This is a genomic window from Sinorhizobium sp. KGO-5 (genome assembly GCF_036245905.1).
Classification (GTDB): domain Bacteria; phylum Pseudomonadota; class Alphaproteobacteria; order Rhizobiales; family Rhizobiaceae; genus Sinorhizobium; species Sinorhizobium meliloti_A.
In genome coordinates this window covers 1-57,151 of sequence record NZ_BDIZ01000015.1, presented here as the reverse complement: position 1 = coordinate 57,151, position 57,151 = coordinate 1, and the positions used below count along the sequence as shown (strand labels likewise).

The window sequence follows — 57,151 nt, the reverse complement described above, 5'->3', positions numbered from 1 at the left end:
AAGGCACCCGCCAGCATCACGCCTTCGAGGCCGATATTGAGGACGCCGGCGCGCTCGGAAAACACTTCGCCGATTGATGCGAACATCAGCGGCGCTGCCAGCCGCCATGAGGCTGCGATGGTCGCGGCGAGAAAGCTCAGGCTTGCTACATCTTCCATGGGTCCACCTATTCGGAAGGGCGCATCGACGGGATCCGCAACACGGCAAATCCCACGACCGAGAGAATGACGATGCCCTGGATCACGAGCACGAGAACCTGAGGCACCTGCGCCGTGATCTGCATGAGCTCGGAGCCGCTTCGCAGGATTGCAAACAAGAGGCCCGAGAAGACCGCTCCAATCGGATTGTTGTTTGCGAGAAGAGCGACGGCGATCCCTTCGAAGCCGTAGCCCGGAGAGATCGACTGAAAGAGCCGCCGGGTGACGCCGGCGATCTCGAAGGCACCTGCGAGCCCGGCCATGCTGCCGCTCAGGCAGATCGACAGCATGATGTTCCTGGGAACGCTGATCCCGGCATAGCGCGCGGCGTCCGGGCTGATGCCGACCACCCTCAGCGCATAGCCCCGGGTGCTGCGAAACAGGAAAACATACATCACGACGGCAAGCGCCAGGGCGACGAGGATGCCGATGTGGAGGCGAGTCGGCGGCAGGATGCGCGGCATCCACGCCTCCTGGACCAGCCGGGCGGATTGCGGATAGGCCGCAGCCGCATCCCGCAACGGGCCGGTCACGAGATAGCTCGTCATGATGATGGCGATGTAATTCAGCATGATCGTCGTCACGATCTCGCTCGCCCGGAAATAGACCTTCAGAAGTCCGGCGATCGCCGCCCATGCCGCACCGGCAAGAGCGCCTGCGAGCATGACGAGCGGCACATAGACCCATGCGCTCAATCCGTCGAAGGAAACGCCCACGGCGGTTGCGGCGATGGCGCCGGCATAGAATTGCCCCTCGGCGCCAATGTTCCAGATGCTGCAGCGGAAGGCGACGCAAAGGCCGACGCCGATCAGGATCAGCGGCGTCGCCTTCAGGAGAATTTCGGCGATCGAGCGGGTGTCCTGGAAGACGCCAAGTACCATCACGTCGATCACGGCGCGTGCTTCGTAGCCGTTGAAGGCAAGAAGCGCCGCCCCGCATGCGAGAGCCACAACGACAGCGGCGACCGGCTGGATGATCGTGCGTAAAGGACCGAGCAGGCCTCGCCAGAGGGCGCCATAGGCCTGGGGGACAACCGCCAGCGGCTGTCCGCTTTCACTGTTTGCCATGAGTTTGCTGCCTTCGGATTAGGAAAAGCCTGAAGCTTTCCATCGAACAATCGATCGAAGCGGTTATCGTGGCCGGATGGGGCGCATGCGAATGGCCGGGCCGGCCCGATCCTTCGGGCAGTGCCCCATCCTTCTTGTACCTGCGGACGTTATTTCTGCCGGGTCTTGATTTCACCGGCTGCGATCTTGCCCTTCACCTCATCGACGTATTTGCGTACGTCCTCCGTCACCGGATTTGCAGCCTGCTCATTATAGGTGAACCTCATGACGTCGGCATCTTTCAGGCCGAATTCGACATTGGTCGTCGGCTTTTTGCCGTTCTTGATGTCCCCGACGATGCGGATGACGCCCCGGGCATAGTCGGCGACGTAAAGCCCGAGGATGTTCTTGGGAGCGACCGAGGTGTAGTCGCTGAAGATGCTGAACGTCTTGACGTCGGCACCGGATTCCGCGGCTGCCTGGAATCCCCCCACCGTCGCCCCTGAAGCATTCGGCAGCACGAAGTCGGCCCCTTGCGAAATCAGGCTGAGGCTTGCCTCCTTGGTCGCGGTCGCGTCGGTGAAGTTGCCGATATAGACTTCACTGACGGGGAAGTCCGGCGCGACGCTTCGCACGCCGTTGGTGAAACCCTCGAAGGCCTCCTTTATCGGTGGGATCTCCATCCCTCCGACGAGACCCGCCTTCTTCCCCGTCTTGGCCGCGATCACGCCCATCAGGTAGAAAGGTTGGCTCGTATCCGTGTTGAGGCCGATGACATTTCCCTCGGATATGTAGCTCGAGGAAATAAGAAAGACCGTATCGGGATATTCCGGTGCGACCTCGAGAGCGGCATCCTGAAACTCGAAGCCGTGCCCGAGAATGACGTTGTAGCCCTGGCTGGCGAAGTCGCGGAAGGCTTTCTCGAAGGATGCAGGGTTCTGCTGCAGCTCGACATAGCTGACCTCGGCACCAAGTTCCTTCTCCACGCCCTTGAGCGCGTTGAAGCCTATCCTGTTCCATCCTTCTTCCGAAATGCTGCCGGGAACCAGCAGTCCCATCTTGAACGATGCGCCCCCGGCGAAAGCCGGCCCGGCGGCAATGAGCGCGGCCATTGCGATCGCAGACGCCAAACAGCCTCTTCTGGTAATCATCATGATGCTCCTCCCTTCCTCTCCTCATCATGCCCGTCCGACGGCTTGTTGCCGTTCAGGGGACATCTTCCAATGCGCGTATGGCCTCCATGGCAGGCGATGCGGGTGCTGCAACCGGCCGGCCTTTCGCGAGGATCTGCATGCAGTCGGGACCTCCGCTGACGAGCGCGCTGACATCCTCGCAATCGGTGACGACGAGGTCCGCCCAGGCGCCCTCGCGGATGCCGTAATCGGTGCCGAGATTCATCATGCGTGCCGGTATTGCGGTGATCATGTCATAGGCGGTGGCAAGCTCGTCGCCCCGCAGATGCCCGGCAAGCAGCGTCCAGCGCGCGATCTCGAGCATGTCGCCCGAGCCGGTCGGCACGAACGGATCCTGGATATTGTCGGATGCGGTCGCGATGGCGACCCCCGAACGGATCAGGTCGGCGACGCGCGTCAGACCGCGGGGCGGCAACATGTCGTGGCTGCGGCCCTGCAGGTAGAGATTGGCCGCAGGCAGTGTCACGACGGCGATGTCGAGATCGACCATCTGGTCGCGGATGCGCTCGAATTCCTTCCTCGGCAGCGCGCTCAGGACGGATGCGTGCCCGAGGAGGGTGCGACCCTGCAGGCCAAATCTCCGGACCCGCTCGAACACGGCGTCGAAAAGCGGCCGTTCGGGGTTCAGGTGTTCGTCAAGGTGCAGATCGATGGGCCGGCCATGCCGCTCGGCCGCGGCGAAGAGGATGTCGAGATACCGCATCGGGTCCTCGGCGACCGCCGGGGTGCCCCCGACCGCGTCGGCCTGTTCGACTGCGGCATCGATGTTCTTCTCCAGCCATTCGATATCCTGGTTGGGATGCGGCGTCATGAACGCGACGAGTTGCAGCGTCAGCCGGTCCGCCCATTCCGATCTCAGCCGTGCCAAGGCATTGATGCCGTTGAAGCCGGCATCCTTGTCGACATTGATGTGGCTGCGGATCGCCGTGGTGCCGCGGGCAAGGCAGCGTTCCATGGTTCGTGCCGCACGTCGCGTCACGTCTTCTTCCGGCGCCTGGCGGGCATATCTGGCGAATGCCTCCCGCGCTCCCTGCAAGGTTCCCGAGGGATTGGGCGTGAATTTGAGGGCGCCAGTCTTGTCCAGATGCTGGTGGACGTCGACGAAGCCCGGCGAGACGAGCGCGCCGCGGAGATCGACGCCGATCACATCCGGGCCTGCTTCCAGGCGATGGCCGATGCTGGCGATGCGCCCGTCTTCCCCTATGAGAATGTCGCGTTCAGCGCCTGCCGCGGCTTCACCCGCGATGCGGCAGCCACGCAGGAGAAGTGCACGGCGGGCACCGCCATGACGGGTTCCGAGAACCGTATGCATCGAGTGACTCCATTCCATTCCGTCTGGCCCATTCCGTCCGGCCCATTCCATCTGTATGGAGACTAAGAAGCGGCGATTATTGAGGCAATTTCATAATAGATATATATTGTTTCGGTTTGCTTATGAATTGTCCGGCAGCTCCGCATCGCCCAGTGCAGCGTACGGCTGCGAAAGAAATAAAATAAGATAATGGCATGCAAGTCGCCATTCCATCCCCTGAAAAATCAGTTGCAACGGGATAAAAACGGGTTTTTCACCGGAGTTGGAACCGATGAAATTCCGCAAGTGATTTCATTCAGCCAAATTTATGCATGGTAATCCGGCGGAAATGCGAGCAATCTGCAAGGCGTACGCTGTAAATACGCTGGAGTCATGAATATAGGTGTCGACATTGCCGAATAATACATAACGTTGACATCCGATCATCCAAGTATAGATTGTTGACAATCTAATCTGGAGTGTTTCGGATGGCCGCGTCGCCCTTTCTCAGGAGTGCAAGATACCGTCCCCCTGCCGGGGCCGCGATGAGCGGGCCTGAGGCCGAGCAGCGTGTCGTCCAGGTCATCGTCGAGGCGATCATGCATCATCGGGTGGCCCCCGGCGCCAGGCTGATCGAGCGCGAGCTGGCCATCGCCTCCGGCGCCAACAGGTCGGCCATACGCAACGGGCTCATGCGCCTGGCGCATGCCGGGCTGGTGGAACTCAGTCCCAACAAGGGAGCGTCCATCGCCATGTGCTCGCCCGACGAAGCGCGGCAGATATTCGACGCGCGCATCGTGATCGAGACAGCGACGGTCGAGAAGCTCGCCGGCACGATCGGCGAGGCGGAGCGTGCGCGCCTGCGGTCGTTCGTGGAGGACGAACGCAACGCCTATGAAGAGGGCCGCATGGAAGAAGCCCGGCATCTGTCCCGGCGGTTCCATCTGCTTCTGGCGGAAATGGCCGGCAACGACGTGCTGACCGGGGTGATACGCGATCTCATCAACCGCCAGCCGCTGCTCTCCTGGTCAAGGCCGGACACCGAGCCGCGCTTCTGCGGCAATCACGCGCATTCCGAGATCGTCGAAGCGATAGCAAGCGGAGATGGCGAAAGGGCCGCCCGCCTCAACACGGAGCACCTGCGGGCCCTGGAACGTGAACTGGTGGCCGATCGAGCAGCGGCCATGCAGGCGTTTCGCTCCGTTCAGGCTAACGCGGGGTCCGGCGAAACCGAACGAGGGGAGGATGGCGACCCCGGTTTCGATTGAATCAGTGCGGCACGCGGCGGCGACCGCTGTTTTTTGGGAGGAGGAATGCATGAAACCGTTCGAATATTACGAGCCGGCAAGCCTGGCGGAGGCCAGCGATCTGCTGAGGCGGCTGGGCAAGGATGCCAGCATCATCGCGGGCGGCACCGATCTGCTGGTCGAGATGAAGGAGGAGCTTCGCAGCGTCCTTCACGTCGTCAACATCAAGAAGATCCAGAACCTGAGGGATTTTACCTATGATCCGGCCGCCGGGCTTCGCTTTGGCGCGCTGGTGACGGTCCGGGAGATAGAGACCTCGCCGCATGTCATCGGCAACTATCCGAACCTCGCCAAGGCGGTAAGCCTCCTCGGCTCGGTGCAGGTGCGCAACCGGGCGACCGTGGTCGGCAACATCTGTCGCGCCTCGCCCTCGGCGGATACGATCCCGCCCCTGATCGCCGACGGCGCCAGCCTGACCGTCTATAATGGAGGCACCGAGCGGACCGTTCTGCTGGAGGACTTCTTCACCGGTCCCGGCCGGACTGTTCTTTCGCCCGGAGATATCGTCACCGGCATATCCCTGCCGGCGCCCCGCCCGACGAGCGGCCGCGCCTACATCAAGCACGGCCGCCGCAAGGCGATGGAACTCGCGACCGTCGGCGTTGCCGTCAGTATCGAACACGCGGCCGGGCACTGCTCGGACATCCGCATCGCGCTCGGCGCCGTGGCGCCGACCGTGATCCGCGCCCGCAGGACCGAGGACCTTCTCAGGGGACGGACGATCGACGCGGCGCTGCTGGCCGAGGCTGCGGAAAGCGCAATGCAGGAAGCCACTCCCATCGGTAATGTGCGCGCAAGCGCGGCCTACCGCCGCGACATGGTCGGCGTGCTTACGCGCCGGGCGATCGGCTACGCCATGGGAGGTGCACAATGAACCGGCTCGTTTCGATGACGGTCAACGGCGAGGCCCGTGAACTCGCGGTTGCTCCCAACCGTACGCTGCTCGACGCGCTACGCAACGAAGGCAGTCTCACCGGAACCAAGAAAGGCTGCGACGTCGGAGATTGCGGTGCCTGTACGGTCATCATGGACGGAAGGCCGGTCAATGCCTGTCTGGTGCTCGCCGTCGAGGCCGAGGGGGCGGTGGTCGAAACGATCGAGGGCCTGCAGCCGGCTTACGACCGGCCGCACCTGCTGCAGCAGAAATTCATGGAGCACGGCGGTGCCCAGTGCGGCTTCTGCACGCCGGGCATCATCATGATGGCCAAGGCGCTGCTCGACGAAAACCCGGACCCGAGCGAGGACGAAATCCGCTTCGCTCTAGCCGGCAATATCTGCCGATGCACCGGCTACACCAAGATCATCGACGCTGTTCGGGCCACGGCCGAGGAACTGAGAAAGGCGGAGACACTATGAACACCTATGAAAGGATCGACAGAGACCTGTCCGACCGGGACTTCACCGTCGTGGGCAAGAGCGTCAAGCGGTCCGATACGCTGGAGAAGGTCACGGGGACGGCCAGATATGCAGGCGACGTCGCCTTGCCCGGCATGCTCCATGCCAAGATGAAGCGCAGCAACATCGCGCATGCGCGCATCAGGAGCATCGACACGAGCAAGGCGCTGGCGCTCGAGGGGGTCAAGGCGGTGCTGACGCACCGGGACGTCCCGCGCGTCCTGCATGCGGGCTCGCCGCATCCGCGCTCGGCATCCGTTACCAAGGACCAGTACATTCTCGATGACAGGGTGCGATATTGGGGCGAGGGCGTCGCCGCCGTCGCTGCCGTCAGCGAGGAAATCGCCGAGCGCGCAGTCGCGCTCATCGAGGTCGAGTACGAGCCCTTGCCTGGCCTTTTCACCATCGAAGCCGCATCGGAGCCCGGCGCTCCGCCGATCCATGAGAACGGTCTCGACCGGAACCAAGTGCTGCCGCCGGTCTTCGTCACCCGCGGCGACGTCGACAGGGGTTTCGCCGAGGCGGATCTGATCCTCGAGCGCGAATACGATCTCGGCCGCCCGACACCGGCCTATATGGAGCCCAATGTCTGTGTGAGCCAGTGGGACGGCAACGGCAAACTCACCATGTGGACCTCGACCCAGAGCGCATTCATGGTCCGCGGCACGCTTGCCGAAGTGCTCGGTGTACCGCTGAACAAGGTACGCGTTATCGTCGATCACATGGGCGGCGGCTTCGGCGCGAAGCAGGATCTTTTCCAGAACGAATTCCTCTGCGCCCTGCTTGCGCGGCAGACGGGGCGTCCGGTCAAGATGGAGTTCAGCCGCAAGGAAACCTTCCTCGGCGGCCGCTCGCGTCACCCCGGCAAGATATGGCTGAAGCAGGGCTTCACCAAAGACGGCCGGATCGTCGCACGCGAAGCCAGGGTCACCTTCAACTCCGGCGCCTACGGCTCGCACGGTCCCGGCGTCACCAATGTCGGCACTGCAGCGCTGACCTCGCTCTACCGCTGCGAGAATGTGCGGCTGGAAGGCCGCTGCATCTATACCAATTCGCCGATTGCCGGCGCCTTTCGCGGCTACGGCGTCGTTCAGACATATTATGCGCTCGACCTCATGATGGACGAGGCGGCCGAGAAGCTCGGCTTCGATCCGGCCGAGTTCAAGCTGATGAACGCCGTACGCGAGGGCGACATGGCACCCTCCGGGCACCCGATCGTCGGACATGGCCTCGGGGATTGCATCCGCCGCGTCATGCAGGAGACGAACTGGCACGACTTGCGCATGCGAGAGAAGCCGGAAGGCGTCAGGCGCCGCGGGATCGGGATCGGCTGCGAAATGCATGGATCCAGTGCCTATCCGGGTATCAAGGAACAGGGCAACGCAATCGTGAAGATGAACGAGGACGGAACGGTGACGCTGATCACCGGCACCGCTGGGCTCGGCACCGGCGCGCACACGGCGTTGTCGCAGATCGTCGCCGAGGAACTCGGCGTGCCCTTCGAAGCCGTCTCGGTCGTCCAAGGGGATACCGATATCGTCCCCTGGGATATCGGTGCCTTCGCCAGCCACACGACCTATCTCGGCGGACGGGCGGCTCAGCTCGCAGCCGCCGACGTGCGCAGACAAGTGCTCGAACACGCCGCGCCCCTGCTCAAGGCCGAGCCCGAGGATCTCGCGATCCGGGACGGTTTCGTCGTCGTCACCAACGGCTCGAACCGCAGCATCCGGCTTTGCGAGGCCGTCGGGCCGCAACGGGGAATGCCGGCGGTGCAACTGGTCGGCGTAGGCACCTACATGCCGACCAAGTCCTACTCCTTCGCCGCCCATTTCGCCGAAGTCGAGGTGGATACCGAAACCGGCGAGGTCGCCGTTATCGAGGTCGTGCCGGTACACGAGATCGGCAGGGTCATCCATCCGATCGCCGCGGCCGGACAGATCGAGGGCGGCATTCAGCAGGGCATCGGCCACACCCTCAGCGAGGATTATGTCATCGACCTTACCGATGGCCGTTCCCTCAATCCCAGCTTCGTCGATTACAAGATGCCCTTGTCGATGGACATGCCGTCGATCCGCACCATCATCCTCGAGACGGCGCCGGATCCCGGCGGTCCCTACGGTGCCAAGGGCGTCGGGGAGGATCCGATCATCGCGATCGGACCGGCCATCGCCAACGCTATCTACGACGCCATCGGCGTCCGCTTCCACCACTATCCGATTACGCCGGAGCAAGTGTTGAACGCCCTCAAGTCCAAAGTCAACGAAACGAGGCAGTGATGCAGACCAACCATCTTCAGGACAGCAAAATTCCCGTCACCATCCTGACCGGCTTCCTCGGTGCCGGAAAGACAACGCTTTTGAACCACATATTGACGGAACGACACGGTCACCGCATCGCGGTGATCGAAAACGAATTCGGCGAGGTGGATGTGGACTCGGATCTCGTGCTCGCCTCCGAGGAAGAGATCTACCAGATGAAGAACGGCTGCATTTGCTGCTTCGTCGATGTGCGCAACGATTTGATAGAGGTGCTGCAGAAGCTGCTTGCCCGAAAGGACAAGTTCGACCACATCCTGGTCGAGACCAGCGGGCTTGCCGATCCGACCCCCGTCGCGACGGCTTTCTTCATCGATGATGAAATCGGCAAGCACGTAACGCTGGACGGCATCGTGACGCTGGTCGATGCCAAGCACATAGGGCAGCATATCGACGATCCCGTCCTGGACGGACGCGACAACCAGGCCGTCGACCAGATCGTCGCCGCCGACCGCATCATCATCAACAAGATCGACCTCGTATCGGAAGGAGAGATCGCTCCGCTCGAGCGCGGCATGCGCAAGCTCAACCAGACCGCCGAAATCGTACGCTCGAGCTACGGCAAGGTGGAGCTGTCGAGCATTCTCGGCATTTCAGGCTTCGCGCCGTCCTACGTCGCCGAACGTGCCAAGCTGCTCGACCTCGATCACCATCACCACCACGATCATCACCACCATAACCATCATCTGCATGACGCGACGGTCAGCTCGGAATCCTTCGTCTTCGACCGGCCTTTCGACCAGCGCCGCCTGACGGACTATCTCTCGGGCCTGCTTCGGGAGGAAGGCGACGACATCTTCCGGACCAAAGGCATCATAGCGATTGCCGACGATCCTCGCTTCTTCGTGCTGCAGGCGGTGCACAAGCTGATGGACTTCCGTCCGGACCATGTCTGGGGGAAGGACATGCCTTACACGAAGCTGGTCTTCATCGGCCGCAACCTCGACCGGGCGGCGCTGGAAAAAGGACTGGAGCTTTGCCTTGCCTCGGCGGGCAGTACGGATAATTGATCCGGGGGAATGACGCCAATCCGCCGAGGCCGGGAGGCTTCGGCGGATTTGTCATGTTTGAGCGGGAACAGCGGATCCCACTTGCCGCAGCCCGGCCGGAAAAGGCGAGGGCGGAAGGGGGCATCCTCACCCGCCGTTGATTGCATAAAACCGCACCGCCCCCGGAGATGGCCGGGGGCGGTGCATGCCGTGCATTCGCTTGCGGGTGCGCCTAGCCGGGATGCCGCATGGCGCCCTCACCAACCAAATCCGGCTGCACCTCCTCGCGCGGAGGAACGCCGTTGAAGAGCAGATTGAGCAGCACCGCCGAGAAGGTTCCGACGAGAACGCCGCTGTGGAAGAACCGGTCGATGAACTCCGGCAGCTGGGCGAAGATCTTGTCGGCGACCACCGGGATCATCGCGAGGCCGACGCTGACGGCGACGATGTAGAGGTTGCGGCGGTTGTCCACGAAGTTGACCCGGGCGAGAATCTTGACGCCCGTCGCCGAGACCATGCCGAACATCACGATCGCGGCGCCCCCGACGACATAGCTCGGTATCGACGCGGTGATGAATGCGATCTTCGGCAGGCAGCCGAGAAGGATCAGCACCACGCCGCCCGCGGCAACCGCCCAGCGGCTCATCACACCGGTGATCTGGAGCAGGCCCACATTCTGGGCATATGTGGTGTATGTGAAGGTGTTGAATATCCCGCCGATAATGTTGCCGAGACCATCCGTGCGCAGCCCGCGCGCCAGGTCGGCTTCGCTGATCGTGCGGCCTGCCATGTCGCCGACGGCGAGGATCTGGCCGGTCGCTTCGATCATCATGACGATCATGACGGTGCAGAGCGCAACCGTCGCCCACAGGTCGAATATCGGCATGCCGAAGGCGAACGGCGTCACGACCGTGATCCAGCTCGCATCGGCGACCCCTTGGAAATCCACCTTTCCGAAAGCGACAGCGATGGCAAATCCGATCCCTATGCCGAACAGGACCGCCAGGTTCGCGAGAAATCCCTTGAGAAAGCGGGTCATCAGGAGAATGGAAACCAGCACGATGGCAGCGACCGCAAGAGCGAAGGGCTGACCGTAGGCCGGATTGGGAATGAGCCCGTCCGGGCCTTTTATCATGGGTTGACCACCCGCCGCCCAGTTTACTCCGACCCGCATCAGGGACAGGCCGATGACCAGCATCACCGTTCCGGTGACCACCGCCGGGAAGAAGCGAACCCAGCGGCTGAAATAGGGGGCGGCCAGAAGCGTGAACACGCCGGATGCGATGACCGCACCGAGAACGCCGGGCATTCCGAGGTCCGGATCCGTGCCCGTGGCGATGATCGGGGGAACCGCGGTAAAGCCGATGCCCATCATGATCGGCAGACGCGCGCCGACGTTCCAGATGCCGAGACACTGGATGAGGGTGACGATGCCGCAGCAGAAAAGATCCGCGCTGATCAGCATGGCGATCTGATCCTTGGAGAGATTCAGCGCGCTGCCGATGATCAGGGGAACCGCGATGGCACCGGCATACATCACCAGGACATGCTGCAGGCCGAGCGCCGCCAGTTTCGGCGCGGGAAACATTTCTTCGATAGCATCGCACTTCGAGTCCGTATTCATTTCGCTCCTCCCATTATTTTTCCAAGAGCCTAGCGCCGAACCCCGACCCTCCTCCGGCCGGCGAACGGGCGGTATTCCTCACCTCATCTTCACCTCGATATCTTCACGTGGGCGGGAAGGGACGGCAGCGCGCCGCCCGCTCCAGCGATGTGCGAGCCCGGTATCGATATCGAACAGATCAAGGACGCGTGCCACGGTATGATTGACCATCTCGTCCAGCGTCTGCGGACGGGCATAGAAGGCCGGGACGGGGGGACAGATGATCGCCCCCGCCTCCGTCGCCTGGGCCATCGAACGAATATGGCCGATGTGCAATGGCGTTTCGCGCAGCATGAGAACCAGCCGACGGCGTTCCTTCAGCGTTACATCCGCCGCCCGGGACAGTAAGCCGGAAGTTACGCCGGTCGCGATTTCCGAGAGGGTCTTGATCGAGCAGGGTGCAACGATCATCCCCAGCGTGCGGAAAGAACCGCTGGAGCACGAGGCGCCGATGTCCTTGTTGGAATGGACGCAGCAGGCGAGGGCTTCGACGTCGGCGACCTTGAAGTCCGTTTCCATCGCCAGCGTGATCTGGGCGGCACGGCTCATCACGAGGTGCGTCTCGATGTCCAGATCCCGCAGGATCTCCAGGAGCCGGATGCCGTATATCACGCCGGAGGCGCCGCTGATGCCGACGATGATCCGCTTTCTCTGTTCCCGGTCCGCCTTCATCGCTTTCACCTCCAAGCGTCGCCATTTTCTCTAAGGACGGCCGAATTTCGCGAGAATCGCCGAAGCGCGGTCGAAGGCAGCCTCGTCGATCCTGGCGAGCACGCCGTGAAAATCAGGCCCGCGGGTCGCGTCGAGGCCCATGCGGGACGTCGTACCGATACCGGATGCCGAAGGGTCGAGCGCGTTCCCGGGCAGCCCTTCGATGATGACGACATCCTTGTGCGGCTGGAAATGGGCAGACATGGCCCAAAGGACGTCGGAATCCCGCGTTATGTCCACGTCGGCATCGACGGCGATCACGGTCTTCAGATAAGCATCCCAGCCGAGCAGGCCGAGCATGATCTGGCGGGCCTCGCCGGGTCTCGTCTGGTTGAGGGCGACATAGGCGTGAAAATGCGTGCCGGATGCCGGATAGTGGACCGCCGTCACGCTCGGGAAGCGTTGCTTCAGCTTTTCCACCATCTCCGCCTCGCGCGGAACACGGCCGAGATTGAGATGTTCGGACGAGTTGCCGCCGGCGACGCTGACAAGGATCGCGTCCTTGCGGCGCAGCAACGTCTCGACGCGAAACAGATTGTTCGTCGATCGGTCGGACGAGTAGCCCGTGAACTCTCCGAAGGGCCCTTCGGCAACCTGCGTTTCGGGCTCGATCACCCCTTCCAGTACGATTTCGGCATAGGCCGGAACCCGGATGCCGTATTTCGGCGTCCGTACCACTTCGAGCGGCTCGCCCATGAGGCCGCCGGCGACGTCGCGCTCGTCCTCACCGAACGCCAGGCGCGCCGAGGCTGCGATCATGAAGAGAGGGTGCGCGCCGATGACCATGGCGACCTTCAGGTTCTCGCCGCCGTCCTTGGCCAAGTTGAGCAGCCGCCACAGATGTCCGCGCGAATGCAGGCTCGTCGCCAGCTCGTTCTTCGAATGGATCATGGCGCGGTGATAGCTGAGATTGCCGGCGCCGGTTTCGGGGTGCTCGGCGATAATTATGCCGCTGGTGATGTATTTCGCTCTGTCCGTCGCGAAGTGCTTCAGCATCGGCAGCGTGCCTAGATCGATGTCGTGCTCTTCCACGCATTCGGTGACCGGTCCGCTGTCGACCAGCCGCGGCGGCAGGGCTTGCCGCGAGCGTGCCTGATAGGCTTCGTGCAGCCGGTCCTGGGAGGTCCCGAACATCCGGGCGATCCGCTCGCGCGATCCGAAGGTGTTGGCAATCACTTCGCCGCCGACGCCCTCGACGTTGCGGAAATGCAGGAGCGGCGCCCGGCCTTGCTGGTTGAGCTTCCAGATGAACGCCGATGCGTCCTGGTCGTCCGTGATACGGTCTTCGATGGTGAGTACGTCTTCGGGATACGCCTTCTGGTATTCCCGGAGAAAGTAGCGGACGTCCTGGCTGCCGAACTCCATAATACTGCCCTTCGCGGTGTCGTTACTTCACATGAGCGGGCAGCGGCCTTGGAGGGAGCCGCTGCCCTGGAGCGGGATGAGGAAAATGCGAGCGATGTTCCGCCCGAATCCCGCTCTGACTGGGGATCGACCGGGGCCGATCAGGCAGGAGTAGGCTGGCGCTCCTCTCGCCTCAGACCCGCATAGGTATCGGTCAGGCGCGCCTGAGCTTCCTCGAGATTGCGTGGCGGAGGGGTCGGGTCGATGCCGACGAGCTTGGCGATGTTGTTGCCGAGATAGCCCTCGAGATCGTCCTCGGAAAGCCCGAGGCCGTGGGGCGGTTCGTGGCAGAGAACCTCGAGCTCGCGCAGCCACATGCCGGGTTCGTTTGGCGGCGAGTCCGTACCGAAGACGATCTTGTGTTTCGGCAGCTCTTTCGCGAATTCGACGATGCGGGATTGGAAGCACCAACCGGACTCGCAGTAGACGTTGGGTGTATCCATCGCCATCCAGAAAGACTCGAACGAGTAGTTGCCCCCGGTCTGGATCCCGAAATGCCCGATGATGAAATTGACCATCGGGAACTCGCGAATGATCGGATAGAACATCGTCGGAATGGTGTAGGGCCCGTCACCGGTGTGGATGAGCACGACCACTCCGAGTTCCGCGCACTTCTTCATCGCCGGGCGAAGCCAGTCGAGGGCCCGGTCGGGCCGGTAACCATGCATGTTGGCATGCAGCTTCAGCATCTTGAAGCCGTATTCCTTGACATGGAATTCGAGCTCGGCCGCGCCGTTCTCCGGCCCCCAGCGGGGATTGTAGTTGAAGTTGCCGATGAAGCGGTCCGGGTATTTTTGGCAAAGTTCGGCGATATACGCCATGTAATCGCGGATGCCCTCGCGGCCCATGCGGTTGCCGTCGCGATAGCCTGTATTGCCGGGCGGCGGCTGGATGAAGCCCATGTCGATCCGGCGAGGTTTGCCGTTGATCATATAGGGTCCGTCCATCAGTTTCAGCATGCGCTCGCCGTTGAAGGGCGTGCCGGTGTGGCGCCATGCCTCGTCGACCAGATTGGTCGGGTGGAGGTGGGTATCGATGATCATGCTATTTCTCCGATTTCATGAAACGCGCGTGCGGAAGGCTCATGCCGGCTGAAGGCTGGCATGGGTGCCCTTGAGGCGGGCCTGTGCCTCCTCCAGGCTGCGCGGCGGCGGCGTCGGATCGAGACCGATCATCCGGGCGATGTTGTTGCCGAGGTAGTCCTCGAGCGTATCCTCGTCGAGGTTCAGCCCCTGGGGCGGCTCGTGGCACAGCACCTCGAGCAGGCGCAGCCACATTCCCGGCTCGTTCGGGGGTGTGTCGGTGCCGAACAGGATCTTGTGCTTCGGCAGTTCCTTGGCGAATTCGACGATGCGCGACTGCAGGCACCAGCCGGATTCGACATAGATGTTCGGCGCATCCATCGCCATCTGGAACGGCTCGAAGACATAGACGCCACCCGTCTGCACGCCGAAGTGCCCGAGGACGAAATTGACCGACGGAAACTCTCGAATGATCGGATAGAATTCGGTCGGGATGCTGTAGGGGCCGTCGCCGGTATGCACCTTTACGATGAGGCCGAGATCGGCGCATTTCCGCATCGCGGGTCGCAGCCAGTCGAGCGCCCGGTCGGGGCGGTAGGCGTGCATGTTCGCCTGAAGCTGCACCATCTTGAAGCCGTATTCCTTGGCGTGGTGCTCGATTTCTTCGGCGCCGTTCTGGGTGCCGTAACGGGGATTATAGACGAAACAGCCGAGGAAGCGGTCCGGATATTTCTGAACGAGCTCGACGGTGTAGGACATGTAGTCCCGGATCGCCGCCTTGCCGGTCAGATCGCCGTAGCCGTCGGTGTAAATGGTGTTGCCCTGCGGGGGCTGGATGAAAGCTTTGTCGATGCGGCGCGGCTTCCCGTTCACATAATAAGGGCCGTCCATCATCTTGAGGAGGCGCTCACCTGTAAAAGGCTCGCCATCGTGCCGCCAGGCCAGATCCACAATCTTGGTCGGGTAGCAGCTAATGTCGATAATCATCAGTCTCTCCAAAGTTGCCGTCAATCCAATTCACGGATTGTCCGTGAGCGAAGCGCCCCGGAGTTCGACGTCAACTTTGCTGAAGGCGAGGTCAGAAAGATCCGTCGGGCTGCGGTCTGCGCGATCGCATGCCAGCAATTCCCGACCGGATGTTGTATCGTGAGATACTAACGCGGCTGACCGCTTCTACTGACGTGGAGAATATTAAGACAGCTTAGGCGGAATGAAAAGTACATTTCATCAAACTGATCAATTAATAAATATTTCGAAAGAATGCATTCTGTGAGTGGTTGCTGAGCGGAGTACAAATATTGGACGACACCGCAAAAGAAAACGGAGAATTTCCCGCTGCGGCCGGGATCCTCCTCGGCCTGGGGCTCGGGGGCTTCTTCGACGGCATCGTTCTGCATCAGGTGCTGCAGTGGCATCACATGCTGAGCAGCGCAGGCTTTCCCCCCGACAGCCTCGAAAATCTGAGATTGAATACGTTCTTCGACGGCCTCTTCCATGTGGCCACATACGTCTTCGTCGTGCTGGGCCTGATCGTTCTGTGGCGCCGGGGGCGGCGGACGCCCCTGCTTTGGTCGGCAAGGCTTATTGCCGGTACCTTCCTCATCGGGTTTGGTGCCTTCAACCTGATCGAAGGCACCGTCAACCACCAGATCCTCGGCCTGCATCACGTCAACGAGACCGTGCCGCACGACCAGTGGGTCTACTGGGACACAGGCTTTCTGCTCTGGGGAGCCTCGATGCTGATTGCCGGATGGGTCCTGTACCGGTCCGGTAAACGAGAGCGTTCGAGATGACGGCTAGGGGGAACCGCCTCACAGCAGCCGGTGCCGCACCAGAATCTCCCGAATGCTTGCGTCCTGCTCCTCGCTCGGGAGCAGCGCCGGCTGGCGGGAGGCCCCGACGGAGGGATCCTGCAGGTAAAGTGAGCGCTTGACCAAGGCCGGCGGGAAGCCGAGAGCGTAAAGTTCGGTGCGGAAGGCGGTGTAGAGTGCCTGCTGGCGTTCCGCCTCGGCAATGTTCCCGTTGTTGAACGCGCTGAGAATGCCGGCGAGGACCTCCGGCATTGCATTGCCGAGGCCGGAAATGCAGCCGGCCGCACCGTTCTGCAGCGACCAGAGAACCAGATGGTCGGGCCCGGAATAGACTTCGAAGCCCGGCACGTCGCGCGCCACCTGCAGATAGGCCTCGAGCGTATCCTGTGCACCGCCGGAATCCTTGATCCCGGCGATATTGCCGTGCGAGGCAAGCTTCAGAGCCGTCTCCGGCTCGATATGGTTCTGGGTGCGGGAGGGAATGTCATAAAGATAGACGGGGGTCTCTACGGCATTGGCGACCGTCGAGAAGTGCCGGATCAGGCCGTCCTGCGTACAGGCGATGAAGAAGGGCGTGATGACGGCGATGCCGCTGACGCCGATGCGGTCGAAGGCGCGCGCGAGCTGCAGCGTCTCGAAGGTCGCGGGCATGCCGGCATTGACGATGACATCGACGCGGCCGCCGACCTCGTCGACCACTTCCTCGGTGAGCCGGATCTTCTCCTCGTGCGTGAGCGCAGTGAAATCGCCATTGGTGCCGGCGCACATGATATTGTTGCCGGCGGCGACCTGACGGCGCACCTGGGCGCGGGTCGCCTCGTAGTTGATGGTCTCGTCCTCGTTGAAGCAGGTGACGAGGGCGACGAAGGCTTTCTTGGACATCAGTGACTCCGCTTTGGGATGGGAATGTCGGCAGCCCCGGCCGGCACCGATGCGAGGTGGCCGGCCTTTGCATCCGGATCGGGATTAAGGCTGGCCGCGAGAAGGGCGCAGGTATAGGCCTGCCGCGGGGTATCGAAGACCTCGCGGACGGTGCCGAGCTCGACGACCTCTCCCTGCTGCATGACCATGACGTAATCGGCGAAATCGCGAACGACCGGCAGGTCATGGGCGATGAAGATGAAGGCGATCCCCATCTCGCGGCGCAGCCTGTCGAGAAGCTCGATCACCTGCGCCTGGACGGAGACGTCGAGCGCGGAAACGGCCTCGTCGCAGATGATCAGCTGCGGCTCGAGCGCAAGCGCCCGGGCAATGGCGATTCGCTGGCGCTGGCCGCCTGAAAACTGGTGCGGATAGCGGCTCATGTGTTCGGCCGAAAGGCCGACCTGCACCAGGAGCTCCGCCACGCGTTCACGCCATTTCGCCTTGGGCAGGATGTCCGGATGGATGACCCAGGCCTCGGAGATCAGCTGGTAGACCGTCATGCGCGGGTTGAGCGATTGGGTCGGGTCCTGGAACACCATCTGGAGGTCGCGCCTGAGCTTGTAGAGCTCAGCCGGCGAAAGCGCGAACAGGTCGCGGCCCTTCCAGAGCGCCGTGCCGCCATCCGGCTCGTCGAGACGCAAAAGGGCCCGGGCAAGCGTCGATTTGCCGGAGCCGCTTTCTCCGACGACAGCCATTGTCTCGCCGGGCATGAGATCGAAGGAGATGCCCTTCAGCGCTTCGAAGGAGCCGTAGGTCTTGCGCACGTCGCGCACGCTGAGCAGGGGTTCGGCGCGCGCGCCGGGTTCGTGCATCGCGCCCTTGCCGGGGGCGGCGGCGATGAGCTTCTGCGTGTAGGGATGCTGCGGGTTCTTGTAGATCTCGCGCACGGTTCCCGCTTCGACGATGGCGCCCTTTTCCATCACGACGACCCGGTCGGCGATCTCGGAGACGACGCCGAGATCGTGGGTGATGATGAGCACCGCCATGCCCGTTTCGCGCTGAAGCTCCTTCAGAAGCTTCAGCACTTCCGCCTGCACGGTCACGTCGAGCGCGGTGGTCGGTTCGTCGGCAATCAGGAGGTCCGGCCGGAGCGCCAGCGCCATGGCGATCATGACGCGCTGGCGCTGACCGCCGGAGAATTCGTGCGGATATTTGCGCATTGCCCGCTCGGGCTCGGGAATCCCGACGCGGCGAAGGAGCCGCAGCGCCTCTTCGCGCGCCTTGCTGCCGGCGAGCCCGTGCGTGGTCATGGCTTCCGAGATCTGCCAGCCGACGCTGTAGACCGGATTGAGATGGCTGAGCGGATCCTGAAAGATCATGGCGACCCGGCGGCCGTTGACCTCGCGCCGTTCCTCGGCAGGCATTGTCAGCAGGTCCCTGCCGTCGAGCAGGATTTCGCCGGCGCTGATGCGGCCAGGCGGCATGTCGATGAGGTTCATGATCGCCGAGGAGGAGACGGACTTGCCGGAACCGCTTTCACCGAGGATCGCGAGGGTCTCTCCCTTGTCGAGGTGATAGGAGATCGACTTCACCGCATGGACCACGCCGGTCGCGGTGTGGAACTCGACGGAGAGGTTACGGACCTCGAGCAGATGTTCAGCCATTTTTGCCGCCCTTCATTTCGAGACGCCAGCGCTGTACCGGATCGAGCGCGATCCGCATCCAGTTGGACAGCAGGTTGAGCGACATGGTGGTGAGAATGATGGCAAGGCCGGGCCAGAAGGAGAGCCACCAGGCATTGGTGAGATATTGCCGGCCCTGCGAGATCATCAGGCCCCAGGTGATTTCCGGCGGCTGAATGCCGATGCCGAGGAAGGACAGCGCGCTTTCCGCCAGCATGACATAGGCGAAATCGAGGGTGGCGAGCGTCGTCAGCGTCGGCAGCACGACCGGCAGGATGTGGCGGAAGAGGATGCGCTTGCTGGAGGCGCCCATGACCCGGGCCGCCTGCACGAACATGCGTTCGCGGATCTCCAGCACTTCGGCCCGCGTGGTGCGCAGATAGACCGGAATGCGGGTGATGGCGAGCACCAGCATGAGGTTGAGGATCGAGGAGCCGAGCACATAGAGCACGATCACCGCGATCAGCAGAGACGGGAAGGACATGATCACGTCGGCGAGACGCATGATGATCTGGCTCATGCGCGGCGAGGAAAAGCCGGCGATGAGGCCGAGAACGGTGCCGATCACCGAGGACAGGATCACGGCGCCGGCGGCGACCATCAGGGTGTTCTGGGCCGCAACGATGATGCGGGCGAAGAGCGGACGGCCGAGCGCGTCGGCGCCCATCCACCAGACCCAGGCGCGTGTCCAGTCGAATGGCGGCAGATTGCGGCCGCGCAGGTTCTGCTTCGTCGCCAGGTCGCCCAGCCAGGCCGGGCCGATGACGGCTATGACGAGGATGACGAGAAGGAAGATCGCGGCGCAAAGCGCGAACTTGTCCGCCAGCAGCATGCGCAACATGCGTATCGGAAAGGACGGCTCTGCGGCGATGACATTGTCGGTGGTTGCCAGGGTCATGGTCCGTCGCCTCCTCAGTGCCGGATGCGAGGATCGAGCAACGCATAGGCGAGATCGATCAGCACGTTCATGAGGAAGATCGCAATGGCCGTGACGAGGATCGCCGCCAGCACCACGTTGAAATCGCGCTGCAGGATGGAATCGATCATGAGCTTGCCGACGCCGGGAAAGCCGAAGATCGTCTCGACCACGACCGCGCCGTTAAGCAAGCTTGCCGCCTGGTCTCCGACTACGGTGATGACGGGCAGCATCGCATTGCGCAGAGCGTGGATGAAGATGATCGGCCCGGACTTCACGCCCTTTGCCCGTGCGGTCTTCACGTAGGCCGAGGACAGTGCGCTGACCATGGAGCCGCGCACCACCTGGACGATGATGCCGAAGGGGCGGACGAAGAGAACCGCGATCGGCAGGATCCAGTGCACGACCGATCCGGTGCCGGATGTCGGCAGGATCGCGAAGTTGATCGAGAAGATGACGATGGCGACGATCGCCAGCCAGAAATCCGGAACCGACGCGCCGATGAGCGAGACCATCGACGACAGCCGGTCGAAGAAACCGCCGGAGCGGAAGGCACCCAGCGAGCCGACGACGATCGCCGCTCCCGTGACGAGCGTCATCGTGATGACGGCAAGCCAGAGGGTCCAGGTGAAGGCTTCGAGGACGACATCGAGCGCAGGGCGGGCCTTGCGCAGGGATTCGCCGAGATCGCCGGTGACGACATCTCCCACATAGCGGGCGAACTGGACGAGGATCGGATCGTTCAGTCCGTGCAGCTCGCGGAACTGCTCCTTCATCTCGGCGGAGGCTTCGACGGGCAGAAACAGCGCCGCCGGGTCGCCGGTCATCCGGGACAGGAAGAATACCATGACGATCAGGCCGATGAGCGAGATCAGGCTTGCGAGCGCACGTTGGCGGATGAATCTGAGCATGGCAGCCCTCGATTTTGCATGAGGCGGCGGGGGTCCCGCCGCCGGAAGTTTCATTTCGAATGGCCGCTCGTCCGCGGTTCAGATCATTTGATCTTGATCTCGGAGAGCTGCAGCATGGAATTCGTCGCCATCGTGGGCTTGAAGTCCAGTCGCTCGGACACCCGCGAGAAACCGACCATGTGGAACAACAGCACATCTGCCACCACGTCGTCATGGACATAGGCGATGAGCTCGGACCAGAGCTTGGCGCGTTCGTCTCCGACGGCAGCCGAGGCACGGGCGATCAGGTCGTCGACCTTCGGATCGGAAAAGCCCGACTGCGTGCCTTCGGAGTCGTATTTGAAGAACATCGAGAAGGAGGGGTCGCCCTTCGAGTTGTCGTGCATCGCGGCAACCAGCTGCGGACCGCGTCCTTCCTTGAAGGGCTTCGAATAATAGACTTCGTGCTCGGCGACTTCTACGAATTTGAGCTCGACCTTGAGCCCGACCTCCTGCAGCTGCGCCTGGATGGCCTCCATGATCTCGGTCACGTTCGGGAAGTTCGCGGTACGCGCGATAATGGTGATCGGCGTGTCTACCTTGACGCCATCGGCCTTGGCCTCTTCGATGAGCTTCTTGGCCTGCTCCGGATCGTAGGGGAAGACCTTCACGTCGGGGTTCCAGCCGAGCGTCGGCGGCGGAACGATCGCGGTGGCGAGGACGGCGCTGTCGGGCACCAGCGTACCGAGGAAGGCTTCGCGGTCGATTGCAAGGTTCAGAGCGCGACGGATGCGGACGTCGTTCAACGGCTCGATATTATGGTCGATGCGCAGATAGACGGTTTCGCTGTCGAGATAGGAGAAGTCGGTGGCCGGGTTGGTCGCCTCGGTCTGCGAGATGGACGGCGACAGATCGGCCTCACCGGTCTGGACCATGGCGGCGCGGACCGCAGGATCGGCGCGGAACAGATAGGTCGCCTCGGTGACCTCGGGCTTTTCGCCCCAGTAGTCGTCGCGGGCGGAAAGCACGATCTGCTGTCCGGGCGTCCAGTCGGTCAGCTTGTAGGGGCCGGTGCCGACGGGTTCGCGCACGAATTCCATCGGCGTCTCTTCCGGCACGATCGTCAGCAGCGACAGGAGCAGCGGCAGGATCGGCTGAACCGGATCGACCGTGAAATCGACGGTCGTGTCGTCGACGACGTCGATCTTGATGTTCATGCCGCCGAAATAGCGGCGCGACTCACAGGCATTCTTGTCGCTCATCACGCGGTCGAAGCTGTACTTGACGTCCTTGGCGTTGAAGTCGGTGCCGTCGGAGAACTTCACGCCCTTGCGCAAGTGAAAGCGCCAGCTGCCATCCTCCTTCTGCTCCCAGCTCTCGGCAAGGCGTGGCATCAGGCCCTTGCCCTCGCGAAGGTCGAGCTCGGTCAGGGTCTCGCTGATGTTTTGCATGATGATGCGGCCGATATTGGAGCGCGTGGCCATGCAGGGTTCGAGCAGGTCCGCCTCTTCCGGCAGAACGATCTTGACCGGCCCGGATGCCGCGAAGGCCGGGGCGAGCGCGGAGCCCAGCATCAGGGCTCCCATAATCAGTGTTCTTTTCATTTGCATTCTCCTCCCTCTAGGATCTCGTGTGTGGCGCGGCGACTTCGTTCGCCTCTCTCCATGCGGGCTGCGGCAATCAGCCTCCTCGCCGCTAAGCGCCCTTCTGCCGCCGAATTGCCCAGACCATCCGATTTCCTATCAAGTTTGTCAAATTGTTTTCGCCGTCATCCTGGAATGAAAAATTTTGAAACAGAAAAAATAGCATAAAAACAGCAACATATAGACGTTCGAACGCGGGTAAGAATGCGCCTTCTAAAAATAGAAAACTTGACAACTTTCGAAATTCCGCGATTGTCCGATGTATGAGGAGGCTTTCATGACGCCTGACGAAATCGCAAACGCAATGACCGGCAAGCTCCGGGAGACCGGGGGAGGGCGATTGGAATCGCTCCTGCCCTCGCCCATGGTGCAGAACCACGCAGCCTTTCTGCACAGGCTCGAGGACGGAAGTCTCGTCTGTGCCTGGTTCGGTGGGACGCTCGAGGGAAAATCCGACATTTCGATCTTCGCGTCGGTGCTCGCCCCCGGCGCCGCGCACTGGGGCGAGCCGCAGCGGCTGAGTTTCGATGCCGAGCACTCCGAGCAGAACCCGGTGCTGTTCACGGCCCCCGACGGGCGGCTCTGGCTTTTCCACACGTCGCAGCCCTCGGGCAACCAGGACGAATGCCGCATTCGCATGGCCGCAATCGAGAGGGATGCCGCTGATCCGACCAGGCTTGCCGCTTCCGAGGGGCGCTATCTCGACCTGCCGCGCGGTTGCTTCATCCGCGCGCCGCTCGTCATCAGAGATGACGGGGCATGGCTGCTGCCGATCTTTCGCTGCATCCAGCGCCCCGGTCAGAAGTGGAACGGCAGTCACGACAATGCGGCCGTCGGCATTTCGACCGATGGCGGCCGAAGCTGGCAGCTCGCCGACCTCGCCGGTTCGATCGGTTGCGTGCACATGAGCCCGGTGGCTGTCGGGGACACCCGCTACGCGGCTTTCTTCCGCCGCCGCCAGGCGGACCAGGTCTACCGCGTCGAGAGCGTCGACGGCGGGCGGACGTGGAGCCTCCCGGCGCCGACCGACGTGCCCAACAACAATTCCTCGATCGCCGTCGTCCGGCTCGGGGACGGCCGGTTGGCGATGATCTGCAATCCGGTGAATGCGGCCCTTTCGGCCGACCGGCGCGCATCGCTTTACGACGAGCTCGGAGACGACGACGGCCGGCCCGACGCCGATCCTTCAGGCGGATGCGTGCCGATCTGGGGCGTGCCGCGGGCGCCGGTGAGCGTCTGCCTGTCGGCCGACGGCGGGCGCACCTTCCCCGACCGTATCGTGATCGAGGACGGTCCGGGGACCTGCCTTTCCAACAATTCGACCGACGGTCACAACAAGGAAATGTCCTATCCGTGGCTCCTGGAAGGGGACGACGGCAGTCTGCACGTCGCCTACACCTACCATCGGCGCGCAATCAAATATGTCCGTCTGCCGCCCGGGTGGGCCGACGAGGGGAGAAACAGATGAGCAAGATTATCGGCATCACCATGGGCGATCCCTGTGGCGTCGGACCGGAGATCACGGTCCGGTCGCTTGCTGAGATGTCGGCTGCGGACCGGGAGGCGACCCGCATCTACGGCAACCTTGCGACGCTTGAGGCTGCAAGGGAGGCACTTGGCCTCTCGGTCGAGCTTCAGCCCTATGTCGTCGACCTTCCGGTCGAGGGCGCGCCGCTCGCCTGGGGCAGCCTTTCGGCAGTGGCAGGCGACGCAGCCTTCCGGTTCATCGAGCGCGCGGTCCGCGATGCCCAGGCAGGCAACATCGGCTGCATCGTCACGGCGCCGATCAACAAGGAAGCACTCAACAGGGCGGGCCATCATTACGACGGCCATACCGGCATGCTGCGCAGCCTGACCGGATCGAGCGCCGCCTATATGCTGCTTGCCTCCGAGCGACTCAAGGTCATTCACGTCTCCACCCATGTGTCGCTCAAGGAGGCGATCGGCCGCGCCACCACCGAGCGGGTTCTTGCCACGATCCGCGCCGGCAACGCGCATCTGAAGCGCATCGGCTACGAGCACCCGCGCATCGCGGTCGCCGGCATCAATCCCCATTGCGGCGAGAACGGCTTGTTCGGCACGGAAGACGATGATCAGATCGGGCCTGCGGTGGCGGCCGCGCGTGAAGAAGGCATCGATGTGCAGGGCCCGATCTCCGCCGATACCGTGTTCCACCGCGCCTATTCGGGAGGCTTCGATCTGGTCGTCGCGCAATATCACGACCAGGGTCATATCCCGATCAAACTGGTCGCCTTCGATACGGCGGTCAATGTTTCCGTAGATCTTCCGATCGACCGCACCTCCGTCGATCACGGGACTGCCTTCGATATTGCCGGAAAGGGTATCGCCAATCACGGCAACCTGAATTCCGCGATCGCCTATGCGCGCAAACTCGTGGCCGGCAAGGCAAGCAGAAAGGCAGCGTCATGATCACGATCCATCAGCCGCGCCGACTCGTCGTCGGCGCCGGAAGCATCGGGGAAGTCGGCGCCTGGGCCGGTCAGGTCGGCTCCACCCTGGTCATCGCGACGCCGGTCACGTCTGGATTTGCCGACAGCCTGAAGCTCTCGGGCAAGGTCGATTTATTCGACGCGATCCCCGGCGAACCGGATATCGCGACACTCGAGGCGGCGCTGGATGCCGCGCGGAAAGCTCGCCCGGACCTGATCGTGGGTCTTGGCGGCGGCTCGGTGATGGATGTCGCCAAGCTGGTCGCGTCGCTCTGGGACTCCGGGCAATCGCTCGCCGATGTCGCCGGGCCCAATCGCGTGGCCGGCCGCAACACGCGTCTTGCGCAGGTCGCGACGACCGCCGGCACGGGTTCTGAGGCCGGAATCCGTTCGCTGATCACCGACCCGGGCAAGGGCAGCAAGATCGCGGTCGAAAGTCCGCACATGATCGCCGATCTCGCCGTGCTCGATCCGCAACTCACCTACAGCGTGCCGCCTGCCGTCACCGCGGCGACCGGCGTGGATGCCATGGCCCACTGCGTCGAGGCCTTCACCAACCGCAAGGCCCATACGATGATCGACGGCTTCGCCCGCATGGGGTTCAACCTCGTCGGCAAATATCTCGCCCGTGCCGTGCGCGACGGCGAAGATACCGAAGCGCGCGAGGGGATGATGCTGGCATCCTATTACGGCGGCATATGCCTCGGTCCCGTCAACACGGCGGCCGGGCACGCCATATCCTATCCGCTCGGCACGCTGCTGCATCTGCCGCACGGCCTCGCCAATGCGATCATCTTTCCGCATGTGCTCGCCTTCAACCAGCCGGCCGTCGCGGCAAAGACGGCGGAAGTCGCGGATGCCCTGGGGCTTGGCAAAGATCTCTCGCAACGTGATCTGCTGTCGGCCGCGAAAGGTTTCTGCGCCAGCCTCGGAATAGAGATGTCTCTGGCCGCCAATGGCGCGAAGGAGTCCGACCTGCCGCGCTTTGCCGCCGATGCGCATGCGATCCGGCGGCTGATGGACAACAATCCGGTCGACATGAGGGAGGCGGATGTGCTGGAGATCTATCGGGCGGCGTTCTAAGGCCTGTTGCGATTGGGGAGATGCTTCCTTCCCTTCGCCTTCCCCGGCCGGTTCTGCCTCTACTGTGAGGCCAGGAACAGGCGGTCGCGCGATCCGGTCAGATGCTTCAGCATCAGCATGCGGGCCTCCTCCGCACTGCCGGCGGCGATGGCATCGGCAATCGCCTCGTGCTCGGCGAAAACCCTGGAGAGGCCGCTGGCCTCTCGCTTCACCGAGATGCCATGGAACTTCATGCCCACGGCGATGTGCTCTTTCAGCGCCTCCATGGCCGTCGAGAAGTAGCTGTTCTGGGCAGCACGGGCGATCGCAAGATGGAACTGGAAGTCGGCATCCTCCCGGTGGGACTGCCGGTTGGTGGCGTCGCGCAGCAGTTCAAGTGCCCGGCGGATCGATGCGAGGCTCGTCTCGTCGTGCCGGAGCGCTGCCGCGGCCGCAGCCGCAGGCTCCAGCGTCAGCCGGAATTCATAGCAGTTCAGGAGATCGGCGACGTTTTCGAGCTGGCCGAAACCGAGCGGCTCGCGAAGGCCCACGGCTCTCACGAAACTGCCCGCGCCACGCCGGGAATAGATGAGCCCCTGGTCCCTGAGGCGCTTCAGCGCCTCCCGGACGATCGGCCGGGATACCTCGAACTCCGTCGCCAGCTCGTGCTCCGTCGGTAGACGCTCGTCCGGCTTATAGGCGCCGGACTTGATCGCGCGGTGCATTCTTTCGAACACGATGTCGGGCAGGCCCTTGCGGGGGGTCCCTTCCTGCAGTCCCATCGTCTATCTCGCCTCCCCCGTGATTTGCCTTGCGATGTGGCTCAGCGTTTCCGGTCCACCGAAGCCGCCGGACTTGGTGATGATATAGCGGCCGTCGGCGAAGGCCAGCGCCATTCCGGGCATGCATTCGCCGAGGAGGCGGAAACGGGAAACGCCCATTCTTGCCAGCACGGCCTCGGCCGTTGCGCCACCGGTAAGAAGCAGAGTCGTGGCCGCGCCGGTGAAGGCCGGAACGACGCTGTCGGCCAGGTTGGCGGAGACCTCGGCCGGGCTGAGCGGCGTCTCGCCTTCGACCGCCTGAATGATCGTCACCGGCCCGGTTGCCGGGGTGCCAGGCTTCAGCACCCTGCCTCCGACCGCCGGGATATACTCGGCGGGGCGGTTATCGCGCAGCACGTCGACCTGCTCGACGGTGATCGGGTCGCGCGATCCGACGACGATCAATATCGGCTTGCGGGGCAGCGGGATCAGCGGCAGCGTTTCGCTATCCGTCATCCGGTGGGCAAGTGCATCGGCAAGACCTCTCGCACCGATCATGAGATCGCAGCCGGCCGTCTCGGCGGTTGCCAATGCGGCGAGCATGTCCTTGCGCGACATGGTATCGGGGACCAATGCCCGAGCCGCATGCCGGCCGAGCCTTTGGGCGACCGGGATAGGCGCCTCCACACCGAACCCGCGGACCTGGCCGTCGACCACGATACGGCCGAAATCCGGGATGGCCGGCGCGACAAGGGCGCGCGAAAAAGGAGTAGCGTCGAGTTCGGCCTCGATATTGCCCTTCAGTCGCGAGTCGACCTTCTTGAAAATCCGCGCATCTTCGGGGACGTGCTTCAGGACGTCGGATGTTGCCTTGCGCGCCTCATCCGGGGAAACCTCGCGCGACATCACGTTGACGACGAGGACGTCCGGTCCGTCCGCCAGTACAGCATCCACGGAGCCCAGGGCGAGAGCGACTTCCGTATGAAGGCCGCGGCCCGCAAACGGGGCAGCTGAATCAAGGGCACCCGTCAGATCATCGGCGAGAATGACAAGCATGGGGAGACGCTGAAAATCCGATTGTTGTTATCTTACGTGCCGTATTTTCTACATGTATTGCAAGGATTTGCAAATTTAAATTTACAAATATGCCGCTGCGTGAGCTGCTGATTGCCTTTTGGGGGATGAAGGCTATGTGGCCCCGTACGGCCACGAGCCGGCCGACGATGCAGCGCATGTTCGCCTTCCGATACCAGAAAGAGGCGGCCTATCGATCGTGACAGTGGCCGATCTGTCGCGGGTTCAGGAGTTCTGCCGGGCTTCTGACGCAGCCCGTCTCATGTGACCTTAAGTTCAGGAGAACCGACGGACGGCACGGCGCGTCGCTCTCACCGTTGTGAAATTACGCACGTCCGCCCGGAAAGGTTGATCTGCGCCTTCACACTGCAAGGCGGCCGTACCGTCCGAGCAGGTCGACCAGCGCGTCATGAGGAATCGCGTCGATCTTCAGACGGTCATGTGGCGTGCCGCCGCAGTCCTCCGCCGCCAGCATTGCATTGACGACGGCTTCTTCGACGCTGTCCACCGTCGCCGCGTAGATCGGGTCGAGTTGTTCGTCGTTGACAATCTGCAGGGACAGCAAAGGTGGCGCGCGATGGAGCATCGGCTGCTTATTGGCGGTCGAGAAGGCGAGAAAGATATCTCCCGAATTGTTGCCGCCAGGCGTTCCATTACGGCCGATGCCGATAGCGGCGCGGCGTGCGACCCGCTTGAGCTGGTGAGGCGCCATGGGCAGGTCTGTGGCGATCACGACGATGATGGATCCGCGCTCCTGCAACTGGCTTTGAGGCGTGTTGTCCCGGAGGTGCTTGCCGACCGGCACGCCGCAAATCGTCAACCAGTCCCGCTGGCCATGGTTTGCCTGCACGAGCGTGCCGATCGTGTAGTCCCGGCCGCCGAAGGAGAGAATGCGCGATGCCGTGCCCGTGCCGCCCTTGAAGCCGTAAGCGATCATGCCGGTCCCGCCGCCGCAATTCCCTTCGGCCACGGGCCCGCGCGCAAGCGCCGCGAGGGCGGCACGCACATCCGCTTCAGAGACCGGCATGCCGTTGATGTCGTTCAGCACCCCGTCATAGGTCTCCGCGATCACCGGCATGAGCCAGAGGAAGTCACCGGTCTCGTAAGTCGAGGCGTAGCGCTCCAGCATCCACCGGACGGTCGTATGATGCGTGATACCGACCGCGTGGGTGTTGGTGATCATCACCGGCCCCAGGAACGTGCCGCCGTCTTCGATCCAGTGCGTTCCGGTCATCTCGCCATTGCCGTTGAAGCGATGCACGCCGGCATAGACCGGGACCGGTGTATCGCTTTGCGCATGCGGGAGGATCGCGGTCACACCCGTGCGCACCGGCAGGTTGCGGCCGGGCCGCGGCGTCTCCTCGCGGATCGTGCGGAAGCCTACGGCGACGCCTTCCACGTCGGTAATGGCATTGTTGGGTCCCGTAGGTCCGAAGAAAGGCAGGCCGAGATCCCGAGCGCGGACTTTGGTCTTGGGCGTCTGATTCATGTTACTTCTGCCGGGAACGGAGGTAGAGGCCGAGCGAGGCGACGACGAAGGAGAAGGTCAGCATCATCACGGCGATTGCGTTTATCTCCGGCTTGATGCCGCGCCGGAGCATGGCGAAGATGAACATCGGCAGCGTCGTCACGTCGACGCCGGCGATGAAATAGGTGATGACCAGGTCGTCCATCGAGATGATGAAGGCGAGGAGAGCGCCGCCGACAATGCCGGGCAGGAGCTGCGGGAATGTCACCTTCCGGAAGGTCGTCCATTCCTTCGCGCCGAGATCGGCCGAAGCATGCTCCAGCGTGCGGTCCATGCCGGCGAGGCGGGCAGAGACGACGATGAAGACATAGGAGATCAGGAAGGTGCACTGACCGATGATGATCGTCTTCAGGCCGAGGTTCACGCCGGCATTCACGAAAAAGATCAGAAGCGCAATGCCGAGCACGATATCCGGCATCAGCATCGGCATGAACATGACGGCCCTGTAGAGGCGCCGGCCGAAAAAATCGAAGCGGTAGAGCCCGATCGCGATCGCGGTTCCGAGGATCGTGGCGATGGCCGTCGTCGAAGCGGCGATGACCAGGCTGTTCCAGACGGCTTGAATCAGCTGGTCGGTCGATTCGATATAGAGCGCGTTCTCCGAGACCGTCGTCTTGAAGCCGAGAACCTGTGCGTACCACTCGGTGGTGAACCCCGTCCACGTCATCATGTTCACGGGGTTGGAGTTGAACGAATAGACGGCGATCAAGACCAGCGGGATGTAGATGAAGGCGAAGAACAGCGCGGTATATGCGATCAGGCTGCCGCGTCCGAGGGTAGCGAGGATTTTCATTGCACCTCCTTCAGCGGCCGGTCGCGGCATCGATCCCGCGGCGGCCGGACAGGATCACATGGACGAACAGCAGGGCGAGCATGACGCTCATGACCATCATCGCGAGCGCTGATCCGAAGGGCCAGTTCCGCGCCGAAAGGAACTGTTGCTCGATGAGATTGCCCAGCATCATCACCTTGGCCCCGCCGAGAACCGCGGGAACGACGAAGTTGCCGAGCGCCGGGATGAAGACGATCAGCGCGCCGCCGGCGATCCCGGGCGCCGTCAGCGGCAGGATGATGCGCAGGAAAGTGCGGACCGGCCCGGCACCAAGATCGAGGGAGGCGCGAACGAGCGTCCAGTCGAGCTTTTCCACGCTCGCATAGACCGGCATGAACATGAAGGGAATGAAGATGTAGACCATGCCGAGGATGATCGCGCCGTCGGTATATATCAGGTCCAGCGGCCGGGCGATGAGGCCCGTGCCGAGCAATACGCCGTTGACGAGGCCGGTCTGGCGCAGGATCAGCACCCAGATGAACAGCCGGACGATAAGGCTGGTGAAAAAGGGCAGGGTGATCAGGAAGAGGCAGAAATTCTTCCAGCGTTCCGAAAGCCGGCTGATGCAAAAGGCAGCCGGATAACAGACGAGCAGCGTCGCGACCACCGTCAGCGCGGCGATCTTCAGGGAACGAAGGAAGATGGAAATGTAGACCGGGTCGAAATCTTCGAACATCGCATCGGCGAATCCGAGAATGCGGCCGTAGTTGTGCGGGTACCATGTCCATTCCACGCCGCCGTAAAGACCGGGCGCAAGGAAACTCGTGACGATCATGATCCCAAGCGGCCCAAGGAAGAAGACGGCGAGGAAAATCGAGACCGGACCGATCAGGACGGCGAGCTGAGTGCGGCGGCGCAGCGCGATCGACGACATGTCAGGCCGCCTCGGCGGGGATCAGATGGACGGCTGAGGGGTCGTAGGCGAGGCGTGCGCGGCGCGATTGTTCGATCTCGCCGATGAGACTGCGGCGCGCGGCCGGAATTTCCGCGATGACACGCCGCCCGGTCGGCGTGCGGCCGAAGATTTCGAACACCGAGCCGACGAAGACGATCTGTTCGAGGTCCACGTCAAGACTCGGGAAGCCTTCGCCGGGACCTGCCAGGAAGAACTGTTCCGGCCGTATAAGCGCCGTTGCCGGTCCCGTGGAGCCCGGCAGCGCATGGGAAATGGCGATCCCGTCATCGGTCACGAATTGCACCTCGTCCGCATGTCCCGCGAAAAGGTTGCTCGCACCGACGAAGGTTGCCACGAAGCTGCTCTTCGGTCGGTCGTAGACAGCGCGCGGCGTATCGATCTGCTGGATGCGCCCGCCGGAAAGCACGGCGACGCGGTCGGACATGGTGAGCGCTTCCTGCTGGTCGTGGGTGACGAAGATGAAGGAAATGCCGAGCTCGTGCTGTAATGTCTTGAGTTCGATCTGCATGGCCTGGCGCAGGTTCTTGTCGAGCGCGGAGAGTGGTTCGTCGAGAAGGAGAAGCTTGGGGCGGGCAATGATGGCACGGGCGAGTGCCACACGCTGTTGCTGGCCGCCGGAGAGTTGGCGCGGCATGCGGCGTTCCAGACCCTCCAGGCCAACCAAGTGCAGCGCCTCGGCCACGCGCTTGGCGCGCTCCGCTTTCGCCACCCCCGCCACTTCGAGCGCGTAGCCCGTATTCTCCGCAACGCTCATGTGGGGAAAGAGCGCGTAATTCTGGAAAACGGTGTTGACCGGCCGCCGATAGGGCGGCCGCTCCGTCATATCGTCACCATCGATCAGGATCCGGCCGGAATCGAGTTCCACGAAACCGCTGATCGCCTGCAGAAGGGTTGTCTTTCCGCAACCGGAGGGACCGAGCAGAGTGAGGAATTCGTTCCGGCGGACGCTGAGGTCGATCGCCCCGAGCGCCGTCACGCTGTGGCCTTCAGGCGCGGCGAAGGTCTTCGCCGCCTTCTCCAGGCAGACTATGGATTCTCGCATCATCGTTCCCCAAAATGTTATTAAAATAACGCTTGTGCGATTAGGATATATGGATACCATTTGTGCATCCAAGTCAACGGCCGGAAGAAGTCGTGGCGGGAAAAGCCGGTGCAGGGAACGCACGGGCGCACCGAAACTTCAGAGGAGAATTTCGATGACAGCGAATGATCGCGCCGGCACATCCGGACTCCGCGCATGGATGCGCGGCACTGCGTTTTCCCTTGCCGCATTTCTGGCGACGACCGGCCTGGCATGTGCCGCAGAACTGAACATCTACAATTGGGGTGAGTACATCAATCCGGAGGTGCTCAAGAAATTCGAGGAGGAGACCTCGATCAAGGTCAACCTGTCGACCTATTCCTCCAACGAGGAAATGCTCGCGAAAATCCAGGGCGGCGCGACGGGTTACGACATCGTCTTTCCCTCCGTGCACATGCACGACATCATGGCCAAGCTCGACCTCCTGGAGAAAACGGACATTGGCCGCTACGAGGGCTTCAAGAATATCGATCCTTCCTTCCTGCGGGCCAAGAGCGATCCGGACGGCGAATACTGCCTGCCCTACGCCTGGGGATCGGTCGGCATTTTTTATAACCGCAAAGTGCTCGGCAAGGACATCACCGGCTGGAAGGACCTGATCGCCACGGTCAAGGAGAAGGGGCTGAAGTTCACACTTCTCGACGACATGCGTGAGGTGCTCGCCGTAGGACTCATGCTCAACGGGCACAAGGTCAACTCGGCCGACCCGGCGCAGCTCCAGCAGGCGGCCGACACGATCATTGAAATGAAGCCCTATGTGGCGGCCTTCACCTACGACACGCGGCCCATGGTTCAATCCGGCGACGTCGCAGCCGGCCATTTCTTCGTCGGAGCCATGGTCGACGTCTTCGGCAATCAGAAGGACCTCGGCTACGTAATCCCCGAGGAAGGGGCGACCATGTACCAGGAAGATATCTGTGTCCTGAAAAGCGCGCCAAATAAGGAGAATGCCATCAAGTTCCTCCAGTTCTACACGCGTCCGGAAGTGGCGGCGCTCAACGTGGCGCAGCAGACCAACGGCACCGCCAATGTTCCCGCGCGGCAATTGACCCCCGAGCAGATCAAGAATAGCAAGGAAATCAATCCGCCGGCCGACACGATGGCGCGCCTGCAGATTTTCGAGGATCTCGGGCCGGCGCTCCGTCAGTTCGATCGCGCCTGGACGCGGGTGAAGACGGCGCAGTGATGGCGTACCCGCCCGTCTTTGGACGGGCGGTCCTTTGGAAGAGGGCGACGTGTCGAAACGAATTCTGAAGCTCGTTCAGTCCGACGACCTCAGACGGTCCAAATCCGACAAGCTGATCGCCAACTATATCGAGCGCAACATCGCCGATCTGCCTTTCGAGACGGCGCGTTCGATCGCTCAGAGACTGGAACTCTCGCCCATGACGGTGGGCCGTTACCTGCGCCGCATGGGCTTCGACGGGCTGGATGAGCTCAAGGGCGAGCTGCGCCGCGGCCGGTCGAACCCGGCCTGGCAGGTCAAGGCGCAGGTCGATCGGCTGGAAGAGGACCGGAGAGAGGGCAAACTCCTTGCCCGCCTCATCCAGCAGCAGATCGACAATCTCGGTCAGATATACGAACTCACCAGCGCGCCGGAATGGCAACAGACGATCGAGGCGCTTGTCGGCGCCAGCGAGGTCTATGTCGCCGCCTACCAGAACGTGCGCGGCATTGCACAATATTTCGCGAGCCAGCTCTCGTACACGCGGCCCCGCGTGCAATTTGTCGACGGCCTCAACGGTACCTACGCCGAATTGCTGGACGGCTCGGTCGAGGGGCGTTTGCTGTTCCTCCACGATGTCCGCCGCTTCGCTTCAAAGGCGAAGCCGCTCGCCCTCGAAGCGCGCCGCGCCGGCGTCAAGGTTGTCCTCCTGACCGACGAATTCTGCCCTTGGGGCAAGGACGTTTCCGATGTCTGTCTCGTCGTTCCCGGTTCCCACGGACCGCTTTGGGACGGCGCCGCGACCATGACCGCGGTTATGGACCTCATGTTGAGCAACGTCATCGTCGTGCTCGGAGAGGAGGTGAGCGAGCGGGTCGACACGCTCACCCGCCTGCAGGACATCTTCGGCGATTTCGAAAATTGAACACGCATGGTCAGAGGATTGCGGTTGCTAAACGGGCTTGAACCCTATGAACACGTGTGCAATATTGCGCGCGTGTGCAATGAAGTGGAAGCGCCGGTGAGTCGACAGCCTTATTCCGATGACCTCGATAGTCGTGCAGAACTTTGTCGCGAGATCATTCGCTCAGCCGGCGCATTGACCCTCAAAGGGTTTCATGGCGAGGCCAGGCAGAACGTTTCGATGAAAGGGCCTCAGGACTTCCTGACCGAAGTGGATGCCGCCTCCGAGGCCTATATCCGCCACGCGCTTGCCGCGCATTTTCCGGGCGACAGCTTCTTTGGCGAAGAGGGTGGGGGAGCGATAAGCGACCGGGTCTGGGTGGTCGATCCCATCGACGGCACGGCGAATTTCGCGCGGGGCATCCCGCATTTCTGCATCTCGATCGCCTTTGTCCAAAACGGGGCGACCGAGATCGCCGCGATCTACAATCCGGCGCTGGACGAGCTCTACTTCGCGCGCCGAGGGGCGGGCGCGACGCGGAACGGCGTTCCCATCCGGGTCGCCCAGACCGCCCGCTTCGACGCTGCGTCGCTGGAAATGGGTTGGTCGATGCGCGTGCCGAACACGGCCTATCTCGGCGTCATGGAAGCGCTGCTCGGGATGGGCGCCAATGTTCGCCGCGCCGGTTCCGGCGCATTGGCGCTCGCTTACGTCGCTGATGGCCGCTCGGACGGCTATATTGAACTGCACATGAATTCCTGGGATTGCCTTGCCGGCCTTCTGCTCGTGAGCGAGGCGGGCGGAGTCGTCTGCCCATACCTCGAGATCGGCAGCCTGGATGCCGGTGGCCCGGCTCTTGCCGTGGCGCCCGGCCTCGCATCGGACACGAGCCGCGCCTCGAACATACCCCTGGCCGCATATGCGATGCCGACGGACCGGCAGACGGCTCCGGCCCGAGCAGCGCGCGGACCGGCCGATTGGCGTATTGGAGGCTGACGCGGCGTGGCCGCGAAGAGGAGACTGCATGGATGCACCTGTCCATACCCGACCGGCCATCAGCCTGATTGCCGAGGGACTGGGGCCGCACGGCTCCGCTCTCTACATCGGCGGCAGCGAAGGCGCCCGCGACCTGGGGCTTCTGCGACAAAACGGCATCACGGCCGTCGTGAATTGTGCCATCAACCTCGACATCAACTATGTCGAGGGGCCTTCCGACGAGGCCGATGGCGAGCGCAGGGCGTCCGGCTTCGCGGCAATACGCTACTACAAGATCGGCATGATCGATGACGAGGGCAGCCCCGAAACCATGATGCTGGGAGCCTATTACATACTCGACGGTGCGCTTCGCCAGTCGATGCCGAAGCGGCCCACCTATCCGTTCCGGGACGGCGGAAACATTCTCGTCAACTGCCGCGGCGGACGAAGCCGCTCCGTCTCGCTCGTCGCGCTTTTCCTCCACAAGCAGCAACCGAACCTTTACCCGACGCTTGAAGATGCCGTGGCGGCGATCCGCACGCGCAGGCAATTGATGCCGGATGAATGGTTCGAGACGCCGAAGCCGATGCTCTACGAGGCAGCAAGGAAGGCCTCCGCCTGGATCGACATGATCGAGCGCGAACGGCAGAAGGAGAGGCCATGCTGAAGCGTACCCTGCCGGCCGTCGCCGTAATCGCCGATGCCCATTTCCACGATGTCGAAACGGATTTCGGCTTTGCGAGAGTGGCCGTCGAGGGTCGGGAAGTCACCATGCGCAGCTGGGCGGACACCCGGCAATCCACACGCGTCTTCAATGAAAGTGCGGAGGCGTTTCTGGCGGCCCTTGCCGAGGTGCGCCGGCGCGGCATCCGTCACGTCGTGCTGCTCGGGGACTATACGGACGACGGCCAACGCGCGACCACGAGCGCTCTGCGGGACATTCTCCATGAGCACGCCGATGCGTTCGACATCTCGTTCTATGCGCTTCCCGGCAATCACGACATCTTCGGGCCGCGGGGCAGGCATCACACAAAACAATTCCTCGGCCGCGACGGCCGGGGCATTCTCGTCACCAGCGATGCGAACCGCGCGGGCAGTGGCGTCACCGTCAGTGACCGGATGTATTGCGAAGGCTATCCGGCGGGCCTCGATCCGATGGCGGCCTTCGGCTATTTCCGCAGGCCCGAATATCTCCATTGGGAGACCCCGTTCGGCACCTCCGATGCGGTCGAAGACCGCCGATACGGGGTGGCCTCACCGGACGGCAGCAATCGCTACGAGTTGATGGACGCGTCCTATCTGGTCGAACCCGAGCCCGGTCTCTGGCTGCTGATGATCGATGCCAATGTCTTCGAACCCGTAAACGGGACGTTTGAATGGGGTGAGGAAGCGGCTTTCATCGACAGCACCTCGGGCGGCTGGAACGCGATGATCCGCTGCAAGCCTTTTGTCGTCTCCTGGATCGCCGACGTCTGCGCACGGGCACGGAGGCTCGGGAAGACTCTGCTTGCCTTTTCGCACTATCCGGTGCTCGACCCTTTCGATGGCGCGACCGGCGCCGAGGCAGCGCTGTTCGGCGAGACCAACATCGCCCGGCGCACACCCCGAAAGGATGTCGAGCGGGCGCTGCTTGCGGCCGGACTGTCGCTCCATTTCAGCGGGCACCTTCATGTGGAGGGCGTCACGCGCCGCGGCAGCGACCGGTCGCTCACCAATATTGCGGTCCCGTCGCTCGTAGCCTTTCCGCCGGCCTTCAAGATCGCGCATCCGGGAGAGGGGAGCGTCGTCGTGGAGACGGTGGAGCTGTCCGGACTGCCTGCCGACCAGCGGCTCCGCAGCGCCTATGAACGAGAAGTCGCGCTGCTCGGCGAAGAGCCGGAGGCCGCCTTTTCAAGCTCCACTTACGGAGCCTTTCTCAGGGCACACAAGCGGGCACTGGTCAGCCACCGCTATTTTCCCGAGGAATGGCCGCCGGCAGTCGTCGAGCGCGTGGCAGACCTCACGCTCGAGGAGATCGCGTGTCTCTTCACCGAAGAGAGCGCCGGCGGCGCGCCGATGCTGTCCGCTTTGGTGCACGCTTCGGCGATCGACATCGCCGAGCTGAGAAGCCTGCCGATGATCGAGCTCGTCGCCGATTGGTACTGCCTTCGGCAGGGGGCATCGCTCGCTTTGCCGCATATCGAAAAATCGCGGCTGCCCCTCTATCGTTTTCTGGCCGAACGGTTCGGATGCGCGCCGGGGAACCGACACGACAGTTCGGTGAAAGGCTTCCTTGCCATATTCCTTGGAGCGTTGGGTCTGTTTCTGGACCGCGCGGAAAATGGTGAGGAACAGATCGTCGTTGCCTCGGATCCCGTGCAGCAAGACGCTCCGGCGTGAGTGGTCGATGGCCTATGCGGCGCGGGAAGAGAGGCGCACCGTCGCGTCAACCCGTTGGCAGGCAGGTTAGGGTGGGCTCATGGAATCGGCCATTGTCGGCATCAATCTCTTCGGCGCGGTCGCGCTGCTGCTCTACGGACTGGCACAGGTCAAGGACGGCATGTCGCGGGCCTGGGGCGCGCGGCTGAGGACCGGCCTCGCCGCCGGCACGCGCGGCGGGCTGCGTTCGTTCGCTGCAGGATTCGTAGCCACAGTGGCCCTCCAGAGTTCGACTGCGACCGCACTCATGGTCGCCTCTTTCGTGGAAAAGGACCTGATTGCGCCGGCGATGGCACAGCTCGTGTTGCTGGGCGCCAATGTCGGGACGGCCGCGACGGCCTGGATCGTGGCGCTTGGCCTCGGCTGGCTGTCGCCGCTGCTCATTCTCGCCGGGGTTGCCCTCGCCCGAGCGCGGTCCGGCGCGCGCAGCGGCGCCGGCAGCGCCGTCGTCGGCATCGGCCTCATGCTGTTGTCATTGCATCTGCTCTCAGCGGCGACCGATCCGCTTCTGCAGTCGCCGGCACTCCGCGCCTTCCTGGCGATGCTCGACAATGCCTGGCCGGTGGCTTTGATCTTCGCCGCCGCACTCGCCATTCTCGCCTCCTCCAGTCTCGCCATCGTGGTGCTCATCCTGTCGCTGGCCTCCGCGGGCGGCATCTCGACCGCGCTCGTCGTCGTTCTTGTCCTAGGTGCCAACCTCGGCGGGGCCGTGCCGCCGGTGCTTGCGACGCTCGGCGCTTCCGCAGGCGCGCGGCGCGTAACGATCGGCAACCTCATCGTCAGGGCAACCGGCTGCGCCATCGCCCTGCCGCTGGCCGGCTATTGTGCGGAATTCATGGAGTTGGCAGGGCTTTCGCCGCAAAAGCTCGCCGTCGATGCCCATCTTCTGTTCAACCTGGCCGTGGCGCTGATCGCCTTTCCAGTGTCGCCCCTCCTTTATGGGCTGACGGCCAGCCTCATCCCGCAGGAGGCGGAGAGCGACAACGGGCCACGCTACCTGGACATGAAGGCCCTCGCGAGACCCGTCGCCGCACTTGCCGGTGCCGGTCGCGAGGTCATGGCGGTGGGCGACCTGATCGAGAGCATGCTGGTGCGGGCCCTGGACGCGCTCAAGACGAACGACCTCGCGATGCTTGCCGATATCAGCATGCTCGAAGGGCGGGTGGACCGGATCCAGCATGAGATCAAGCTCTACGTGTCGAGGGTGGGCAAGGACGATATGACGGAAGACGATCACCGCCGGGCCCGGCATATCGTCGATTATGCCATCAACCTCGAGCATATCGGCGATATCATCGAGAAGGGGCTGCATCCCGAGATCGCAAAGAAGATCAGCCTCGGCCTGCGCTTCTCCGAGGACGGCCAGGGCGAACTCGCAAGGCTCTTCGCGATCACGCTCGACAACCTGCGCATGGCCCAGGCGGTCTTCGCGACCGGCGACGCTGAGCTGGCACGCCGTCTCGTGGAGGTGAAGGAGGAGGTGCGCCGGCTCGAGAAGCAATCGGCGGAATGCCACCTTCTGCGCCTGCGCGAAGGGCGGCTGGACAGCATGCAGACGAGTTCGCTGCATCTCGACATGCTGCGCGACCTGAAGCGGATCAACGCCCACGTCGCTTCTGTTGCCCACCCGATCCTCGACGGCAGCGGCCTCCTGATCGAGAGCCGCATCCGCCAGGCCGTCTGAAGCTGAAGCATTTCCAGGAGGAGTGCGCAGCGTCTTCCATCCGGACGTGCCCGAATCAACAGGCCTTAGCGCGCCGTCTGTCGCTCCACCAGGGCTACCGGCACGACCTGCATCCGCGTTTCCGGTTCGTCGCTGTCCAGGGCTGAAAGCACCTTTTCCGTCAGGGCCTGGAAGGATTGGGCAACCGTCGTGAGCCCGTAGCTTTTCCAACCGGCTTGCGGAATGTCGTCGAAGCCGACGATCGAGACGTCCTGCGGTACCCGCCGGTTCATTTCCAGCCGCGCCGCGTCGAGGAAGCCGAGCGCCAGAAGATCGGTCACGCAGAAGGCACCGTCGATCGCCTTGTCGACCAGAAGCTCACGCCCCGCCTGCAGCCCGGACTCGTAACTCGTCGGACCGCCCGACCAGGCGACGACGTCCACGCCCTCGGCCTGCATTCGTTGCGTGAAGGCCTTCGCGCGCCGCAGCTGGGCGGGGGTCTGGCTGCCGCTCGTGACGACGGCGACTTTTTTGCACTTCGCCTCAATCAGCCGCAGTGCCGCGAGGTCGGCGCCGTGGGAGTCGTCGCTCAGCACCATGTTCGTGTCCGTGCGGTCGAGACGCTGGTTGATGAGGATGAGACGCACGCCATTGGCGATGCATTCATCGACGATCGAGGCGGGCGGCTCGCCGGAGAGAACGACGATCGCCTGGGCGCGAAACTCGAACAGAAGCTCGATCAGAGGGGCTATGTCCTGGCGGGCGTCGGCGGCATTCAGAAGGAGGCATTGCTTACCCTGGCGCAAGAGCCCGATGCTCAGCAGGTCCAGCTGCTTGGAAATGAAGGGCGAGGAGAGATTGGCGCCGACGACGCCGATCAGGTTGGAGCGGTCATTGTTCAAGACCTGGGCGAGCCGATTGACGCGATAGCCGAGCTCGCGGGCAGCCTTCAGGACCTTGCGCCGGACAGTCTTCGAAACGCTGGCACCGGGAGTGAAGGTACGCGATACTGCCGAGCGTGAGACGCCCGCACGTTTTGCGACCTCCTCAGCCGTCACAAAAGCCCTCGCCATCCGTCCTCCTTTCGGCATCGATCAGCCCTCTATCAGAGGCCATGAACCGCGAAAAGTTCCAAGCGGAAAATTGCTCGGGCCGCGGCCGGCCGGCTTTCAACCCCTGCTGCCTTTCCCGGGCCCGACAGGCACATCGAGCCCGTTCCGGAGCGGGAATACAAATGAACACGTGTGCTTATCAAAAATATACAGTAAATACAATATGATAGATGACTGATCACGTGTGCATTTTTCTGTTGACAAACGGGCGGACTGAATCGATCATACGTTCCATAAAGACACGGAATTTGGAATTTTCATTCCGTCAGCGGGCCGGACGACGGCGCGGTTCGTCTCAGTGGGAGGAGACGCCGCGAAGCTGTTGGCGGCGACGTCGCACCAACGGCACGGCCCGGGAGGAACGGAGGCGGGCTGCCGATGTGGTACAGCCGGCCCGAGCTTCCCGCAAACGACTTCAGCGCGCGGCGACGGACATCGATGCCGGCGAAGCAGCATAAGCGGCCATGGGAGGAACAATGGCTCTTCTAAGTGAACCGGCAAAGGCGGCAGCCGAAAACCGGTCTGCCACGCCTTCGGCCTGGCAGGCATGGCGCTATCGGCTGAAGGTTGCCCTGCGTGAACCCACGACCCTGATCGGTGTTCTGACGGCGCTGCTGTTCACATACCTGATCGTCGTTCCGATCATTTCCATCGTGCTCGACGCCGTGCGCGTGCAGTTCGGGCACGAGCGGCGCCTGAGCAAGGATGTCGGCGATCTCACGCTCTACTATCTCGACAGAGCGCTGTTCTCGCCGGTGTCGGCGGACCTGTTCTGGCGACCGCTCTTCAATACGCTCTCGGTTGCCGTGGGCGCCATATCGCTGTCGCTGCTGATCGGCACTGTGCTTGCCTGGCTCATCAGCCGGACGGACATGTTCGGGCGCCGCTGGTTCGCGACCGCGCTGATCGTGCCCTACATGCTGCCGGCCTGGACCTTCGCGCTCGCCTGGACGACGCTCTTCAAGAACCGTACGGTCGGCGGCCAGCCCGGATGGCTGGAAGCGATGGGCCTGACGCCGCCCGACTGGCTTGCCTATGGCCGGATTCCGATCACCATCATCCTCGCGCTGCACTATACGCCCTTCGTCATCCTCCTGTTCGGCTCGGCGCTCAGGCGCTTCGATTCCCAGCTCGAAGATTCGGCACGCATTCTCGGCGCCAGGCGCCACCAGGTGGCGCTGCAGATCATCCTGCCCCTGATGCGCCCGGCATTGCTCTCCTCGATGGTGCTCATCTTCGCCAAGTGCCTGGGCGAATTCGGCGTGCCCTATGTGCTCGGTCTGCCGGTCAAGTTCGAAGTTCTCTCGACGTCGCTCTTCCGCAGCATCGCCTCGCGCCAGACGGGCGTCGCCGGGGTGATCGCCGGCTCGATCATGCTGATAGGCATCATCACTCTGTGGATCGATGCACGGCTGGTGCGCGAGGCACGGCGGTTCGTCACGATCGGTTCGAAGGGGTCGATGAACCGGCAGAGTCGCCTTGGCCGCATGCGTCTGCCGGCGGCGGGATTCGCCGCCACGGTCTTTCTGTTGAGCGTAGGCTTGCCGCTCCTCACCTTGTTGCTGTCGACGATCATGAAGATGCCTGCGAGGTTCACGCTCGACAACTTCACGCTGGACTACTGGATCGGTCGGGATCTCGACACGATTGCCCTGAAGACCGGCATCCTCTTGAGCCCCGATCTCTGGGACGCTGCAAAGAACACGCTGACGATCGTCGGCCTCGCCTCGGTAACCTCCGGCATTCTCGGCCTGCTGGTCGGCTACGTGGTCATCCGCACGCCGGTGCGCCTCCTGTCGGTCTATCTTCGGCAGGTGACCTTCCTGCCCTATCTGGTGCCCGGCATCGCCTTTGCCGCTGCCTATCTGTCGCTTTTCGCGGTTCCCCGGGGCCCATTGCCGGCGCTCTATGGCACGGTCATCATCCTCGTTCTCGCGCTCATCGCCGACCAGATGCCCTACGCCTCGCGCGCCGGCATCTCGGCCATGACGCAGCTCGGCAAGGACCCGGAGGAGGCGGCCCAGGTCGCCGGAGCCGGCTGGCTCAGGCGGATGATCTCGATCGTCATTCCGATCCAGAAGGGCTCGCTCGTGACGGGGGTGCTGCTGCCGTTCATCTCCGGGATCAAGGGCCTCAGCCTTTTCGTCATTCTGGCGGTGCCGAGCACGGATGTGCTGACCACCTATTCGTTGCGGCTGGTCGACTACCACTACACGCAGGCCGCGAATGCCGTGGTGCTCATCATCGCCGCCATCGCCTATGGCGGCACGCTCATCGCCCAGAAGCTGACCCGCACGAATCTTGCAGAAGGACTTGGAAGCTGATGCCAACGATCAACCTGCGCGGTGCGCAGAAGAACTACGGCGTGAATTCCGCAAACGCCGTGTCCAATCTCGATCTCGAGATCCGAGATGGCGAATTCATGTGCCTCCTCGGGCCATCGGGTTGCGGGAAAACCACGACGCTCCGGATGATTGCCGGCCTCGAGAACCTGTCGGGCGGCGAAATCAGGGTCGGCGATCGTGTGGTCGACTGCGTGGCCGGCGGGGTCTTCGTACCGCCGGAGAAGCGGGAGATGGGCCTCGTCTTCCAAAGCTATGCCTTGTGGCCGCATCTGACGATCGAGCGCAACACGGATTTCGGCCTCAGACTGCGGAAGCTCCCCAAAGCGGAAAGGGAGGAGCGCGTCGAGCGCGTGATGCAGGCGCTCGATATCGCCAAATACCGGGACCGCTATCCGTCGCAATTGTCGGGCGGCCAGCAGCAGCGAGTGGCCCTTGCCCGCATGCTGGCCATCAACCCCGGCGTGCTGCTCCTCGACGAGCCGCTCTCCAATCTGGATGCGCGGTTGCGCCTGGAAATGCGGGCGGAGCTCAAGCGGCTGCATAAGGAATTCAAGACCACCATCGTCTTCGTCACCCATGATCAATGGGAGGCGATGACGCTCGCGACGACGATCGCCGTCATGAACGAAGGCACTCTGCAGCAGATGGGCACGCCGAACGACATCTACGATCGCCCGGCGAACCGTTTCGTCGCAGAGTTCGTCGGCAGTCCCCCGATCAACATATTGACCTTCGGCGAGCCCGGCACGTCCGACGTGGCCGACAAGGCGGAGGCCTATCTTGCCACGCGTTATCCGCACCTCACGGGGGTAGGCTCCGTCGGCATCCGCCCGGAGGCGATCGGCTATGCAACGCGGATCGAGGATGTGCCGAAGGGCAGCTTCTCCGGCGAGACAACCGTGACCGGCGTTCTGCCGACCGGAGGCAACTGGATCCTGGAGCTCAGGAGCGAGAGCCACACCCTGTTCCTGACGACCCATGTTCTGCCGCGGATCGAGCAGGGCGCCAGGGTGTTTTTCTTCGCGCCGGCGGAGGCCCTGCATGTCTTCGATACGGACGGCCGCCGGATCGCGGAGGCGGACGCGCGACTGAGAAGCCTCGCCTACAACTGATAACCGACAAACCGGAAAAACCTGCGGAGGGAGAAAAATATGAAGCGGAATGTGAGAAGCGGCAGATTTTTGCTTTGCGCGACGGCGATGCTGACCGTGCTTGGCACGGGAGCACGGGCGGAGGAGCCTTTCGATATCGACGCCCTTGTCGAGGCGGCCCGCAAGGAAAAGCCGATTACGGTCTATGACAGCACCGGCAAAATCGTCGAGATGGCGAAGAATTTCGCCGACAAATACGACGTCGGCGCGGAGGGCTCGAAGGTCAAGGCATCGGCCCAGCTCGAGATGATCATCCGTGAGGCCCGGGCCAACAACATCCAGGGCGACGTCTCCATCATCAGCGACGCTCCCGCCGCCATGGCGCAGCTCATCCCGCAGGGATTTGCCGAGAGCTGGCTGCCCCCGGATCTCGCAGCGAACATTCCGGCGGAGTACCAGGACCCGTTGACGGTGGTCACCAGCGCCAATGTCTGGGCCTACAATACCGAGCTCTTCGACAAATGCCCGGTCACGAATATTTGGCAGCTGACCGAGCCCGAATGGAAGGGCAAGGTCGCCATGCAGGATCCGCTCGGGAAGGCATCCTATGTCGACTGGTTCAACCAGATGTCGAAGCACGGCGACGAAGAGGTCGCTGCCGCCTATAAGGCGCTCTACGGCAAGGATATCCAGACCGAGGAGGCAAGCGCGACTGCGGCCTGGGTCAAGGCGCTTGCAGCCAACGCGCCGCTCCTGACCGATGCGGACGCCGCGGCGGCCGATGCGGTCGGGGCGCCCGGGCAATCCGAACCCTTCATGGGACTGATGAGCTCCGCGAAGTTCCGCGACAATGCGGAAAAGGGCATGAAGCTCGGCCTCTGCAAGGACCTGAAGCCATGGGTCGGCTGGCTCTATCCGGGCGTCGGGCTGATCACCAAGGGCACGGACAGCCCAAATGCTGCGCGACTCTTCATCCACTACGTCATGACGGCCGAAGGGATCGCTCCGCAGGCCGTGGACGGCAAGATGTCGACCAACAGGGAAGTGGCTCCGCCGGCGGACGAACCGTCGGGGATAGCGACCGTTCTCGACCAGCTTCTGCCCTACAGCATGGCGACCAGCCTCGACGACTGGGACGCGCGTGAGACGTGGCAGGATTTCTGGCGCGTGCACTATCAAAAATAGAAGCCGGAAGCGGGAGGAGATGATGAAGGCGCATATTCACAGGATAGGGCGGACCGCGGTGGCCGCGCTCGGACTCGCAGCCGGAGTGATTTCGGCCACGGCTGTTGCGGCAGAGGGGTTCGACCTCGATCGCGTGATCGCGGCGGCAAGGAACGTAAAACCGATCACCATCTATGACAGCACCGGCAAGATCGTCGAGATGGCGAAAAATTTCAGCGCCAAATACGGGCTGAAGGCGACCGGCATGAAGGTGTCGGCGAACAGCCAGCTCGAAATGATCATCCGCGAGGCGCAGGCGGACAATGTGCAGGGCGACGTCGTCCTGATCACCGACGCGCCGGCAGCCTTGGCGCAGCTCCTGCCGGAGGAATTCGTGCAGAGTTATCTGCCGGAGGACATGACTGCCAAGATACCGGCGGAGTTTCGAAATCCGCTGGCGATTTCGACGAATGCCAATGTCTGGGCCTACAACACCGAAGCCTATGACAAATGCCCGGTTTCCAACATATGGGAACTGACGGAGCCGAAGTGGAAGGGCAAGGTCGCGCTCGTCGACCCGCTGACGAAGAGCACCTATACCGACTGGTTCAACCAGATGGAGGCGCATGGCGACGACAAGGTCGCCGCCGCCTACAAGGCGCATTTCGGCAAGGATTTGCAGACGGAGGAGAAAAGCGCATCCGCCGCCTGGATCAAGGCGCTGGCCGAGAATGCGCCGCTTGCGACGGACGGCGACGATCCCGTGGCCGAGGCCGTGGGCGCGCCGGGGCAGAAGGCGCCGTTCTTCGGCCTCCTGAGCTCGGCCAAGTTCCGCGACAACGAAGCCAAGGGATACAAGCTCGGCATCTGCAAGGATCTCGACCCCTGGATCGGCTGGACCTACGTCAAGCTCGGGCTGATCGCCTCCAAGACAGCGAGCCCGAGCGCCGCCAGGCTCTTCGTCCACTATATCCTTACGGAAGAAGGCATCGGCCCGCAGATGAAGGACGGCAAGCTGCCGACCAACATCGACATCAAGATGCCCGCCGACGAGCCGTCCGGATTGATGGCCGTGTCCGATCGGCTCTTCGGCTACGATTCATCCACCGGCCTCAGCGACTTCGACCGGCGCGAGGAGTGGCAGGACTTCTGGCGCAGCAATTACAGCAAGTGACCGCGTTCCGGCGCGGGCGTCGCGCCGGGCTTTCCTCCAACAGACTGGGATATCCAATGCAGCAAAGTCCGCCTTCAGGACCGATGATCGCCGATCGCCATGCCGTTGCTCTCTCGCAGCGCCTTGCGGAGACCGCGCGGGGAGCAGCCCTTGCGGTCCGAGCGCCCCTTCTCGAGGCGTTCCGTTTCGAAATGGCGGTGGACTACAAGGCCGATCTGCACGACATCGTGACTGTCCACGACCGGCGGGCGGAGGCGATCATTCGAGCTTATATATTCGAGCATGAGCCGAACTCGGCGGTCATGGGCGAGGAGGGCGGCCAGACGGGCGACGGCGAGTTCCAGTGGTATGTCGACCCGATCGACGGGACGGCGAATTTCGCGCGCGGAATTGCCTTCTGGTGCGTATCGGTCGCCGTGGTCAAGGATGGGGCCGTGCTCGCCGGCGCCGTCTACGACCCGGTGGCGGACCTCATGTTCTCGGCCGATCTCGAAAAGGCGGAGCTGAACGGCAAGGCACTCGCTTCGCGTGCCGCCGGTGACGAAAAGCGCGCCACTCTGATCACGGGCTACCCGGTTGCGCGTGATTTCCGGCTCGACGGCCGCGAGGCGGCGCTTGCCAATTTCGGAGCATTGACGGAAACCTTCTCGACACTGCGCCGGCCCGGAAGCGCGGCGCTCAGCATCGCCCATGTGGCGGCCGGATGGGCGGACGCCGCAGCCGGCTTCGGCGTCAACGCCTGGGACGTCGCCGCCGCAACGCTCATCCTCAGGAATGCCGGCGGGCGATACGAGCCGCTAACCCTCGGCAAGGTGGTCGATGCCGCGGATTTCATGTGCCCGGGCTATATCGCCACCGGGAGAGGGGCGGATTATCCGACCCTCGAGCGGGTCGCCCGATCGATCTCGGCGTCACGGATCGCAAAGGCCGGACATTAGCAGGCGCATCGACGCAGTCAGACACAGCGCGACGACCTTATGTCGGCGCCGGAGAAAAGCATGCAGCACTTGGAAACAGACCCGCAATCGATCGACGCCGAACTTCCGAAGCTCAGCCTGGTCTACGATAAGCACCCGCTCTACGGCGTCGATCTCTTCATCAGCGGCAAGGAAGGCGCGAGCGATCTCGATCTGCTGCGCCGGAACGGCGTCACCACCGTGGTCAATTGTGCGGTCAACCTGGATTTCAACTATGTGCGGCAGGCTGACTTGGTATCGGATCACCAAGGCAGCGCCTACGGACCCGGGGAGATCCGCTATTACAAGATCGGCTTGATCGACGGTTCCGGCAACCCGGACACGCAGATGGTCGCGGCCTATTACATTCTGCGCGCTGCCCTGGAGCAGATCTTGCCGGAGAAGCCGTCCTATCCGAGGCGGGAACGTGGCAACGTGCTTGTCAATTGCCGGGGAGGACGATCGCGTTCGGTGATCGTCATGGCGCTGTTTCTGCACCTGACGCTTCCTTCGGAATTCTCGACGCTTGCCGGCGCGATCGCGCACATTCGCGAGCGCCGCCAACTCGCGCGCACAGAGTGGTACAAGGCCCCGAAACCCGTTCTCATCGAGGCAGCAGCCCGTGCGGCGGAGTGGGTGCGGCTGATCGAGGATGTCCGATGATGGCTTTGCTGTCCGCAGCGGCCGAGGAGAAAGAAACCGATCGCAAGGCAATGAGCTGCCGATCCGGGAGAATGCCTCCCTCCAACCTTCGCGAACTGAAGACCATGATCGCGAAGAAGGAGGTGGTCTTTCCCGGCGAACGCAAGCGCGTCATGCGCGCCATACTCGACCATCCCGACATCATCGCCTTCGGCACGGCGACTTCGATAGCGGATGAGTGCGGCGTGTCCACGGCCACGGTCGTGCGTCTGGCGGGTCACCTCGGTTTCAGGAAGTTCCGCGATTTCAAGAATCTGTTTTGCGATCATCTGAAAGAAACGCGCGCCTTGCCGCAACGGATGCTCCGCGCGCCTCCCCGATCACGATGATCCTCGGCCGCGCATGCCCACCGGTTCTGGCCGGCGGCTGGCGCATTTACGCGTGGACGGTTATATTAGTCCGTGCGTAAGCTTCACTCGAAACGGGAGAAGTCATGGACCCGGTGACGCTCGTACTGACCGTATGCCTTGCAATGGCACCCGAAAAATGCCGGGAGGAAACGCTGCAGTTTCAGGACCTGAGGTCGTTGAATCAATGCATGTTCCAGTCCGCGGTGTATATCGCCGAATGGTCCGAGCAGCATCCGGCGCTTCGCGTCAAGAAGTGGCGATGCAGGGTTGCGGATGCGAGCCGCCCTGTCTGAATACCTTGGCCCCTGAACGAGGCGCTTGAATCTCGCAAGCGTATCGCCGACAGTGTAGCGTCGCATGGCAAATCTCGGAATTGCCCGGGGTGGAAAACTGTGCGACAACGATTCGCGTCGTGCTGGGGAGAGTACGACGGCCTGGGAGAGAGATATTCTCGGTGAATTCGGAGTGGCCTTGAGTCGCTCTGTTGGCTTGGAAGTATCTCGGGAGGAGAGCCATGCCGCGGACAGCCTTGCCCGTTCATTCGCTTTCGATAAAGTCGGCCCTGGTGATCGATGATCATCCGCTCTATTGCGATGCTCTGGCCGCGACGATGGAAAGCACCTTCAATACGCGCCGCATCAGAACGGCGACGTCGCTGAGCGAAGCGTTGCAGCAGCTCAGGATGCGCTTCTCGCCCGATCTGATCATGCTGGATCTGAACCTGCCCGATGCATCCGGCTTGAGCGGTTTTCTGAAAATCAAGGAGAAGATGCCCGATATTCCGGTCATCGTGATCTCCGCCTTCACGTCGAAGGACGTGGTTCAATCGGTCATCGCCGCCGGTGCCGCGGGGTTCATCCCCAAGGACATCGACCGTCATAATTTCCAGGAAGCGATGCAGGATATCTGGAACGGCAAGACCTATGTGCCGCCGGGCTATGCGGTGCCGGCGCGCGCGACGGCGACGGACCAGTCTGTGGAGACGATCTCGCGCAAGATTGCGCATCTGTCGCAGCAGCAGACCCGCATTCTGAGCCTGATCTGCGAAGGCATGCCGAACAAGCTGATCGCCTACGAGATGCAACTGGCCGAGGCGACCGTCAAGGCGCATATCACAGCGCTTCTGCGCCGGCTGGGCGTCCACAATCGCACCCAGGCGGCGATGCTGGTACGCGAAGTATCGATCCGCCACAGCCTGCAGTGAGGTGTGCCCGGCCTGCCGGGATGGAGTTGGAAGGTGACGGTGCATGACGGCTGTCGACGATCTTGACCGCAAACCCGCCGAGGCGGTGCGGCTCGCGACATCACGCGCCGATGATGCGTTCACCGCCCTCGCCGAAATCAGACGGCAGCTCGCCACGGCGAGGCCGAGCTTCATCTTTCTGTTCGTGCCGGACCGGCTGCAGCCGGAAGACCTTGCCGCTGCGCTCAGAAAGTCGCTGCCGAATACGGTCGTCTTCGGCTGCACGACAGCCGGCCAGATCACGCCGCGCGGCTATGAAAACGATACTCTGCTGGCGGTCGCCTTCCAGCGGCATCATTTTCGGGTGGCGTCGATCCTGTTCCAACCGATTTCGCCGGTCTCGATTGCCGATGTCGTTTCGCAGACCGAGCGGCTCGCCACGCAGTTCCGCGTGACGCCGGGCCGCAAGCGGCTGGCGCTGATCTTCGCCGACGGACTGTCCAAGCAGGAGGATATTCTGGTGGCGGCCCTGGAGGCGGGGCTGAAGGATATTCCCGTCTTTGGCGGTTCGGCCGGCGACGGGCTGCGGTTCCAGCGCACCCAGGTGCTTCGCAACGGTGAATTCCACAGCAATGCCGCGCTCCTCCTGCTGCTCGAAACCGATCTGGAGTTCAGCGGTCTCGGCTTCGATCATTTTCAGCCCACCGACAAACGCATGGTGGTTACCCGCGCGGTCCCCGAGGAACGGCTGGTCCTGGAAATCAACGGTTCGCCGGCGGCGGAGGAATACGCCCGCCTGGTCAAGGTGCCGGTCGGCGAATTGTCGCCGATGGTCTTCGCCGAGAATCCGGTACTGGTGCGCAACGGCAATCTCTATCACGTGCGGGCGATCCAGCAGATTCAAGGTGAGCACGGGCTCACCTTCCTGTCGGCGATCGACGATGGTCTGCTGTTGCGCCTCGGCCGCGGCAAGGAAATCATCCGAACGCTCGAGACGGGGCTGGCGGTCAGCGGCCACGACGGTGAGGCCCCGGATTTCATCCTCGGTTTCGACTGTTATCTGCGCAAGCTCGAGATCGAGCGCAAGGGTCTGGACAGCGAGGTTTCCGAGCAGTTGCGGCAGCGCCGGGTCGTCGGCTTCAACACCTATGGAGAACAGCATCTCGGCGTGCACGTGAACCAGACCTTTGTCGGCGTCGCCTTTTTCCGGCCGAAGGCGGGAGCGCCGCTATGATCGATCCGAACGAGCCCTACGAACTTCAGATCGCCAAGCAGGCAAGGATCATCGAGGCGCTGGTCAACCGGGCCGAGCGCGGCCACGAAGTCGGGGGCTCCGCCTATTCGCTGTTCGAATCCGCCATCGCCCTTCAGGCGGAGGTCTGGGAAAAGACCAAGGATCTCGAAAAGGCTCTCGATACGCTCGACCGGGCGTCGAGCGAGCTCGAGGTCGCCTACCAGGCGCAGGAGCGGATTCAGAGAAATCTCGCCGATGCCATGGTGGCGATGGAGGACGGCTTCGCACTTTTTTCCGAGGAACGACTGCAGGCTTGCAACGCCCAGTTCCGCAATTTGCTGCCCGACGTGGAGCCGCTGATCAAGCCCGGCCTCGGTTTCGACGACTATCTCGCGGCGGTCAACGCAAGCAAGTATCTGAACCGGGAGGAGAATGGCCTGGCGGGCCGGCCTCAGCCGGTGGCGAAGGGGCAGGGATCCGGCCAGCGCTTTTCGTCCTTCGTGATGGTGCTGCGGAACGATCGCTGGTTCCAGATTTCCTATCGGCAGACCAGTTCCGGCAATATCACGGTCCTGCAGACCGAAATCACCGACATCGTGCGGGAGAACCGGCGCGAGAAGAACCGCCTGATCGACCAGCAGTCCCATCTGCTGCAGGCGGCCTTCGATCACATGTCGCTCGGCGTCTGCACGTTTTCGTCAGGCGGCGAATTGCTGGTACGCAACGAGCGCTTCGGTGAGCTTCTCGGCGTGCCGCTTGCGCTTCTGAAAAAGGGGAGTCCCTTTCAGCGCATCGTCGAACATGTCGAGCGCCACGAGATTCTCGAGCGGGAAGGGCGCCGATCCAGGGTCGCCGGCTGGTTCAAGGCGGTGCGCCGCGGCGAGGCGGTGCAGGAGCGCTTCCGCCGGCGTGACGGCATGAGCCTCGACATCCGCATCCATTCCCTGCCCGATGACGGTTTCATCGTGTCGATCATGGACGTGACGGCAGAGACGCAGGCCTCGGCGCTTCTGGAGCAACGGGTGCAGGAGCGCACGGCCGAATTGACCGAGGCCAATCGCCTGCTGCAGATACACGCCGACGAGCAGACCAAGATCGAGGCGGCGCTTCGGCACGCCAAGGAGGCTGCCGAGGCAGCCCACACATCCAAGACCCGCTTTCTGGCGGCTGCCAGTCATGATCTCCTTCAGCCGATCAACGCCGCCAAACTCTATCTGTCGATGCTGACGGACAAGGTGGGGCAGCCGGGCACGGAGGAGGTGGTCAGGCGCCTGAAGCGATCCTTCACCTCGATCGAATCGCTCCTGCAGGCGCTTCTCGACATTTCGCGCCTCGACAGCTCGGGAGCCGAATTCAACGTCACCTCGTTCAATCTCGGCAATCTGCTGCAGGGCGTGGCCGAGGATCTGGCGCCCCTGGCAACGGAAAGGGGGATCGACCTTCGGATCGTGCCCTCCTCACGCTGGATCAGTAGCGATCAGCGCTACCTGATGCGCTGCGTCCAGAACCTTGTCGTGAACGCCATTCAATATACGGAGCGCGGCCGTGTCCTGGTCGGTTGCCGGCTGACGGGCGATGCCGTGCGAATAGAAGTGTGGGATACCGGCGTCGGAATATCCGAGGAAGACCGGACACGGATATTCAAGGAGTTCACCCGGGCAAGCGGCGCGGCAAAGGGTCCGGGCATGGGACTTGGTCTGTCGATCGTCGAGCGGGCATGCCGGCATCTCGATCACCCCATCCGGCTGGCATCGCGGCCGGGCCAGGGTTCCGTCTTCTCGATCGAAGTGCCGCTGGCCGCGCCCGGCCATGCCAGCGTCAGCGAGGATCCGAGGATGGAGCCGATGCTCGACGGCAGCCTCGATCTGATCGTGATGATCGTCGAGAACGATGCCGACGAGCTGCACGCGATGACTCAGGTTCTGGAAAGCTGGGGAGCCAGCGTTCTGGCAGCGGACTCGACTGCGGATGCGGCGGCGCTGATGCAGGAAATCGGCACGGCTCCCGACATCTTGCTGGTCGATTATCAGCTGGACGAAGAGGACAACGGCATAGAAACCATTCATACGCTGCGCGCGCTCGCAGGAGCCGAAATACCGGCGATCATCATTTCCGCCAACCGGCAGCGGCAATTCCTGCAGCTTTGTAACGAAATGTCCTTCGCCGTGCTCACCAAGCCGGTGCAGCTGGTGCGGCTCAGGGCGCTGATCGACTGGAAGACCCGGGCCCGCGTGGCGTGAGACAAACACAGACAAAGGTATCCGATGACATTGCCGGGGCCGCTGCTAGGCTCGAAACCGGTAAACGGAGCCTCGGAACGGGCCACAATCGGACGGTGGATCTGCGATGCGTATTTTTCTCCTGATCGCTCTATTCCTGCTGGGGCAGGGGCACGGACCCGCGGCTGCTGCGGAGACCTACGAGCTCCTCTTCCATTCGGCGGCGTTGAAAGGGCTCGCCGCGGCGAAGGACGGTTCCGGAGACGAGCAGAGTTCGCTCCTCTACGACAAGGTCGTGTCGGGGGCCGATGCAGGGCAGAGAGCCGGCAGCTTCACGATCGGCCTCAAGGTTGGCGACAACGTCGCGATGACGCTCCATCAGGGCAGCCAGTCCCGGGGGCTCGGCAACTATCCAGCCTCGGTCGGCAATCCGCTGATCATGTATTTTCTCGAAAGCGTGCTTTCCGATCTTGCGGCACAATCCGGCGGCAGTCCCTTCTACATGCGCAACCGCATCAAGGAAGCCCTGCTGCGGGATGCGCAGATCGAGCCGGTATCGCTGCGCTATCACGACCGCGAAATCGCCGCGCGCGAGGTGACGATCCGGCCGTTCGAACACGACAAGGCGCGCGCGCAAATGGGGCGGATCTCGCAGTTGTCGCTCGCCGTCACCGTGTCGGAAGAGATTCCCGGCTGGTATTATGCGCTGGTGGCCACCGTTCCTTCGGCGGCGGGCGGGGCCGAGGCCGGCTATTCCCACGCGATCACCTTGAAAGAAGCTGCGGAGGGCGGCCGGCCATGATGCGCGCCGCCCTGACCGCGCTCGCAATCGCGACGGCGGCACTCCCCGCAAGCGGACAGAGCATGTCTGAGCGCCTCAACGATTACCCCACCGAGGTCCGGGCCGACTATGTGTTCGGATGCATGGCCGCCAACGGCCAGAGCCGGGAAGTCTTGAGCAAATGCGCCTGCTCGATCGATGTGATCGCATCGATCCTGCCCTATGACAAATATGTCCAGGCCGAAACGGTGCTGTCTCTCCAGCAGGGGAGCGGCGAACAGCTGGCCATGTTCAAGTCGGCGGTCGTGCCACGCACCATGGTCGCGGATCTGAGACGCGCCCAGGCGGAGGCGGAGATGCTGTGCTTCTAGAGCACTTCCAGGAAAAGTGTGTAACGGTTTTCCGTCCGGAAGTGCGTGGACAAAAGGGTTAGAGCACTTCCAGGAAAAGTGTGTAACGGTTTTCCGTCCGGAAGTGCGCGACCTCAGGCTAATTCAGCTCGCATTCAGGCGGGCGGCGTCTTCGGCAGGACGCGGTCGAAGACATTGCCGTCCGTATCGACCGCATGGACCGTGAAGTCCGGGGCACCATTGTCGGTATAGCTGAAACGGAACACGGGATTTTCACTGATCGATATCCCGCCGTCGAGCGAGAACAGAAGCTCGTCTCCCTGCTTCACGACCAATTCGGTGATGAATTTCGCACCGACGAAGAGCTGGGTGATCTGGTCGCGCTGGAGACCGGAATAGTTCGGATGGCGGATCATGATCTGCGCCTCGCGGCGGGCTTTCTGTCCGTCCCCCTTGCCGTCGAAGAGCTTCAGCCGCATTTCTCCCATATCCTTCAGCGCCGCGACCGGGTCCTTTGTGGCGGGCGCCGAGCAGCCGCCGGATGCCTTGACGAAGCGGCCATTCATGAAAATGCCCCGCGGCGTTTCAGCGATCGCCCGGACGTTCGAATATTGGTTGACGCGCACGCGGGTTTCGAATTTCAGCGGTGCCATTGCGGGGCCGAAGCGGATTTCGGCGGCCACCGGCGCCGGGTTCTCGTCGATCACCAGCTTGAGGGATTCGATCGGATCCGCCGCGGCGTCCGTCTGCTCGATCGTGACCGGCACCGTCGCGGCGTCGTTGGCGCGGTAGGGCGCGGTGACGGAGAACAGGGTGGCGCCGTCGAGAATGGCCGCTTCGCCGACGACGTCGCCCTTCAAATCGCGCCAGGTCGCGCCGTCTGCTAGCGGGTTGTTCGGCTTCTCCGGCTCGGCAAGTGCAAGGCTTGCCGACAGCATGGCGGGAACAAGCGCGAGAATGAGCTTCATGGTTCAAAGCCCCCTTTTTGGACAGGCTGCGAGTATCATATAGCATAGAACGAGATGCGCGGGAGCAGAAGCGAGCCTTTCGGATATGTTGTCTGACGCGACCGGCGGCCGCAATCTTGGTGATTGCCGGGTTTGGGTAACGCCCACTTTTTCGAGAATGCCGGGGGCTCAAGGTGTTCGAAGCATTCGTGACGATGTGCATCCTTGCTGCAGCAGCACCTGACGCGCCGCCGAGCGAGATCTGCCGGGTGGCACTGCTGCCCGGCTTTGCGGCGGAGACGAAAGCGGGGTGCGAGCATGCGCTGCATTCCGTCACGCGCAAGCCGGGCGACTGGACCGAGAAGCCGCCATTTTGTGCCCCGAGGCCCAGCTCGGCCCTCTCCTTCAGCGAGGCGGCCCCAGGGGTCTTCCTGCATCGCGGCCGGGTGGCGGAGCCGGATGCGGAAAACGGCGGCGACATGTCCAACTTCGGCTTCGTCGTGGGGTCGCGCAGCGTCGCCGTGATCGATTCCGGCGGCGCGCGCAAGCTCGGAGAAGAGATCTATCTGGCGATCCGCGAACGAAGTCGCCTGCCGATCAGTCATCTAATCCTGACGCACATGCATCCGGACCACGTCTTCGGCGCCGAGCCGCTCCGCGAGGCGGGAGCGGCAGTGGTCGGCCAGGCCAATTTGCCGCGTGCGCTCGCCGACCGCGCCGAAAACTATCGCGCAAGCTACGCCCGGCGGATCGGCGAGGCGGCCTTCCTGGGCAGCCGCATAGTCGCACCGGATCGGGCGATAGCGCAGCAGGAGGCGATCGACCTCGGCGGCAGGGTGCTGGAGCTGCGCGCCTGGCCAACGGCGCACACCTCTACCGACCTCACCGTCTTCGACCGGACGTCCGGTATCCTTTTCGCCGGCGATCTGCTGTTCGACAGGCACACGCCGGCCCTCGACGGATCGCTGCGCGGCTGGCTCGCGGCTCTTGCCGAAATGAAGGGGTTGGGCGCGCGGAAGGTCGTGCCGGGCCATGGAGGGCCGCTGCTCGACTGGCCTGAGGCCGCCGCGCCGCTCGAACGCTACCTCCATGTTCTGGAGTCCGATACGAAGAAAGCGCTCGATGACGGCCTGGCGCTCGGGGAAGCAAGCGAGGTCATCGGTCGAAGCGAATCGGACCGATGGCGCCTGTTCGACCTCTTGAACCCGCAAAACGCCACGTCCGCCTATACGGAGATGGAATGGGATCCTTAGAACACTCCCAGGAAAAGTGCGTACGGCCTTCCGTGCGGAAGTGACCAGATTCAAAGCGTGGGGTGAGAAAAGCGGAATCGCTTCTCGGAAGGCACGATGCGCGGATCCGATGCGTTCAGGCGTCAGTCCGGCATATGCTTCAGCAGCATCTGTGCGATGGCATAGGCGCGTTTTTCCAGAAGCACCGGTGTTTCGCAGACATAGGTGAGCGCCTGCGAGCGATCGCGATAAATGCGCTCGTCCCAGTCGATCTGTTCCTCCAGCTTGTCGATACGGTCGAAGTCGGGGCTTTTCTCCCGCGACAGCTTCGCCATCTCGACGCGCGCCCCCTCGATGCGGGACGAGAGCGCGATCTGGCTGCGGGAATAGCGGGCTATTCCCGCGATCAGCCGCTGGCGGGTCGCGGCGATATTGTCGAACACGCCGTAGAAGATGTTGCCGAGCAGTTGACCGTCGACCTGCTTGTTCCGCTCCACGAAGGCCCTGACATGCGCGTCGGCCTCTTCCAGGCTGACCCGGCGAAGCGATAATGCTTCCACGAGATCGTTTGCTTCGGGCGAAAGAGGCGTGCGGGTCACCGGCGCGGGCCACATCAGGCTCGCCGACAGGTTCTCGACCTTGCGCTGGATACAGGGCCAGTCGGGATCGGAAAAATCCATTGCTGCTGCGATGCCGGGGGCTTGCGTCAGGCAAAGCGCCAGACCAATCGCCAGGTTGAGCGGCAAACCGCGCATCCGGCGAAGCGCGTGACAGGCGACTCTCATTCTTGATGTCTCCGTGTTCTCACGGGCGTCAGTATAGGGTGACCGGGGACGAAGCCAAAGGTCGCGTTTTACACACTAAGGTCGCAATTGTCTTTGTGCTTTGGCCCGTCTGTAATCTGTGTACAAGCCCTCATAAGGGGCCCTTACATAACGTAGTACCGGAGGAATCCATGCGCACTCGCGCTGCTCTGGCCGTTCAGGCCGGAAAACCCCTTGTCGTGACCGAAGTCGAGCTCGAAGGCCCTCGGGCCGGCGAGGTGCTGGTCGAGGTGAAGGCGACCGGCATCTGCCATACCGACGATTTCACGCTGTCGGGGGCCGATCCGGAGGGGCTGTTCCCGGCGATCCTCGGTCATGA

At 62.9% G+C, this 57,151-nt stretch carries 53 protein-coding genes (1 of these 53 cut by a window edge); 30 read left to right on the top strand and 23 right to left on the bottom strand.

Translation table 11 applies throughout. From position 1 onward, the window contains the following. From BHD07_RS30655 to BHD07_RS30640, 4 genes are all read right to left on the bottom strand, one after another. Positions 1–158, bottom strand: the beginning of a protein-coding gene (locus BHD07_RS30655) for an ABC transporter permease (RefSeq protein ID WP_100670876.1). It extends 775 nt beyond the left edge of the window; only the first 158 of its 933 coding nucleotides appear in the window; the start codon lies at positions 156–158; the stop codon falls past the left edge of the window. Positions 159–166: 8 nt separating this feature from the next. Further along, positions 167–1,264, bottom strand: coding sequence for an ABC transporter permease (locus BHD07_RS30650; protein WP_275600092.1), 1,098 nt, complete (start codon positions 1,262–1,264; stop codon positions 167–169). A 149-nt stretch (positions 1,265–1,413) separates the two neighbouring features. Then, positions 1,414–2,397 (bottom strand): BMP family protein, encoded by a 984-nt coding sequence (locus BHD07_RS30645; RefSeq protein WP_338284179.1) that lies wholly within the window; start codon positions 2,395–2,397, stop codon positions 1,414–1,416. A gap of 52 nt (positions 2,398–2,449) precedes the next feature. Beyond that, a complete protein-coding gene (locus tag BHD07_RS30640; RefSeq protein ID WP_338284178.1) occupies positions 2,450–3,748 on the bottom strand; it encodes an amidohydrolase family protein in 1,299 nt (432 codons plus the stop codon). 467 nt (positions 3,749–4,215) lie between these two features. Between BHD07_RS30640 and BHD07_RS30635 the strand changes: the two genes are divergently transcribed. The 5 genes from BHD07_RS30635 to BHD07_RS30615 are packed head-to-tail and all read left to right on the top strand — an operon-like array spanning position 4,216 to position 9,754. Continuing rightward, on the top strand, positions 4,216–4,995 hold the full coding sequence (locus BHD07_RS30635) for a GntR family transcriptional regulator (RefSeq protein WP_338284177.1): 780 nt from the start codon (positions 4,216–4,218) through the stop codon (positions 4,993–4,995). Between the two features lie 49 nt (positions 4,996–5,044). After that, positions 5,045–5,908, top strand: a complete 864-nt coding sequence (locus tag BHD07_RS30630) for an FAD binding domain-containing protein (protein ID WP_324764357.1) — start codon at positions 5,045–5,047, stop codon at positions 5,906–5,908. After that, on the top strand, positions 5,905–6,390 hold the full coding sequence (locus BHD07_RS30625; protein WP_338284176.1) for a (2Fe-2S)-binding protein: 486 nt from the start codon (positions 5,905–5,907) through the stop codon (positions 6,388–6,390). Before BHD07_RS30630 ends, BHD07_RS30625 begins: the two co-directional genes overlap by 4 nt. Further along, positions 6,387–8,705 (top strand): xanthine dehydrogenase family protein molybdopterin-binding subunit, encoded by a 2,319-nt coding sequence (locus tag BHD07_RS30620; protein ID WP_338284175.1) that lies wholly within the window; start codon positions 6,387–6,389, stop codon positions 8,703–8,705. Before BHD07_RS30625 ends, BHD07_RS30620 begins: the two co-directional genes overlap by 4 nt. Beyond that, positions 8,705–9,754, top strand: a complete 1,050-nt coding sequence (locus BHD07_RS30615; RefSeq protein WP_338284174.1) for a CobW family GTP-binding protein — start codon at positions 8,705–8,707, stop codon at positions 9,752–9,754. The genes BHD07_RS30620 and BHD07_RS30615 overlap by 1 nt, the downstream gene beginning before the upstream one ends. Positions 9,755–9,965: 211 nt before the next feature. Here the strand turns inward: BHD07_RS30615 and BHD07_RS30610 are convergent, their stop codons facing one another. The 5 genes from BHD07_RS30610 to BHD07_RS30590 form a co-directional block, all read right to left on the bottom strand. After that, on the bottom strand, positions 9,966–11,357 hold the full coding sequence (locus BHD07_RS30610) for a nucleobase:cation symporter-2 family protein (RefSeq protein WP_338284173.1): 1,392 nt from the start codon (positions 11,355–11,357) through the stop codon (positions 9,966–9,968). Between the two features lie 78 nt (positions 11,358–11,435). Beyond that, entirely contained in the window at positions 11,436–12,068 is a 633-nt protein-coding gene (locus BHD07_RS30605) for a UbiX family flavin prenyltransferase (protein WP_324764353.1), read from the bottom strand. 30 nt (positions 12,069–12,098) lie between these two features. After that, positions 12,099–13,472: a UbiD family decarboxylase gene (locus BHD07_RS30600; RefSeq protein ID WP_338284172.1), complete on the bottom strand. Its 1,374-nt coding sequence runs from the start codon at positions 13,470–13,472 to the stop codon at positions 12,099–12,101. 140 nt (positions 13,473–13,612) lie between these two features. After that, positions 13,613–14,554 (bottom strand): amidohydrolase family protein, encoded by a 942-nt coding sequence (locus BHD07_RS30595; protein WP_003532048.1) that lies wholly within the window; start codon positions 14,552–14,554, stop codon positions 13,613–13,615. 39 nt (positions 14,555–14,593) lie between these two features. Beyond that, a complete protein-coding gene (locus BHD07_RS30590; protein ID WP_018095905.1) occupies positions 14,594–15,520 on the bottom strand; it encodes an amidohydrolase family protein in 927 nt (308 codons plus the stop codon). A 311-nt stretch (positions 15,521–15,831) separates the two neighbouring features. On the opposite strand from BHD07_RS30590, the gene BHD07_RS30585 reads away from it, so the two are divergent. After that, a complete protein-coding gene (locus BHD07_RS30585; RefSeq protein WP_338284171.1) occupies positions 15,832–16,326 on the top strand; it encodes a DUF2243 domain-containing protein in 495 nt (164 codons plus the stop codon). Between the two features lie 18 nt (positions 16,327–16,344). Here the strand turns inward: BHD07_RS30585 and BHD07_RS30580 are convergent, their stop codons facing one another. From BHD07_RS30580 to BHD07_RS30560, 5 genes are all read right to left on the bottom strand, one after another. Then, positions 16,345–17,226 carry a dihydrodipicolinate synthase family protein gene (locus tag BHD07_RS30580; RefSeq protein WP_338284170.1) on the bottom strand — a complete coding sequence of 294 codons (882 nt, stop codon included), beginning with the start codon at positions 17,224–17,226 and terminating at the stop codon, positions 16,345–16,347. Next, positions 17,226–18,872: an ABC transporter ATP-binding protein gene (locus tag BHD07_RS30575; RefSeq protein ID WP_338284169.1), complete on the bottom strand. Its 1,647-nt coding sequence runs from the start codon at positions 18,870–18,872 to the stop codon at positions 17,226–17,228. Before BHD07_RS30575 ends, BHD07_RS30580 begins: the two co-directional genes overlap by 1 nt. Further along, positions 18,865–19,788 carry an ABC transporter permease gene (locus tag BHD07_RS30570; RefSeq protein ID WP_275599620.1) on the bottom strand — a complete coding sequence of 308 codons (924 nt, stop codon included), beginning with the start codon at positions 19,786–19,788 and terminating at the stop codon, positions 18,865–18,867. The genes BHD07_RS30575 and BHD07_RS30570 overlap by 8 nt, the downstream gene beginning before the upstream one ends. 14 nt (positions 19,789–19,802) lie before the next feature. Beyond that, entirely contained in the window at positions 19,803–20,717 is a 915-nt protein-coding gene (locus BHD07_RS30565; protein WP_003532054.1) for an ABC transporter permease, read from the bottom strand. A gap of 83 nt (positions 20,718–20,800) precedes the next feature. Beyond that, positions 20,801–22,300, bottom strand: coding sequence for an ABC transporter substrate-binding protein (locus BHD07_RS30560; protein WP_338284168.1), 1,500 nt, complete (start codon positions 22,298–22,300; stop codon positions 20,801–20,803). A 316-nt stretch (positions 22,301–22,616) separates the two neighbouring features. Between BHD07_RS30560 and BHD07_RS30555 the strand changes: the two genes are divergently transcribed. The 3 genes from BHD07_RS30555 to BHD07_RS30545 are packed head-to-tail and all read left to right on the top strand — an operon-like array spanning position 22,617 to position 25,872. Next, a complete protein-coding gene (locus BHD07_RS30555; RefSeq protein ID WP_338284167.1) occupies positions 22,617–23,807 on the top strand; it encodes a sialidase family protein in 1,191 nt (396 codons plus the stop codon). Continuing rightward, entirely contained in the window at positions 23,804–24,769 is a 966-nt protein-coding gene (gene pdxA / locus BHD07_RS30550) for a 4-hydroxythreonine-4-phosphate dehydrogenase PdxA (RefSeq protein ID WP_338284166.1), read from the top strand. Before BHD07_RS30555 ends, pdxA begins: the two co-directional genes overlap by 4 nt. Next, complete coding sequence (locus BHD07_RS30545) at positions 24,766–25,872, top strand: iron-containing alcohol dehydrogenase (RefSeq protein ID WP_324764343.1); 1,107 nt, start codon at positions 24,766–24,768, stop codon at positions 25,870–25,872. The genes pdxA and BHD07_RS30545 overlap by 4 nt, the downstream gene beginning before the upstream one ends. Positions 25,873–25,931: 59 nt before the next feature. On the opposite strand, the gene BHD07_RS30540 is transcribed toward BHD07_RS30545, so the two are convergent. From BHD07_RS30540 to BHD07_RS30515, 6 genes are all read right to left on the bottom strand, one after another. Further along, positions 25,932–26,633, bottom strand: coding sequence for a FadR/GntR family transcriptional regulator (locus BHD07_RS30540; protein WP_003532059.1), 702 nt, complete (start codon positions 26,631–26,633; stop codon positions 25,932–25,934). A 3-nt stretch (positions 26,634–26,636) separates the two neighbouring features. Then, a complete protein-coding gene (locus BHD07_RS30535; RefSeq protein ID WP_338284165.1) occupies positions 26,637–27,668 on the bottom strand; it encodes a four-carbon acid sugar kinase family protein in 1,032 nt (343 codons plus the stop codon). Positions 27,669–28,047: 379 nt separating this feature from the next. Beyond that, on the bottom strand, positions 28,048–29,175 hold the full coding sequence (locus tag BHD07_RS30530) for a DmpA family aminopeptidase (RefSeq protein ID WP_338284164.1): 1,128 nt from the start codon (positions 29,173–29,175) through the stop codon (positions 28,048–28,050). Position 29,176: 1 nt separating this feature from the next. Continuing rightward, entirely contained in the window at positions 29,177–30,007 is an 831-nt protein-coding gene (locus tag BHD07_RS30525; protein WP_338284163.1) for an ABC transporter permease, read from the bottom strand. A 10-nt stretch (positions 30,008–30,017) separates the two neighbouring features. Next, positions 30,018–30,920: an ABC transporter permease gene (locus tag BHD07_RS30520; protein WP_338284162.1), complete on the bottom strand. Its 903-nt coding sequence runs from the start codon at positions 30,918–30,920 to the stop codon at positions 30,018–30,020. Between the two features lies 1 nt (position 30,921). Next, a complete protein-coding gene (locus tag BHD07_RS30515; protein ID WP_338284161.1) occupies positions 30,922–32,004 on the bottom strand; it encodes an ABC transporter ATP-binding protein in 1,083 nt (360 codons plus the stop codon). Positions 32,005–32,203: 199 nt separating this feature from the next. Between BHD07_RS30515 and BHD07_RS30510 the strand changes: the two genes are divergently transcribed. From BHD07_RS30510 to BHD07_RS30485, 6 genes are all read left to right on the top strand, one after another. Continuing rightward, positions 32,204–33,229: a polyamine ABC transporter substrate-binding protein gene (locus BHD07_RS30510; RefSeq protein WP_445190508.1), complete on the top strand. Its 1,026-nt coding sequence runs from the start codon at positions 32,204–32,206 to the stop codon at positions 33,227–33,229. Between the two features lie 49 nt (positions 33,230–33,278). Next, positions 33,279–34,133 carry a MurR/RpiR family transcriptional regulator gene (locus tag BHD07_RS30505; RefSeq protein ID WP_100670828.1) on the top strand — a complete coding sequence of 285 codons (855 nt, stop codon included), beginning with the start codon at positions 33,279–33,281 and terminating at the stop codon, positions 34,131–34,133. A gap of 96 nt (positions 34,134–34,229) precedes the next feature. Continuing rightward, entirely contained in the window at positions 34,230–35,108 is an 879-nt protein-coding gene (locus BHD07_RS30500; protein WP_338284159.1) for an inositol monophosphatase family protein, read from the top strand. Between the two features lie 28 nt (positions 35,109–35,136). Continuing rightward, on the top strand, positions 35,137–35,754 hold the full coding sequence (locus tag BHD07_RS30495; RefSeq protein ID WP_338284158.1) for a dual specificity protein phosphatase family protein: 618 nt from the start codon (positions 35,137–35,139) through the stop codon (positions 35,752–35,754). Next, complete coding sequence (locus BHD07_RS30490; protein ID WP_338284157.1) at positions 35,748–37,466, top strand: metallophosphoesterase family protein; 1,719 nt, start codon at positions 35,748–35,750, stop codon at positions 37,464–37,466. Before BHD07_RS30495 ends, BHD07_RS30490 begins: the two co-directional genes overlap by 7 nt. A gap of 79 nt (positions 37,467–37,545) precedes the next feature. Next, positions 37,546–39,189 (top strand): Na/Pi cotransporter family protein, encoded by a 1,644-nt coding sequence (locus BHD07_RS30485; RefSeq protein ID WP_338284156.1) that lies wholly within the window; start codon positions 37,546–37,548, stop codon positions 39,187–39,189. Positions 39,190–39,254: 65 nt separating this feature from the next. Here the strand turns inward: BHD07_RS30485 and BHD07_RS30480 are convergent, their stop codons facing one another. After that, on the bottom strand, positions 39,255–40,241 hold the full coding sequence (locus BHD07_RS30480; protein ID WP_338284155.1) for a LacI family DNA-binding transcriptional regulator: 987 nt from the start codon (positions 40,239–40,241) through the stop codon (positions 39,255–39,257). 515 nt (positions 40,242–40,756) lie between these two features. On the opposite strand from BHD07_RS30480, the gene BHD07_RS30475 reads away from it, so the two are divergent. The 13 genes from BHD07_RS30475 to BHD07_RS30415 all read left to right on the top strand — a co-directional run bounded on the left by BHD07_RS30475 (position 40,757) and on the right by BHD07_RS30415 (position 53,850). Beyond that, a complete protein-coding gene (locus tag BHD07_RS30475; RefSeq protein WP_338284154.1) occupies positions 40,757–42,604 on the top strand; it encodes an ABC transporter permease in 1,848 nt (615 codons plus the stop codon). Further along, entirely contained in the window at positions 42,604–43,737 is a 1,134-nt protein-coding gene (locus BHD07_RS30470; protein WP_338284153.1) for an ABC transporter ATP-binding protein, read from the top strand. Before BHD07_RS30475 ends, BHD07_RS30470 begins: the two co-directional genes overlap by 1 nt. Before the next feature lie 39 nt (positions 43,738–43,776). After that, positions 43,777–44,901 carry an ABC transporter substrate-binding protein gene (locus BHD07_RS30465; protein WP_338284152.1) on the top strand — a complete coding sequence of 375 codons (1,125 nt, stop codon included), beginning with the start codon at positions 43,777–43,779 and terminating at the stop codon, positions 44,899–44,901. A 22-nt stretch (positions 44,902–44,923) separates the two neighbouring features. Next, the gene (locus BHD07_RS30460) at positions 44,924–46,054 is read left to right on the top strand and encodes an ABC transporter substrate-binding protein (RefSeq protein ID WP_338284151.1); all 1,131 of its coding nucleotides are present in this window, start codon (positions 44,924–44,926) and stop codon (positions 46,052–46,054) included. A 56-nt stretch (positions 46,055–46,110) separates the two neighbouring features. Continuing rightward, positions 46,111–46,992 (top strand): inositol monophosphatase family protein, encoded by an 882-nt coding sequence (locus tag BHD07_RS30455; RefSeq protein ID WP_100670809.1) that lies wholly within the window; start codon positions 46,111–46,113, stop codon positions 46,990–46,992. 39 nt (positions 46,993–47,031) lie between these two features. Next, the gene (locus tag BHD07_RS30450) at positions 47,032–47,673 is read left to right on the top strand and encodes a dual specificity protein phosphatase family protein (protein ID WP_445190507.1); all 642 of its coding nucleotides are present in this window, start codon (positions 47,032–47,034) and stop codon (positions 47,671–47,673) included. Then, positions 47,673–48,041, top strand: a complete 369-nt coding sequence (locus tag BHD07_RS30445) for a MurR/RpiR family transcriptional regulator (RefSeq protein WP_100671589.1) — start codon at positions 47,673–47,675, stop codon at positions 48,039–48,041. The genes BHD07_RS30450 and BHD07_RS30445 overlap by 1 nt, the downstream gene beginning before the upstream one ends. A 104-nt stretch (positions 48,042–48,145) precedes the next feature. Continuing rightward, on the top strand, positions 48,146–48,355 hold the full coding sequence (locus tag BHD07_RS30440; protein ID WP_100670804.1) for a hypothetical protein: 210 nt from the start codon (positions 48,146–48,148) through the stop codon (positions 48,353–48,355). Between the two features lie 221 nt (positions 48,356–48,576). Continuing rightward, positions 48,577–49,266: a response regulator gene (locus BHD07_RS30435; RefSeq protein WP_003532082.1), complete on the top strand. Its 690-nt coding sequence runs from the start codon at positions 48,577–48,579 to the stop codon at positions 49,264–49,266. Between the two features lie 43 nt (positions 49,267–49,309). Further along, entirely contained in the window at positions 49,310–50,479 is a 1,170-nt protein-coding gene (locus BHD07_RS30430) for an FIST signal transduction protein (RefSeq protein WP_018095882.1), read from the top strand. Further along, positions 50,476–52,719, top strand: coding sequence for a PAS domain-containing hybrid sensor histidine kinase/response regulator (locus tag BHD07_RS30425; RefSeq protein ID WP_338284149.1), 2,244 nt, complete (start codon positions 50,476–50,478; stop codon positions 52,717–52,719). Before BHD07_RS30430 ends, BHD07_RS30425 begins: the two co-directional genes overlap by 4 nt. A 106-nt stretch (positions 52,720–52,825) precedes the next feature. Beyond that, positions 52,826–53,500 carry a hypothetical protein gene (locus BHD07_RS30420; RefSeq protein ID WP_338284148.1) on the top strand — a complete coding sequence of 225 codons (675 nt, stop codon included), beginning with the start codon at positions 52,826–52,828 and terminating at the stop codon, positions 53,498–53,500. Then, positions 53,497–53,850: a hypothetical protein gene (locus tag BHD07_RS30415; protein WP_338284147.1), complete on the top strand. Its 354-nt coding sequence runs from the start codon at positions 53,497–53,499 to the stop codon at positions 53,848–53,850. Before BHD07_RS30420 ends, BHD07_RS30415 begins: the two co-directional genes overlap by 4 nt. Positions 53,851–53,984: 134 nt before the next feature. On the opposite strand, the gene BHD07_RS30410 is transcribed toward BHD07_RS30415, so the two are convergent. Beyond that, positions 53,985–54,797 (bottom strand): quinoprotein dehydrogenase-associated SoxYZ-like carrier, encoded by an 813-nt coding sequence (locus BHD07_RS30410; RefSeq protein ID WP_338284146.1) that lies wholly within the window; start codon positions 54,795–54,797, stop codon positions 53,985–53,987. 173 nt (positions 54,798–54,970) lie between these two features. On the opposite strand from BHD07_RS30410, the gene BHD07_RS30405 reads away from it, so the two are divergent. After that, positions 54,971–56,029, top strand: coding sequence for a quinoprotein relay system zinc metallohydrolase 2 (locus BHD07_RS30405; RefSeq protein ID WP_338284145.1), 1,059 nt, complete (start codon positions 54,971–54,973; stop codon positions 56,027–56,029). Between the two features lie 122 nt (positions 56,030–56,151). On the opposite strand, the gene BHD07_RS30400 is transcribed toward BHD07_RS30405, so the two are convergent. Next, complete coding sequence (locus BHD07_RS30400; RefSeq protein WP_338284144.1) at positions 56,152–56,793, bottom strand: hypothetical protein; 642 nt, start codon at positions 56,791–56,793, stop codon at positions 56,152–56,154. A 170-nt stretch (positions 56,794–56,963) separates the two neighbouring features. Here BHD07_RS30400 and BHD07_RS30395 point away from each other — a divergent pair. Next, on the top strand, positions 56,964–57,151 hold a 188-nt coding region (locus tag BHD07_RS30395; RefSeq protein WP_046066747.1), incomplete at its 3' end, for an alcohol dehydrogenase catalytic domain-containing protein.

Excerpts from the sequence above, each read along its gene's own strand:
- BHD07_RS30650 (WP_275600092.1), bottom strand. The coding sequence starts at position 1,264 with ATGGCAAACAGTGAAAGCGGACAGCCGCTGGCGGTTGTCCCCCAGGCC.
- BHD07_RS30645 (WP_338284179.1), bottom strand. The coding sequence starts at position 2,397 with ATGATGATTACCAGAAGAGGCTGTTTGGCGTCTGCGATCGCAATGGCC.
- BHD07_RS30640 (WP_338284178.1), bottom strand. The coding sequence starts at position 3,748 with ATGCATACGGTTCTCGGAACCCGTCATGGCGGTGCCCGCCGTGCACTT.
- BHD07_RS30635 (WP_338284177.1), top strand. The coding sequence starts at position 4,216 with ATGGCCGCGTCGCCCTTTCTCAGGAGTGCAAGATACCGTCCCCCTGCC.
- BHD07_RS30630 (WP_324764357.1), top strand. The coding sequence starts at position 5,045 with ATGAAACCGTTCGAATATTACGAGCCGGCAAGCCTGGCGGAGGCCAGC.
- BHD07_RS30625 (WP_338284176.1), top strand. The coding sequence starts at position 5,905 with ATGAACCGGCTCGTTTCGATGACGGTCAACGGCGAGGCCCGTGAACTC.
- BHD07_RS30620 (WP_338284175.1), top strand. The coding sequence starts at position 6,387 with ATGAACACCTATGAAAGGATCGACAGAGACCTGTCCGACCGGGACTTC.
- BHD07_RS30615 (WP_338284174.1), top strand. The coding sequence starts at position 8,705 with ATGCAGACCAACCATCTTCAGGACAGCAAAATTCCCGTCACCATCCTG.
- BHD07_RS30610 (WP_338284173.1), bottom strand. The coding sequence starts at position 11,357 with ATGAATACGGACTCGAAGTGCGATGCTATCGAAGAAATGTTTCCCGCG.
- BHD07_RS30605 (WP_324764353.1), bottom strand. The coding sequence starts at position 12,068 with ATGAAGGCGGACCGGGAACAGAGAAAGCGGATCATCGTCGGCATCAGC.
- BHD07_RS30600 (WP_338284172.1), bottom strand. The coding sequence starts at position 13,472 with ATGGAGTTCGGCAGCCAGGACGTCCGCTACTTTCTCCGGGAATACCAG.
- BHD07_RS30595 (WP_003532048.1), bottom strand. The coding sequence starts at position 14,554 with ATGATCATCGATACCCACCTCCACCCGACCAATCTGGTCGACGAGGCA.
- BHD07_RS30590 (WP_018095905.1), bottom strand. The coding sequence starts at position 15,520 with ATGATTATCGACATTAGCTGCTACCCGACCAAGATTGTGGATCTGGCC.
- BHD07_RS30580 (WP_338284170.1), bottom strand. The coding sequence starts at position 17,226 with ATGTCCAAGAAAGCCTTCGTCGCCCTCGTCACCTGCTTCAACGAGGAC.
- BHD07_RS30575 (WP_338284169.1), bottom strand. The coding sequence starts at position 18,872 with ATGGCTGAACATCTGCTCGAGGTCCGTAACCTCTCCGTCGAGTTCCAC.
- BHD07_RS30570 (WP_275599620.1), bottom strand. The coding sequence starts at position 19,788 with ATGACCCTGGCAACCACCGACAATGTCATCGCCGCAGAGCCGTCCTTT.
- BHD07_RS30565 (WP_003532054.1), bottom strand. The coding sequence starts at position 20,717 with ATGCTCAGATTCATCCGCCAACGTGCGCTCGCAAGCCTGATCTCGCTC.
- BHD07_RS30560 (WP_338284168.1), bottom strand. The coding sequence starts at position 22,300 with ATGAAAAGAACACTGATTATGGGAGCCCTGATGCTGGGCTCCGCGCTC.
- BHD07_RS30555 (WP_338284167.1), top strand. The coding sequence starts at position 22,617 with ATGACGCCTGACGAAATCGCAAACGCAATGACCGGCAAGCTCCGGGAG.
- pdxA (WP_338284166.1), top strand. The coding sequence starts at position 23,804 with ATGAGCAAGATTATCGGCATCACCATGGGCGATCCCTGTGGCGTCGGA.
- BHD07_RS30545 (WP_324764343.1), top strand. The coding sequence starts at position 24,766 with ATGATCACGATCCATCAGCCGCGCCGACTCGTCGTCGGCGCCGGAAGC.
- BHD07_RS30540 (WP_003532059.1), bottom strand. The coding sequence starts at position 26,633 with ATGGGACTGCAGGAAGGGACCCCCCGCAAGGGCCTGCCCGACATCGTG.
- BHD07_RS30535 (WP_338284165.1), bottom strand. The coding sequence starts at position 27,668 with ATGCTTGTCATTCTCGCCGATGATCTGACGGGTGCCCTTGATTCAGCT.
- BHD07_RS30530 (WP_338284164.1), bottom strand. The coding sequence starts at position 29,175 with ATGAATCAGACGCCCAAGACCAAAGTCCGCGCTCGGGATCTCGGCCTG.
- BHD07_RS30525 (WP_338284163.1), bottom strand. The coding sequence starts at position 30,007 with ATGAAAATCCTCGCTACCCTCGGACGCGGCAGCCTGATCGCATATACC.
- BHD07_RS30520 (WP_338284162.1), bottom strand. The coding sequence starts at position 30,920 with ATGTCGTCGATCGCGCTGCGCCGCCGCACTCAGCTCGCCGTCCTGATC.
- BHD07_RS30515 (WP_338284161.1), bottom strand. The coding sequence starts at position 32,004 with ATGCGAGAATCCATAGTCTGCCTGGAGAAGGCGGCGAAGACCTTCGCC.
- BHD07_RS30510 (WP_445190508.1), top strand. The coding sequence starts at position 32,204 with ATGCGCGGCACTGCGTTTTCCCTTGCCGCATTTCTGGCGACGACCGGC.
- BHD07_RS30495 (WP_338284158.1), top strand. The coding sequence starts at position 35,137 with ATGGATGCACCTGTCCATACCCGACCGGCCATCAGCCTGATTGCCGAG.
- BHD07_RS30490 (WP_338284157.1), top strand. The coding sequence starts at position 35,748 with ATGCTGAAGCGTACCCTGCCGGCCGTCGCCGTAATCGCCGATGCCCAT.
- BHD07_RS30485 (WP_338284156.1), top strand. The coding sequence starts at position 37,546 with ATGGAATCGGCCATTGTCGGCATCAATCTCTTCGGCGCGGTCGCGCTG.
- BHD07_RS30480 (WP_338284155.1), bottom strand. The coding sequence starts at position 40,241 with ATGGCGAGGGCTTTTGTGACGGCTGAGGAGGTCGCAAAACGTGCGGGC.
- BHD07_RS30475 (WP_338284154.1), top strand. The coding sequence starts at position 40,757 with ATGGCTCTTCTAAGTGAACCGGCAAAGGCGGCAGCCGAAAACCGGTCT.
- BHD07_RS30470 (WP_338284153.1), top strand. The coding sequence starts at position 42,604 with ATGCCAACGATCAACCTGCGCGGTGCGCAGAAGAACTACGGCGTGAAT.
- BHD07_RS30465 (WP_338284152.1), top strand. The coding sequence starts at position 43,777 with ATGAAGCGGAATGTGAGAAGCGGCAGATTTTTGCTTTGCGCGACGGCG.
- BHD07_RS30460 (WP_338284151.1), top strand. The coding sequence starts at position 44,924 with ATGAAGGCGCATATTCACAGGATAGGGCGGACCGCGGTGGCCGCGCTC.
- BHD07_RS30455 (WP_100670809.1), top strand. The coding sequence starts at position 46,111 with ATGCAGCAAAGTCCGCCTTCAGGACCGATGATCGCCGATCGCCATGCC.
- BHD07_RS30450 (WP_445190507.1), top strand. The coding sequence starts at position 47,032 with ATGTCGGCGCCGGAGAAAAGCATGCAGCACTTGGAAACAGACCCGCAA.
- BHD07_RS30445 (WP_100671589.1), top strand. The coding sequence starts at position 47,673 with ATGGCTTTGCTGTCCGCAGCGGCCGAGGAGAAAGAAACCGATCGCAAG.
- BHD07_RS30440 (WP_100670804.1), top strand. The coding sequence starts at position 48,146 with ATGGACCCGGTGACGCTCGTACTGACCGTATGCCTTGCAATGGCACCC.
- BHD07_RS30435 (WP_003532082.1), top strand. The coding sequence starts at position 48,577 with ATGCCGCGGACAGCCTTGCCCGTTCATTCGCTTTCGATAAAGTCGGCC.
- BHD07_RS30430 (WP_018095882.1), top strand. The coding sequence starts at position 49,310 with ATGACGGCTGTCGACGATCTTGACCGCAAACCCGCCGAGGCGGTGCGG.
- BHD07_RS30425 (WP_338284149.1), top strand. The coding sequence starts at position 50,476 with ATGATCGATCCGAACGAGCCCTACGAACTTCAGATCGCCAAGCAGGCA.
- BHD07_RS30420 (WP_338284148.1), top strand. The coding sequence starts at position 52,826 with ATGCGTATTTTTCTCCTGATCGCTCTATTCCTGCTGGGGCAGGGGCAC.
- BHD07_RS30415 (WP_338284147.1), top strand. The coding sequence starts at position 53,497 with ATGATGCGCGCCGCCCTGACCGCGCTCGCAATCGCGACGGCGGCACTC.
- BHD07_RS30410 (WP_338284146.1), bottom strand. The coding sequence starts at position 54,797 with ATGAAGCTCATTCTCGCGCTTGTTCCCGCCATGCTGTCGGCAAGCCTT.
- BHD07_RS30400 (WP_338284144.1), bottom strand. The coding sequence starts at position 56,793 with ATGAGAGTCGCCTGTCACGCGCTTCGCCGGATGCGCGGTTTGCCGCTC.